Annotated in this window: 35 protein-coding genes and 14 pseudogenes; 19 read left to right on the top strand and 30 right to left on the bottom strand. The window is 33.9% G+C overall.

From position 1 onward, the window contains the following. Positions 1 to 309: pseudogene (locus tag ORL93_RS28675) on the top strand (Rpn family recombination-promoting nuclease/putative transposase); the annotation flags it as partial. Between the two features lie 73 nt (positions 310 to 382). Next, positions 383 to 523 (top strand): hypothetical protein, encoded by a 141-nt coding sequence (locus tag ORL93_RS28670; RefSeq protein WP_167535700.1) that lies wholly within the window; start codon positions 383 to 385, stop codon positions 521 to 523. 202 nt (positions 524 to 725) lie between these two features. Here ORL93_RS28670 and ORL93_RS28665 read toward each other — a convergent pair. The 3 genes and pseudogenes from ORL93_RS28665 to ORL93_RS28655 form a co-directional block, all read right to left on the bottom strand. Beyond that, positions 726 to 1150, bottom strand: a pseudogene (locus ORL93_RS28665) (DDE-type integrase/transposase/recombinase). A gap of 84 nt (positions 1151 to 1234) precedes the next feature. Continuing rightward, positions 1235 to 1423: pseudogene (locus tag ORL93_RS28660) on the bottom strand (DUF4158 domain-containing protein); the annotation flags it as partial. Between the two features lie 443 nt (positions 1424 to 1866). Further along, positions 1867 to 2763 (bottom strand): mechanosensitive ion channel family protein, encoded by an 897-nt coding sequence (locus ORL93_RS28655; protein ID WP_097795756.1) that lies wholly within the window; start codon positions 2761 to 2763, stop codon positions 1867 to 1869. Positions 2764 to 3393: 630 nt separating this feature from the next. Here ORL93_RS28655 and arsR point away from each other — a divergent pair. The 4 genes from arsR (at position 3394) to arsC (ending at position 5693) form a co-directional block, all read left to right on the top strand. Beyond that, positions 3394 to 3702 carry an arsenical resistance operon transcriptional regulator ArsR gene (gene arsR, locus ORL93_RS28650; protein ID WP_097795755.1) on the top strand — a complete coding sequence of 103 codons (309 nt, stop codon included), beginning with the start codon at positions 3394 to 3396 and terminating at the stop codon, positions 3700 to 3702. A 62-nt stretch (positions 3703 to 3764) separates the two neighbouring features. After that, the gene (locus ORL93_RS28645; protein WP_097795754.1) at positions 3765 to 4202 is read left to right on the top strand and encodes an ArsI/CadI family heavy metal resistance metalloenzyme; all 438 of its coding nucleotides are present in this window, start codon (positions 3765 to 3767) and stop codon (positions 4200 to 4202) included. Positions 4203 to 4220: 18 nt separating this feature from the next. After that, positions 4221 to 5246: an ACR3 family arsenite efflux transporter gene (gene arsB, locus ORL93_RS28640; RefSeq protein WP_097795753.1), complete on the top strand. Its 1026-nt coding sequence runs from the start codon at positions 4221 to 4223 to the stop codon at positions 5244 to 5246. A gap of 42 nt (positions 5247 to 5288) precedes the next feature. After that, the gene (gene arsC, locus ORL93_RS28635; RefSeq protein WP_097795752.1) at positions 5289 to 5693 is read left to right on the top strand and encodes an arsenate reductase (thioredoxin); all 405 of its coding nucleotides are present in this window, start codon (positions 5289 to 5291) and stop codon (positions 5691 to 5693) included. A 287-nt stretch (positions 5694 to 5980) separates the two neighbouring features. On the opposite strand, the gene ORL93_RS28630 is transcribed toward arsC, so the two are convergent. Continuing rightward, entirely contained in the window at positions 5981 to 7318 is a 1338-nt protein-coding gene (locus ORL93_RS28630) for an amino acid permease (protein ID WP_097795877.1), read from the bottom strand. Between the two features lie 351 nt (positions 7319 to 7669). Between ORL93_RS28630 and ORL93_RS28625 the strand changes: the two genes are divergently transcribed. From ORL93_RS28625 to ORL93_RS28605, 5 genes are all read left to right on the top strand, one after another. Next, entirely contained in the window at positions 7670 to 8023 is a 354-nt protein-coding gene (locus tag ORL93_RS28625) for a hypothetical protein (protein ID WP_265960137.1), read from the top strand. Further along, on the top strand, positions 8020 to 9153 hold the full coding sequence (locus tag ORL93_RS28620) for an aminotransferase class V-fold PLP-dependent enzyme (RefSeq protein WP_265960136.1): 1134 nt from the start codon (positions 8020 to 8022) through the stop codon (positions 9151 to 9153). The genes ORL93_RS28625 and ORL93_RS28620 overlap by 4 nt, the downstream gene beginning before the upstream one ends. A gap of 147 nt (positions 9154 to 9300) precedes the next feature. Beyond that, on the top strand, positions 9301 to 9963 hold the full coding sequence (locus tag ORL93_RS28615; RefSeq protein WP_098909855.1) for an IS6 family transposase: 663 nt from the start codon (positions 9301 to 9303) through the stop codon (positions 9961 to 9963). A gap of 372 nt (positions 9964 to 10335) precedes the next feature. Then, entirely contained in the window at positions 10336 to 10977 is a 642-nt protein-coding gene (locus tag ORL93_RS28610; RefSeq protein WP_265960135.1) for a hypothetical protein, read from the top strand. A gap of 445 nt (positions 10978 to 11422) precedes the next feature. Beyond that, positions 11423 to 12262 carry a YitT family protein gene (locus tag ORL93_RS28605; protein ID WP_006097289.1) on the top strand — a complete coding sequence of 280 codons (840 nt, stop codon included), beginning with the start codon at positions 11423 to 11425 and terminating at the stop codon, positions 12260 to 12262. A gap of 195 nt (positions 12263 to 12457) precedes the next feature. On the opposite strand, the pseudogene ORL93_RS28600 reads toward ORL93_RS28605, so the two are convergent. The 13 genes and pseudogenes from ORL93_RS28600 to ORL93_RS28540 all read right to left on the bottom strand — a co-directional run. Beyond that, positions 12458 to 12640, bottom strand: a pseudogene (locus ORL93_RS28600) (SunI/YnzG family protein); the annotation flags it as partial. Positions 12641 to 13568: 928 nt separating this feature from the next. Further along, positions 13569 to 14585 carry an amino acid permease gene (locus ORL93_RS28595; RefSeq protein ID WP_265960134.1) on the bottom strand — a complete coding sequence of 339 codons (1017 nt, stop codon included), beginning with the start codon at positions 14583 to 14585 and terminating at the stop codon, positions 13569 to 13571. A gap of 304 nt (positions 14586 to 14889) precedes the next feature. Next, on the bottom strand, positions 14890 to 15834 hold the full coding sequence (locus tag ORL93_RS28590) for a response regulator (protein WP_265960133.1): 945 nt from the start codon (positions 15832 to 15834) through the stop codon (positions 14890 to 14892). A gap of 4 nt (positions 15835 to 15838) precedes the next feature. After that, on the bottom strand, positions 15839 to 17155 hold the full coding sequence (locus tag ORL93_RS28585) for a sensor histidine kinase (protein ID WP_265960132.1): 1317 nt from the start codon (positions 17153 to 17155) through the stop codon (positions 15839 to 15841). A gap of 238 nt (positions 17156 to 17393) precedes the next feature. Next, positions 17394 to 18380 (bottom strand): glutaminase, encoded by a 987-nt coding sequence (locus ORL93_RS28580; RefSeq protein WP_265960131.1) that lies wholly within the window; start codon positions 18378 to 18380, stop codon positions 17394 to 17396. A gap of 535 nt (positions 18381 to 18915) precedes the next feature. Beyond that, positions 18916 to 20346 (bottom strand): alanine/glycine:cation symporter family protein, encoded by a 1431-nt coding sequence (locus ORL93_RS28575; protein WP_097795124.1) that lies wholly within the window; start codon positions 20344 to 20346, stop codon positions 18916 to 18918. Positions 20347 to 20972: 626 nt separating this feature from the next. Next, a complete protein-coding gene (locus tag ORL93_RS28570) occupies positions 20973 to 21155 on the bottom strand; it encodes a YolD-like family protein (RefSeq protein ID WP_018783189.1) in 183 nt (60 codons plus the stop codon). A 294-nt stretch (positions 21156 to 21449) separates the two neighbouring features. After that, positions 21450 to 22136 (bottom strand): annotated as a pseudogene (locus tag ORL93_RS28565) (IS6 family transposase). 163 nt (positions 22137 to 22299) lie between these two features. Then, positions 22300 to 25341 (bottom strand): non-ribosomal peptide synthetase, encoded by a 3042-nt coding sequence (locus ORL93_RS28560; RefSeq protein WP_265960130.1) that lies wholly within the window; start codon positions 25339 to 25341, stop codon positions 22300 to 22302. A 23-nt stretch (positions 25342 to 25364) separates the two neighbouring features. Continuing rightward, a pseudogene (locus ORL93_RS28555) lies at positions 25365 to 25445 on the bottom strand (hypothetical protein); the annotation flags it as partial. Between the two features lie 53 nt (positions 25446 to 25498). After that, positions 25499 to 26788 (bottom strand): annotated as a pseudogene (locus tag ORL93_RS28550) (condensation domain-containing protein); the annotation flags it as partial. Between the two features lie 471 nt (positions 26789 to 27259). After that, positions 27260 to 27499, bottom strand: a pseudogene (locus ORL93_RS28545) (DDE-type integrase/transposase/recombinase); the annotation flags it as partial. A gap of 63 nt (positions 27500 to 27562) precedes the next feature. Further along, positions 27563 to 28270 (bottom strand): IS6 family transposase, encoded by a 708-nt coding sequence (locus ORL93_RS28540; protein ID WP_265960129.1) that lies wholly within the window; start codon positions 28268 to 28270, stop codon positions 27563 to 27565. A 558-nt stretch (positions 28271 to 28828) separates the two neighbouring features. On the opposite strand from ORL93_RS28540, the pseudogene ORL93_RS28535 reads away from it, so the two are divergent. The 4 genes and pseudogenes from ORL93_RS28535 to sdaAB all read left to right on the top strand — a co-directional run bounded on the left by ORL93_RS28535 (position 28829) and on the right by sdaAB (position 33282). After that, positions 28829 to 29515 (top strand): annotated as a pseudogene (locus ORL93_RS28535) (IS6 family transposase). A 595-nt stretch (positions 29516 to 30110) separates the two neighbouring features. Then, positions 30111 to 31343 (top strand): 5-aminolevulinate synthase, encoded by a 1233-nt coding sequence (gene hemA, locus ORL93_RS28530; RefSeq protein ID WP_265960128.1) that lies wholly within the window; start codon positions 30111 to 30113, stop codon positions 31341 to 31343. Then, a complete protein-coding gene (locus tag ORL93_RS28525) occupies positions 31340 to 32251 on the top strand; it encodes a DMT family transporter (protein ID WP_018767850.1) in 912 nt (303 codons plus the stop codon). The genes hemA and ORL93_RS28525 overlap by 4 nt, the downstream gene beginning before the upstream one ends. Before the next feature lie 371 nt (positions 32252 to 32622). After that, on the top strand, positions 32623 to 33282 hold the full coding sequence (sdaAB, locus tag ORL93_RS28520; protein WP_265960127.1) for an L-serine ammonia-lyase, iron-sulfur-dependent subunit beta: 660 nt from the start codon (positions 32623 to 32625) through the stop codon (positions 33280 to 33282). Between the two features lie 482 nt (positions 33283 to 33764). On the opposite strand, the pseudogene ORL93_RS28515 reads toward sdaAB, so the two are convergent. The 6 genes and pseudogenes from ORL93_RS28515 to ORL93_RS28490 form a co-directional block, all read right to left on the bottom strand. After that, positions 33765 to 33977 (bottom strand): annotated as a pseudogene (locus tag ORL93_RS28515) (Fic family protein); the annotation flags it as partial. A gap of 70 nt (positions 33978 to 34047) precedes the next feature. Next, the gene (locus tag ORL93_RS28510) at positions 34048 to 35205 is read right to left on the bottom strand and encodes an acyltransferase family protein (protein WP_265960126.1); all 1158 of its coding nucleotides are present in this window, start codon (positions 35203 to 35205) and stop codon (positions 34048 to 34050) included. A 90-nt stretch (positions 35206 to 35295) separates the two neighbouring features. Beyond that, positions 35296 to 35544, bottom strand: a pseudogene (locus ORL93_RS28505) (ATP-binding protein); the annotation flags it as partial. Positions 35545 to 35665: 121 nt separating this feature from the next. Continuing rightward, positions 35666 to 36187: pseudogene (locus tag ORL93_RS28500) on the bottom strand (IS6 family transposase); the annotation flags it as partial. Between the two features lie 77 nt (positions 36188 to 36264). Beyond that, on the bottom strand, positions 36265 to 37203 hold the full coding sequence (gene bla / locus ORL93_RS28495) for a class A beta-lactamase (RefSeq protein WP_265960125.1): 939 nt from the start codon (positions 37201 to 37203) through the stop codon (positions 36265 to 36267). Positions 37204 to 37407: 204 nt separating this feature from the next. Further along, positions 37408 to 37695 (bottom strand): annotated as a pseudogene (locus ORL93_RS28490) (DDE-type integrase/transposase/recombinase); the annotation flags it as partial. Positions 37696 to 37707: 12 nt separating this feature from the next. Here ORL93_RS28490 and ORL93_RS28485 point away from each other — a divergent pair. After that, entirely contained in the window at positions 37708 to 37854 is a 147-nt protein-coding gene (locus ORL93_RS28485; protein WP_265960124.1) for a hypothetical protein, read from the top strand. Between the two features lie 6 nt (positions 37855 to 37860). Here the strand turns inward: ORL93_RS28485 and ORL93_RS28480 are convergent, their stop codons facing one another. From ORL93_RS28480 to ORL93_RS28470, 3 genes are read right to left on the bottom strand one after another with little or no spacing between them, the layout of a single operon-like run. Beyond that, positions 37861 to 38907 carry a zinc-dependent alcohol dehydrogenase gene (locus tag ORL93_RS28480; RefSeq protein WP_265960123.1) on the bottom strand — a complete coding sequence of 349 codons (1047 nt, stop codon included), beginning with the start codon at positions 38905 to 38907 and terminating at the stop codon, positions 37861 to 37863. Further along, the gene (locus ORL93_RS28475) at positions 38885 to 39832 is read right to left on the bottom strand and encodes an inositol monophosphatase family protein (RefSeq protein WP_098927644.1); all 948 of its coding nucleotides are present in this window, start codon (positions 39830 to 39832) and stop codon (positions 38885 to 38887) included. The genes ORL93_RS28480 and ORL93_RS28475 overlap by 23 nt, the downstream gene beginning before the upstream one ends. Beyond that, positions 39829 to 41103 carry an aspartate aminotransferase family protein gene (locus ORL93_RS28470; RefSeq protein WP_265960122.1) on the bottom strand — a complete coding sequence of 425 codons (1275 nt, stop codon included), beginning with the start codon at positions 41101 to 41103 and terminating at the stop codon, positions 39829 to 39831. Before ORL93_RS28470 ends, ORL93_RS28475 begins: the two co-directional genes overlap by 4 nt. A gap of 381 nt (positions 41104 to 41484) precedes the next feature. Between ORL93_RS28470 and ORL93_RS28465 the strand changes: the two genes are divergently transcribed. After that, positions 41485 to 42693 carry an MFS transporter gene (locus tag ORL93_RS28465; RefSeq protein WP_098161517.1) on the top strand — a complete coding sequence of 403 codons (1209 nt, stop codon included), beginning with the start codon at positions 41485 to 41487 and terminating at the stop codon, positions 42691 to 42693. Between the two features lie 69 nt (positions 42694 to 42762). Here the strand turns inward: ORL93_RS28465 and ORL93_RS28460 are convergent. Continuing rightward, positions 42763 to 42846: pseudogene (locus ORL93_RS28460) on the bottom strand (IS6 family transposase); the annotation flags it as partial. Between the two features lie 697 nt (positions 42847 to 43543). On the opposite strand from ORL93_RS28460, the gene ORL93_RS28455 reads away from it, so the two are divergent. Continuing rightward, entirely contained in the window at positions 43544 to 44929 is a 1386-nt protein-coding gene (locus ORL93_RS28455) for a family 8 glycosyl hydrolase (protein ID WP_097795799.1), read from the top strand. A gap of 198 nt (positions 44930 to 45127) precedes the next feature. Here ORL93_RS28455 and ORL93_RS28450 read toward each other — a convergent pair whose 3' ends face one another. Then, positions 45128 to 46111, bottom strand: coding sequence for a ribbon-helix-helix protein, CopG family (locus ORL93_RS28450; RefSeq protein ID WP_097795800.1), 984 nt, complete (start codon positions 46109 to 46111; stop codon positions 45128 to 45130). Between the two features lie 354 nt (positions 46112 to 46465). On the opposite strand from ORL93_RS28450, the gene ORL93_RS28445 reads away from it, so the two are divergent. Next, positions 46466 to 47626, top strand: a complete 1161-nt coding sequence (locus ORL93_RS28445) for a tyrosine-type recombinase/integrase (protein ID WP_265960121.1) — start codon at positions 46466 to 46468, stop codon at positions 47624 to 47626. Positions 47627 to 47705: 79 nt separating this feature from the next. Here ORL93_RS28445 and ORL93_RS28440 read toward each other — a convergent pair whose 3' ends face one another. Further along, the gene (locus tag ORL93_RS28440; RefSeq protein ID WP_018783210.1) at positions 47706 to 47873 is read right to left on the bottom strand and encodes a hypothetical protein; all 168 of its coding nucleotides are present in this window, start codon (positions 47871 to 47873) and stop codon (positions 47706 to 47708) included. A gap of 192 nt (positions 47874 to 48065) precedes the next feature. After that, positions 48066 to 48802, bottom strand: a 737-nt coding sequence (locus tag ORL93_RS28435; RefSeq protein WP_323055356.1) for an Rpn family recombination-promoting nuclease/putative transposase, incomplete at its 5' end; no start/stop codon positions are given.

Below are 48802 nucleotides of genomic sequence, written 5' to 3'. Positions count from 1 at the left end.
AAAGCAATAAATAAATGGGAAAATATGAGCCATGACTCCTCTTTCCGAACAGCTTATGAGGCTCGCGAGAAGCTACTTCTTGATGAACAAGCTAAGCTGGCTCACGCTCGTGAAGAAGGCTTAGAGGAAGGTTTAGAAAAAGGGATTCAAAAAGGACTTCAAAAGGGTATCCAAAAAGGACGAGAAGAAGGCATTGAGCAAGGGAAAGTTCAATTAATATGTGGTATGCATAAGAACGGTATGCCGTTAGAAGACATTGCGAAATTCACTGGTCTAAGTACAGAAGAAATACGAAAACTACTATTATAATACGTACTATTACAAAAGCTTTGCGAATTGTTTCGCAAAGCTTTTTACTATGAATTTTAAAGAAGAAAGACCTTTGTTAATCCAGACATTATCAAAACATGTTTCAGACCAAGATGCTGAAAGTATTACAAATGCATTTTATCTTGATAGAAAACCTCAATCAAAAGAACAAAAAGAACTTGTAGCCAATCACTACAAGTTCTTTTTGAGATAATGTTAATAAGGGACAAACAAACTATTTCAACAGAAACATAGGGGACACTATTTGATGACTGGTTTGACAACTTCATTATATAACAAATATTAACATTTGAAGATTTTAATTTCGAATATTTTGTGAATTAAGAAAACGGGGTTCTGGTACAAAGATAAAATTAAAGAGAATATAGCTCATATATTTCTAACGGAATTCTATTTTATGCTGTAAGCCCAAACAATCGATGGATGAATTCTTTCTGGTTTTGGACAGACTGATTCCGTAAATCAATCTGTTCTTTTTTAATCATATGCATAGCTTCCACTCCTGCAAGAATGGATGTAGCTGTGCCAAAAGACTTGAACCCTAACATAGAACGAACACGTTTCTTAATAAAACGATGATCTTGTTCCACTATGTTATTGAGATATCTAACTTGCCTTAGTTATATGCCTTCAGGCATATCTAATTGAGGTCCGTATTGATGAACCCAGCGCATAATGGTTGTGTGAGCGATAATCCTCTTTCCTCCATCATTTCCACCAGGTTACGAAAGCTCAAATTGTACCGCAGGTACCATCTTACTGTTAATAAGATCAGTTCAGGCTGATAATGTTTCCACTTGAATAGATTTTTCTTTTCCATACTGATCACGTCCTTTTTTAGAATACTAGTATCAGTATGTCCAAGTTTCAGAGGTTAGTTACATAAGTCTTATAGTTTTTGCACCAGAGCCCAAAGTTGTAAAGCAAACCCTAACTTATTATGATCTCTACGATAGCGTTTAATAATTTCGATATCATGTGGAGACAAGGTGTAATAACTTCCTAATTCATACTCACTAATTTGTTCTGAAATGGATACAAACTCTAAGCGTTGATCTAGTGTCAATAATTCTCTTGCACGTTTTGAGGACATATTTTTCTCCTTTCTAAAATGTAAGGAAATACTTTGCCTAATGTAGCTTTGAAATAAAGTTTGATAAATATGAAGTTACAAACCTTTATTTAACAGCAACTACAAAAGCTCTATTTTGAAAAAAGGTTGATTAAAATGGAGTTACTCTTTTTAGCTATATATGAGATTTTTATAAAAAAGTTTGATTAATTTAATGTTTCTTATTCCACTAACAAACTATCTTGAATTTCCATTATTTCCGAAATTAGTTATTCAAGAATATGTCCGATACATAAAGAATGAGCACAATTCTTGTTACAGAATTGCGCCCGAGTGTGGAAGGTACTTTTTTAGGAGGAATTGTTTAACCCCTTAAGCTCATCGAAATCTGCCGGTCTACAAACCCAAATTCTAAATATAATTTCCAATTACATCTCATGAACTGACCTAGGATATCCCATCAGCTAGTTTTCTTTACCTACTTGGTGAAAGTTGCTCTCCAACTGTAATTTTTCAGTGTGAACGAACATATTCGCTGCTGGCATTTGTACTTGATTCCCATGGAATATAGACATTAGTTCAAATCTTACTTGCCTGGAAGTTTCAAAATACTCCTCAGGTTTAACCAAACCTACAATACAAAATTCATACCCAACATATTTAAGATTTGGATTTAAGTCTGTAACACCAATATAGTGAAATGATTCAACAACCTCTTCCTCTATCCTATATAGGCTTTGATCCATTTTTTCATTGCATATAACACATAATTTTTCTAACAATTCCTTTATTCTTGTAGGATCTTCCTGATAACTTACCGTAATCCGTTCAATCACCCGCATCCAGCCTTTATTAAAATTTTGTATCATTCTAATCTCTCCATGCGGGATGGTAAGGAGTTTTCCCGACCATTCACGAATTTGCATAAAGCGAATACTGATTTCCTCAATGGTACCTGAACTTGTTCCGTTAAAAGTAACAAAATCGCCGACCCGAAACTCTTTGTCCGTTAATCTTGCGAACCCTAATATAACATCTTTTAGCATCTGTTGTGCAGCAAAACCGACAACAACTCCGGCAATCCCTGCACCTGCAAGAATACCTTTTATATCTATAAATTGACTAATTAGAAAAAAAACAAGACTGATTAAAATTCCATACCTAAGAATTGATCGAATTACACTTTGAATCGTCTGTTCTACTTCTTCATCAAAAAAGCTTGACTTCCTAAAGAACCAATCAATAATACGGTTTATGACAAAGGAAAAAGTCATGAGGATCAAAGCAAATAGTATAAATCTTAAAAGTAAAAACTCCCTTACATAATTTAAAAATTCCTCAGTAAAGGTTAATAAATTCATCCATCCACTTCCTTAACTATGTTTTTTTGATTTTTATTCCCAGTTCATCTTCAACAATATGACCCTTTAACGAAACAACTTATTGTCACTCAACAGTTCCTTAATCAATTATTCAAATCCAGATGTTCTTTTCCTTTTTACTATAAATATACCCCTTTAGATAATCTAAAGGGGTATAACGGTGCAATTTTTTTATAATTTCAAATCCACACCTAAAGTAGGCTGTAGCTCAATGGATGTTGGATTGAAGTATTTTCTTGTCATGCTGGGGTCTCGTCAACTAAACGCGAATTTCGTACGCTAAGGAATTTCTAAGTTAAAAAACTTGGTTTTACCGTACATTAACAAAGTTCCATAAACGACATTTAATGTTTGTTATGGAACTTTGTTTTTGGTAATGAGTTTTAGAACTGGTTTTTGACCGTATTTCTTTCAGTTTTGTTAGAACTAAATAGAGTTCCTTAAACGGTCGTTTTTGGAACTTTAACACCGGATAAGTAAATTGAAAATTTATATCTTTAATTTTATTTAATCAAAAAAAATTGATTTATTAGTTGCATTATAAAAGAAACTTCACATATACTATTATTAATATCAAAAAAACTTGATGAAAGGAAGTGAATTATAAAGATGCAATCACATCAGTTCCAACAATATGAAAAAAAATTTAAGGCATTAGCTGATCAAAGACGTTTGGAGATTATGTACGAGCTTTGCCAACGAGGGAAAACATGTGTATGTGATTTAACAGAGATATTTGAAATACCTCAATCCAAGCTATCTTATCACCTAAAAATTTTATTAGATGCAGGATTAATTATAAAAGAAACAAAGGGAACATGGAGTTATTATGATTTAAATGATAAAGAAGTAGATAGTTTACTTTCAGAAGAGTTGTGTTGTGTTTTTAGAAAAACTGGAAAAGGTAGCTGTTGCTAGTTTTTCGCATCCTTTATATCAATTTTTTTTGATTTAATAAAGCCAGTAAGGAGGAATTAGTTATGAAATATGTACACGTAGGAATCAATGTTACGAATTTAGAGAAGTCAGTCGAGTTTTATGAAAAAGTATTTGGTGTATCACCAGTTAAAGTGAAAGTCGATTATGCAAAGTTCTTATTAGAAGTTCCAGGACTTAACTTCACGCTCAATGTAAAAGATGAGGTTAAGGGAAATCAGGTGAACCATTTTGGTTTTCAAGTGGAAACAGCTGAGGAAATTACAACTCATAAAGAAAGATTAGAAAAAGAAGGATTCTTTGCCCGTGATGAGATGAATACAACTTGTTGTTATGCAGTACAAGATAAATTTTGGGTAACAGATCCAGATGGTAACGAGTGGGAGTTCTTTTATACAAAAGCAGATAGTGCTGTCCATAAAATTGAAGATACAACATGCTGCACAACTCCTAACGGAGTGGAAAAAAATTCTTGCTGTTAATAGAGAAAGGAAAATAAAATGAAACATCTATCTTTTCTAGATCGATATTTAACACTATGGATTTTTCTTGCAATGGCTGTTGGTATTGGTTTGGGATTTGCATTACCTGGATTAGCAGATGGACTTAATAACCTGCAAGTCGGAACGACTTCTGTTCCACTTGCAATTGGTCTTATTTTAATGATGTATCCACCATTGGCGAAAGTACGATATGAAGAAATGGGCAGAGTTTTTAAAGATGTAAAGGTTTTAATCCTATCTTTAGTACAAAACTGGATTATTGGACCTGTTCTCATGTTTGTACTAGCAATTATTTTTCTTCCTGATAAACCAGAATACATGGTTGGACTCATTATGATTGGTTTAGCTCGTTGTATTGCCATGGTCATTGTATGGAATGATCTTGCAGAAGGTGATACAGAATATGCAGCAGGCCTGGTGGCATTTAACTCTGTATTTCAAATGATTTTCTTCCCTGTATACGCCTATGTGTTTGTAACAGTCATTCCTGAATGGCTCGGTATACAAGGAGCTGTCGTGAGTATCACAATGGCGGAAGTAGCTAAATCAGTGTTTATATACTTAGGTATTCCATTCTTAGCTGGTATGTTAACACGTTTTATATTAGTAAAGTTAAAAGGAAGACAGTGGTATGAAAAAGTCTTTATCCCTAAGATTAGTCCAATTACGCTAATTGCGCTATTATTTACGATTATTATCATGTTCTCTTTAAAAGGAGAAATGATTGTCAGTGTACCATTAGATGTAGTAAGAATAGCTATTCCATTATTAATATACTTCATTGTGATGTTTTTTGTTTCTTTCTTTATTGGGAGAAAAGTCGGTGCTAATTATCAGGTTACAACAACACTTGCATTTACCGCGGGGAGCAATAACTTTGAACTAGCTATTGCAGTGGCAGTTGGGGTATTTGGTATCCATTCTGGTGCAGCATTCGCAGCTGTTATCGGACCACTAGTAGAAGTGCCTGTTATGATTGCACTTGTAAATGTGGCTTTCTGGTTTAGACGTAAATATTTTTAATGGACAATAATAATAAATTTTACAACCAAGGTGGAAAACAACATGGAAAATAAAAAAACAATTTACTTTTTATGCACAGGAAACTCATGTCGAAGCCAAATGGCTGAAGGATGGGGAAAATATTATTTAGGTGATAAATGGAATGTATATTCTGCAGGTATTGAAGCTCATGGGGTCAATCCAAATGCTATCAAAGCTATGAAAGAAGTAGATATCGATATCACAAATCAAACATCAGACATCATTGATTCACATATCTTAAGCAATGCTGATTTAGTAGTAACCCTTTGTAGTCATGCAGATTCTATCTGTCCAGCTACACCACCACATGTTCCTCGTGTTCATTGGGGATTTGATGATCCAGCTGGAAAGGAATGGTCTGAATTTCAACGTGTCCGTGATGAAATTCAATCTCGTATTAAGGAATTTGCTGAAACCGGTAAATAATAATCCTTTAATTATTAAAATCTCGTACTAAAGAAAAAAGCCGATTATTCCTTTAACGTACAGGAAATTGGCTTTTTCTTTATGAAATTTTGCTTAGCGTACGAAATTCGCGTTTTGTTGGTGCTACCCCATACCCATCAACTTAAGAAAAATAAAGGCCCAAAAAAAGAAAAAATGAGCCGAACTCTTATGAATAACTGTGAAAAGGTAAAATTTTTGTTATGGGAGGTTTCTGAAAATCTTAGCTTGATGGGCATGCGGCAGCATCCCTTTTTAGCTGAAGATTTTTATTTCGATTCCTTTCTACCAACCAAAATGGATAGGACGGATAAAAGGATAAGAATACTTGCGCATACAATAGAGTTAATTATATTGCCTGCATTGAACAAGAAGAAAATAAAAATAATTGCCAAGGCAGCTGCAGCAAACAAAGTACTGTAAGGAAATAACCACACGCGAAAATACGGCATTTTAGAATACTGTTTACGCAACTTAAATTGTGCAAGGCAAATGCTAGTCCAAATGAGCAAAACAGTAAAGCCCGGGATAGACATCAAATAGCCAAAGACATGCTCTGGTGTAAGGAAGGCGATAAAAGATCCAATTAATAAACCAGTGCAACTGACAAGAACTCCCCAGACAGGAACACCGCGCTTAGTAAGACGCGAGAATAAAGCCGGAGCCTCGTTATTTTGTGCCAGAGAGTACAAAATGCGAGAAGTAGCATACATTCCTGAATTAGCAGCCGACAGCACAGCGGTCAATAAAATGAAGTTCATAATATGTGCTACACCTTGTAATCCGGTTGCAGAGAAAACCTGCACGAAAGGACTGCCTTGCTTTCCTACTTCGTCCCAAGGGATAAGTCCAGTGATGATGAGAATAGGTAATGTGTAAAATAAAACTACTCGGAACATGACCCCTTTTACTACTTTAGGAAGCGTCTGTTCCACGTTTTTCGTTTCTGTTACAGTTAATCCGATTAATTCTGAGCCTCCAAAAGAAAAGACAACTATTAAGAGTGCTGTGAAAATACTTCCCCATCCTTTTGGAAAGAATCCGCCGTGACTTGTATAGTTTGTGAAATACGCTGCTTCATGATTTGGAATGAAGCCAAATAATAAAGCAAAACCAAGCAAAATAAATAAAACCAGAGTAATAATTTTGACACTTGCAAGCCAAAACTCTATTTCACCGTAAAGTTTGACGCTAATCAAGTTGATAAATAGAAGAAGCACCGTACATGCTAAACTAAGCAGCCATAAGGGAGCGGATGGAATCCAGTATTGTAAAAAGCTACCCCCTGCCAAAACTTCAACAATAATAACTAAAATCCAGTCGATCCAGTAGAGCCAACCAACAACAAAGGCGAAACGAGAATCGAAAGCTTTTTGAATCATCCCTTGAATATTTAAACCCGGATAAGCAATAGCCATTTCCGCTATTGCGCTCATAACAATGAGAAGGAGAAACCCTGCAAATAAATAAGAAAAAACGATACCAGGTCCTGCAGCTGAAATCGTATCTGCACTTCCTTTGAAAATTCCTGTCCCAATCATCCCGCCTATCGCCATAAGTCTAATGTGGCGTGGTTGCAGCTCACGCTTCAGGCTTTGTTGTGCCATGTCTAATCCCCCCTTATAATAAGTAATGAAACAAAGTTAATATCTTTTTCTCGAAAGTGATTGAGGAACATCACTAACTGCTGCATAGTTCTTCTTAGGCGAACTAATATTTAAACTATACAATAATCTTTTTGATTTGGGCATATAATTTTGAAACGTATTTTCGAGAGAATATGGTGTACAAAGAAAAAAATAGTGGCGATTTTTTCATCGCCACTATTTTTTTCTATTTAGAACTATTTTTGAGTATTTGAATGTTTTTATCTCTTTCTCCACCATCGGAAAGTTCCTCTGAAAATTCATGGTCTGCTTTCTTTCCTAACAGGAGTTCAGATGACCGAATTGTGCTGGATGGCAAATTATTATTTGGTGCTGCCTGTTCATTCCATTTTCTCATCAAAATCACCTCTTTTTTATTATCGGATTTTTGTCATGATTTTATCCCGCTATTCGTGGGCAGTAAGACCCCTACCTCAAGATTTGGAGAAAAGCAAAGAAGATAGGTGGGGGATAACTGCCCATAAAAGCCCGATTGGTTCAACTAACCATCAGTGGGGGATGAAGAAAACCCCCACTGATGGAAGTTTCACTTTATTAAAAATCACCGATAAAAAAACGCTGGATTTCGTTTTCTTTAGTGGAGGAAGGATTTTAAAATTTACACACAGAATTATTTTGTTTGAAGAAAAGGGGGAAAAGAATTGAACCATGATTTTTATCGCTCATTATTTCCTATATTAGCTACCCACACACACCTAGCCAGTTGTTCCCAAGGTGCATTAGCAAAGTCTGTTTCAAAAGCTATTGAGGAATATCATAATAGTCTACTTCTGTCAGGGAGTAATTGGAATGAAGCAATAAGTAAAGTGGATGAGACTAGGGTGAAATTTGCTGAACTTATTGGAGCCGAAACAGGTGAGGTTGCTGTATTATGTTCTGTTTCTGATGCTATTTCTGCTATTGCAGCTTCCCTTCCTTATCAGCAAGAGAAAAATAAAATCATATTTACGGATATAGATTTTCCAACTGTCGGTCATATATGGTTTGCACAAGAACAATTTAAGGATAATGTTTCCGTTATTCGTTCTTCCAATGGGGAAATATCTCTGGAACAATATGAAAAAGAAATAACAACTGATACGCTTATTACATGTATTCCCCATGTAAATTATTACAACGGATATAAACAAAACGTTAGAGAGATTGCTGAGATTGCGCATAGAAAAGGCTCGCTTTTATTCGTCGATGCTTACCAATCAGCAGGACATATTCCGATTGATGTGAAAGAGATGGAGATTGATATATTAGCAACGGGAACTCGTAAATACATGTTAGGTATTCCCGGCGTAGCGTTTTTGTATATAAAAAAAGAACTAGCAGAGCAATTGAAACCAAGAGTTACTGGATGGCGTGGACAAGAGCAAGCATCTTCTTTTGACATTTATAATCCTGTTTTTGCAATGGGGGCTCGTCGATTTGAAACAGGTACACCTTCTTTTATAAGTATATATGCGGCTTATGAGGCACTAAAATTGTTACTTGAGGTTGGGATAAGTAATATTGAAACCTATTTAAAAGAGCTAACCCAATTCACCATACATTATGGACAAGAAAAAGGACTGCATCTCATTGGACCACAATCTATTGATAATAGGACGAGTCTGATGTCTTTTCATGTTGAAAATGCATCAAAAGTGGAAGCGATGTTAAGAGATAAAAATATTATTGTTTCTGCAAGAAAAGATGTTATAAGAATTGCCCCTCATTTCTATACCCTTAAAAATGAAATAAAATGTGCAATAGATGAACTTGTAATCTTAAAAAATAGGGGTTAAACAAATATTTACTCCAGCAAGCCTGAATTGCGGACCCACACAATACATAACGATCGGTTCTGGTGCGAAAACTTCAAGATAATTGCACGTAATCTCTAAATCTTGGACATACTGATACTATTACTCTAAAAAAGGTGCGTGATCAGTATGGAAAAGCGAAATTTATTCAAGTGGAAGCATTATCATCATGATATTATTTTGCAAACAGTAAGATGGTACCTACGGTACAACTTGAGCTTTCGTGATTTGGTGGAAATGATGGAGGAACGGGGCTTATCTGTTGCTCATACAACGATTATGCGTTGGGTTCATCAGTATGGTCCTGAATTAGACAAAAGAATCCGTCGTCATCTCAAGCAAACCAATGACTCTTGGAGAGTCGATGAAACATATATCAAAGTAAAAAGTCAATGGGTGTACCTGTATCGTGCTGTCGATTCGAAAGGAAATACCATCGATTTTTACCTAAGCAAAGCAAGAAACCACAAGGCTGCAAAGCGTTTCTTCAAGAAAGCTTTGCAGTCTTTTCATGTTTCACAGCCTCGTGTGATAACCATCGATAAGAATCCCGCCTATCCTGTAGCAATTGAAGAGTTGAAGAATGAAAAAAAGATGCCTGTAGGCATCCAAATAAGGCGAGTGAAATATCTTAATAACATCGTGGAACAAGATCATCGATTTATTAAAAAGCGAGTGCGTTCGATGTTAGGATTCAAATCATTCCGTACAGCCACTTACATACTGAGTGGCATAGAAGCGATGCATATGATGAAAAAGAAGCAACTTCATCAAGGGGGGAAGTCTGCCTAAAATCAAAAAGATTTCATTGATAAATTGTTTGGTATCGCATCATAATCTGTAATTTAGTAGGAAATTCAGGTCCTACTTTTTTTATAATTTATTTTTGCACCAGAACCCTTTTTTTCGAGTTATTCTGAGAAAAAATCCTATACTATTTTTATTAAGAACGAGAATTGAGATAAGTATATAAGATGGTTTGTTTCGGGATAAATAGCGAAATATCTAGAAGTAATTTGTATAAATCTAAGTATATTCAATACGCAATATGCAGGATTGCATGAGAAATATAGTTGCTATTTTCACAACTTGTAACTATAATGGTTACAGGTTGATTATATCCAATCAAACAACTAAAATCATCATGAATGGAGATGTTACATAATGGGTATGAAAAAAATAATTTTAGCTGGGGCTTTAGGTATCGCAACATTATCAGGAACGAATTTACCAGGATTAGAAGCAACAAAAGCGAGTGCTGCTTCTATTGAATCGAATTTCTCGACGTTAGAAGGACGAGTAGTAGAAGTGGATAATGGAGTGATTGTCGTAAAATCTAAGCAATATGAGGAACCTGTTAGTGTTTATATTGATTCACTATCAAATGTGAAAGTAGGAGATGAAGTAAAAGCTACTGGATCTATGATGCGTAATTTTACAGAATATATGGTTGCAACTGCAGTTGAAAATACTTCAAATAAGTTAGGTATGCACATGAAAGAAGATGGCTCACCTGATTATGTGATTGGGGAAGTATCAAAAGTAGCAACGATGGAGGATGAGGTAGAAGGTTCTACTAAATATGTCGTTGTTCAGTATCCATCGGTAAATGGGAAGAAAGCTATTATTGATGTGTACTTAACAAAGGGACAAGTATTTAATACGGGTGAGAAAGTAAAAATTGATATGAAGTATGTAGGTTGGGGCGGAATTTCTATTAACTGGAACACAACGGATCATATCGAAAAAGTTCATGAAGCAAAGAACAACATTGAAAATAATGATGATGTATGGATCTGGTCTTAATAAGGCGAATAAAAGTCGTTATTTGCGATTTATTCCAAACACAAATGTATAAACCGAATGTATGTAAAGTAAGAACAAAATAAATAACGTATCATGCAGTACCCATCTAATTATCATGTGTATGACAATTAGATGGGTACTTTTTTATTTACTCTACAATTAGGACAATCTATGGCCTCGCATATTTGTTTTTTATTTGAAGTTTGTGCGATTCAGTGTTCATATTCATTTTCAAGCGTGAATTGCATGTAAAATCGAAACTTTATCTGCAGTACATAATAAATAATTTTGTTTTACTGTTTTAATTACATGTGGTTTTAGAATAAAGTTGGATGAAAATCCTATATTAAAATAAAAACAGACCACTGTTCGATTTAAATGTTCCACGATATAATGATGAAAGTTTATGCCTAAATAAATATTTATATAAGAAGTGAGGTATTGTATGAAAAACAGAACCACAGACATTATTTTTATTATTATTGGTGCATTTCTTTTCGCGTTAGGTGTGAATTTGTTTGTTATCCCGAACGAGCTTGGTGAAGGAGGAGTAACGGGTATCACGATTATTACCTACTATTTATTTGAGTGGTCACCAGGCTTAGTTAACTTAATTCTAAATGCGATTTTGTTAATAGTTGGCTATAAATTTTTGAATAGGGTAACAACAATTTATACAATCATTGCTGTAGTTACCAACTCGTTATTTCTTCATTTGACAGAAGGTTGGAATATTGCTTCGAATGAAATGCTGGTAAATGCCATTTTTGGAGGAGTATTTATAGGGTGCGGGATTGGTCTAATTATTCGGGTTGGTGGAACAACAGCAGGTACTACCATCTTAGCAAGGATGACACATAAGTACTTAGGCTGGAGCATTAGCTATGGTCTATTGTTCTTCGATTTAATAGTTGCTTTTTCATCTTATTTCATCATTGGTGCAGAAAAGCTGATGCTGACAATTATTATGCTATATGTAGGAACTAAAGTGATGGAATTTGTAATCGAAGGTTTGAATCCCAAAAAGGCCATTACGATTATTTCTGATAAACCGAATGAAATTGCCAAACAGGTGACTACATCAATGGACAGAGGAGTTACCGTATACTCAGGTCATGGCTATTACACTAAAACCCCAAAGGACATTCTTTATATTGTTATTAATAAGCAAGAAGTAATAAAGCTAAAACGGATTGTTCAATCTACTGATCCGAATGCTTTCATCGCCATACACGATGTTCGTGATGTGTTCGGAGAAGGATTTGTAGATATTTCTAAGGCTTAATAAGAGGTTGATTTTAAAGAATTAGAATTTGTTTTTAAAAGGGCAGAAAATGATCAATCTATTTTATAAAAATAAATCCTAATGCTAAAATATGAGAATCTATTTTGATCAATTTTTATTCAAAATAGATTCTTTTTATTTATCGTAAAATGATGGCTTGTTGGGTATTATTTATCAACCTTTATTCCAAAGCTACATTACCACACGATCTGTTGTACCGTATGCTGTTCTAATGCGGAGTACATCTGGTTCTTCAACACCAGCATACGTAGTAGCTATGGTAACCTCAATAATTTCACTTAATGGATTTTGAATCTTAGCTAATTGTCATGAAATAATTAATTCTTCATTTGTTTTTTTGACATCGATACCTAGCATGTTTCCAAGGTCTTTCTGTATTAGTGTCATTAATCTACGATACAAAAGTACCATTTTAATAGAAAAATAAATTACATAAAATGAGGTACCTGGATTCTAGTTATAAAAAATTAAAACTGAACTTTATTAATATAATCATATTCCTCATTGTATTCCCATTGTATTGTGTATCATAGTAAAAATGTTCAATAAAATAGAATGCTTTTTCTTTGTAGAAATACGCACAAGCTAATTTTTGTAGTGGAATGTATATGAACACAAGTAAGTGGCTACTTGTCGAATTAGGCAGTTTGTCTCAAAAATAATTCTGTATATTTACAAACAAATACACATGGTCGTGTAAGGGGATACTTTCTGTCATTGGAAAACCGCTGATATAAAGGTGTTTTCAACCACTTACTTTCAATTAGTTTACATAAGAAATCTTATCGGTAGTTATAACGTGAGTGGAATTCCATATCTCAAAATGTATAGAGATATTATGTTATTGAGATGGAAAAGAGGAAATTGTTCCTTTTTAAATTATGTTTATAAATAACATTATAATGTAGACTTTTCTAGTATGCCTGTTGGATAATCATTTAAATAAGACTTAATATTGTCAGATTAAATTCTCTTTAAGTGCTAGTATTTATTTTGAGTTAAACTTTGTTCATATCTCATAACAAAGAGTATTCTTAGATTTTGAGATATAAGAGAAAAATACTAATTTATCTCCCTCCCCTTCTTTATAAAATTAACAATAATTTTCCATTGTTGGATTAGAGTTAAATTTGGTTATATGTATTAAAAAAGGAACCCACATGGGGTCCCTTTTTTTAACTTCCACTCTTTTTCAAAAGGTGCATATTTGCACTATATTTATTATAGGGTTTAATTCGCATAATATCGATATGATTAATATGTATTTGTAAAAAAATCAACGAATTCAAACTCTTGTTTGCTTATAATTTTGATAAGCTATTATTGGTTTCTTCGTCAATGTGATTGTAATGTTGTAAATAAGCACTATAATAGCTGCAGCAGAAATAAATAAAGTAATCCATTTTAAACCTGCGTCACTAAAAATCTTAGCTACCGGTGCAGCATTATTCAATGTATGATATGGTGCCATCCCTGTAATCACTAAAGACATTCCAATATACAGACATAATGCAATAATTAACGATATGACTACAGCTCTTGGTAAATCACGTTGTGGATTCTTGGCTTCTTCAGCTGCTGTAGTTAACGTATCATACCCAAATACTGCAAAGAATACAAGCGCAGCACCACTCATTACGCCGATAAAACCAAAAGGCATAAAAGGATGCCAATTGGCTGAATCAATGTAGAAACTTCCAACAGCAATTACTACTAAGATAATGCTTAATTTAATAATTACCATTAGAGTATTAAATTTTGATCCCCATTCCATGCCAAAAGTGAGTAATCCAGCAATAGCGAGACTTATTATAGCTGCAATTAAATCTACTCGATGTCCTTCCCCTGTACCTGGAGCCCCTTGAGCCCAAACTGGAATATGAATTCCGATTTGTTGAAGCAATTCTTGCATATATCCAGACCAACCAATAGCAACTACTCCTACTACTAAAATATATTCTAGTAAAAGATCCCAACCAATTAACCATGCTACTCCCTCTCCTAATACAGCATAGCTATAAGTATATGCACTCCCAGAAACGGGGATAAGTCCAGCAAATTCAGCATAGCATAGTGCAGCAGCTGCACTAGCTAGTCCAGCAATAATAAAAGATAAAATAACTGCAGGGCCAGCATGCTCAGATGCGGCTACTCCTGTTAAAACAAAAATTCCAACCCCAATAATTCCTCCTAATCCAATTGCAGTTAATTGCCATAATCCTAACACTCGATTTAGTCCAGTACTTCTAAGGCCCTCCTTTTGCAAATGATCAATAGACTTTTTTCTAATAAAAGCATTCATTTTTTTCCTCCTGAGATGTATAAAAATCAGAAAATAATTATAATTCTAATTATTCTATCGCAATTGTTTATTTTTATTCAATAGTTTTATCAATGAACACTTATGTTAAAAAGAGGGAATGCCTATTTTTTCACTTTAAATTAGTACAATTTCATAGACGTTCCACGGAATTTTCTGACTTTTAATTGCACGTTAAGTAATAGTGGACGAAAAGGTATACTCTATTAGGCAGAATATATAAATTGAATTGTATGGAACACAATTACAAATTCATCATTTGAGATTAAGAATTAGCAAGAGTTCGTCATTGCAATTCCAAGTGTATCCGTTTTGCTTCAAAATACAGAACCTGAATAAACTTTTTCGTATCGATACGAGTAGGTAATGTTGGCTCATTATTCAACTCTGCCATCTTTCTCCTTACAGTTGTAAAGTCAAAAAACCTAGAAGCGTAATTTTCGAACCTCGGGTTTAAAAAATCAGCAAGTCCCAGGGATGCTAAATGGTTTAATGATTGATAAATTGCCCTCCGAATCCGTTGTTTGGAGGCTTCAATCGATCTTTTTAATTCTGCCTCTTCAGCAGATTCTCCAAGTCTATTTTGAGCTAATTTCATAAAAATCTCTTTTAGAGAGGGAAACCCTTGTTCTAACGTTTTATCTTGTTCATATTTATATAAATAATCCAGCATGTCCATTAAATCTTTACTTCCGCTTTCACTAGCTATCCCTAATTCGGATAGAAGAAAATGAATGGAATTTCGAAAATGGTTGGAAGTACTTATATGCTTTTCATTACGGTATTTTTCCTGCGTACTTTGATCACTATCCAATGTAAGTACCATATTGAGCGATTCTTGAATGTTTTTTATCGATTTTTCCAATCGGATACGTTCGATGACTTTCTGAACGACTGTTAATACTTCAATCCGGTTAATCGGCTTAATAATATAGTATTCAACACCAAGCGAATACGCTTCAGCAATCAATTCTTTTGATTCTACTTGAGAAACCATAATGATTTTCCCTTTAAACGACGGTTTTATTTGACGGATTGTTTTTATTCCATCTTGAATCGGCATTAACAAATCGATAAATAAAATGTCTATATTTTTCAAAATTAGCATTCGTTGATCTAACAATGAGCCATCCTCAGCTTCTCCTACAACCTCCCCAAGATCCGCATCCTCGATAATTTGAGCCAACATTGAGCGAACCGCTTTCTCATCATCTACTATATAAAAATACATAGAATCACCCTTTCGCAATGATATGATCAATCCCTAATCTAATTATAAAAATCGATCCTTTTCCTTCGGTTCTGTCCTCAAACGTAACATCACCTTCAAGTTGTTCGACCATTTCTTTTACATACGATAGTCCGATACCTGTTGATGGGTTACCTGCATCATCATATTTAGAAGTAAACCCAGGTTCAAAAATTGACTCTTTATACTTTGAAGAAATACCGGGACCGTTATCTCCTATTCGAAATTCAACGAAATGTTGGTCTTTATTAATGTCAATTGTGATGGTTCCCATATCTTGGATAGCTTCTACAGCGTTTGCAACGACATTGTTTATAATTGATAAAATTGTGTAAATATGATAATGAGGATGCACGCCATCAATCTTATACACAAATTGGATGTCTTTCTCTAGTAACCGGGCGTATTTCTCATTTGCTCGAATAATGATGTTTACTAGTTCGTGTATGGACATAGAATCTGTAAAACTTTCATCAGAAATCAGCTTCGAAAGTCCGGCAAAAATACGTTGGTTATCCTTTTTAACGTCATGGACTTCACCAGCAATTTTTAATGCCTGCTGCCGTAAATTCTCAACCCGAAAGCCCATCCGTTTATTCTCTAAAGAGTCTAAATTTTTATATAAATCATAAGATTTTTTTGTTATATTTTCAGCATCTTGCAACGTTTTTTTTAAATGAACAGCGTCTTCATATAAATTGGAGATGAGCATAAGCATGTGTTCATTTTGTTTTTTTATTTGTCTCTCCCTTGACTGCGCTTCATACAATTTCATCATATTGAAAAAGCTTAGAACTATAAAACTATGGGAAAATGCGGTAATGATTATTTCATTTAATGCCTCTGGCGTGATAGTTGTTTTTAATACGAAATATTGAATCATTAATTCCGCACAGTCTGATAATATTTCAATGACGCAGCCAATAAACCCAATCATCAATGGTTGATGATGAAAGCGTTCGACTTTCGCTAAGTAAAAGAGACAAGAATAAGTAAAATAAAAGAAAAAACTAGGATATTGGATATGGAAAGAAGCTATCCAATCCATATTCTCCTTTGTGATGACGTCCAATAAGATACGAAATGCTACAACCACTATTGCTGTTAAAAAACCCGGAAAAAATGCTGGCATTCGCCGAAATAATAACAAAAAAAAGAAAAATGTAGGTGCACCAAAGCTCATTCGAAATGTCTCATTTAAGGGAAAAGACTTTATTTCACCTACTAAGGGTACTGTAAATACCATCAAAATCAGAATATAGATGTCTTTTTTTACTAAATTACTAAGATTCAAAATAATCACTTCTCACTTTCGCCTAACAGTCAGTATACAAATCTATTAACATTAATACAACACTTACTCTATTATTTATAAAAAACTATAAATACGATATAAGCGAAAATATTGAACATTGTGAGTATTCTTATCATTCTTCTACTTTAAAACAGGAAGATGCTTTGTAATACAAAAATGTTCAGACACATTATATGGTCTGAACATTTTTGTATTCGCTCTGACACCAAAACATCCATGATACTTTTTAGAATATACTTAAATCCCATTCTTGTGCAATATGTTCCAATAACATAACCCCTGGTAAACTATTCCCATATTCATCGATGGCTGGTCCATAAATACCTATACCACATCCATCTTGAAACGGTAGTTCCCTCCTGGACCTTGAGGGGACAAGTGCCATAATCCCTCCGGACACCCCACTTTTAGCTGGCAACCCGATGAAAGCAGCAAATTTTCCAGAAGCATTGTACATACCACAAGTGAGCATTAAGGCTTTGGTTAATCTAGCAACCTCCTTAGGGAGGACTTGTTCTTTACGTATAGGATGATATCCATCATGTGCAAGTATGAGTCCTATTAAGGCTATGTCCTCTGTATTTATTTCTATAGAACATTGTTTCAAGTAAACCTCTAGTGCTTCCTCCACATCCGATTCTAAAAAACCATTCTCCTTTAAATAGTATGCTAAAGCTCTATTTCGATGGGCTGTTTGCCATTCAGATTGAAATACGTTTTCATTAATGGTGGGACGCTTCCCGATCATTTTTTCAATTAATGCGTAAAGAGATTCTAATTTTTCTTGTGCCGATGTTCCTGGTAGAAGCGAAGCTACCGTAATTGCTCCAGCATTAATCATAGGATTAAAAGGCTTTCCCGGTTTATGCAACTCTAAACGAATGATTGAATTGAAGGCATCTCCAGTCGGTTCAACATCAACCCGATCTAATACATAAGATATACCTCGGTTTAAACAAGCGGCTATAAAGCCGATTACTTTTGATATACTTTGCAGAGTGAAAGGTACCTCCCAATCCCCTGACTTTATCATTGTTCCATTTGGCTCTACTATACAAATACCTAATTGCGATAAATTTATCTTTTCCAAAGCGGGAATATAACTGACACTTTGTCCTTTAGCAGCATAGGATCGATAATGCGTTACCCATTGATCTAGATCTAAGTAAGCTTTTTTTTGATTTTCAATCTGAACGTTATACCCCTTTATCATTTAACTATGTTCCTCCGTCCTATTAATTTGGTACAGTATGAATTTTTCTTAATAGAGAATAGAAAATATAGTGCGAAAAAACACTGTCAAGGCTATTCCCTTTTCTAACTGATTGATAGGTAATGTTCTAAAGATATTGCATATTCAAGATTTATGATTTCTATCCCGTAAACTTACTATTTATAAACTATATGAATCTCAAGAATAATTGAACATGGTCAACTCAAAAAAAGTCATCTTTTTCTTACTCTACCAATCTATGTGGCAAAACATATATTCACTTGTTAGACCTATGATGTTTGGGAAATCGTTTTAAAGAGAAATACTATTACTTTTGCTGTTGTTCAGGCCCCTCTTTTCAGCATCTTAATATATTTGTAATATATTAACTCCTTTTACTATCCTGCATCCGTTAGTTATGAAAGAATTTATTTCAAAACTCTTAATTTACGACAATTGTTTTATTGTAATCAATTTTATTTGCCTAGAACCAAGAAAGATATTCAGACATATTACAGCCCGAATATCTTTTTTGTTACATACTTTTCTTTTTTGAAGTTGAAGTATCCTGATAATGCTCCCAACATTCAATATTTTCAAGCCCTTTGATACTTCCTTTATAAAAAGTAGGATCTTTACCAGCCTTTTTCTGTTTCATGTAATCCTGTAACGCAGCAAAGGCTATTTTTGATAGTAAGGTAATAGCAATTAAATTTATAATAACCATAAAGCCCATGAATAAATCCGCTAAATCCCATACAAGCTGGATTTTTGCAACTGAACCGAATACAATCATAGCTAACACACTTATTCGGTATACCATCAACCATAATTTACTTGTGTGTAAGAATCGAATATTTGTTTCTCCGTAATAATAGTTCCCAATTAACGCACCGAATCCAAATAGGAAAACAAAGATAGCAAGACAGCCCGATGCCCAAGGGCCAATATGTTCACTTAATGCTGCTTGTGTAAGTGCAATTCCATTTAGCTCTGGTTGTTTGTATGCATCAGAAAGTAAAATAATAAATGCTGTGCTTGTACAAATAATTAGTGTATCCGTTAATACACCAAATGCTTGAATAAGTCCTTGTTTCACCGGATGGCTTGTTGTTGCCGTTGCAGCAACGTTTGGCGCACTTCCCATACCAGCTTCATTTGAGAATAAACCACGTTTAACTCCATGCATGAGTGCTGCACCGATTGAACCGCCTGCTATTTGTTTAAAGCCAAATGCGTTTTGAACAATAAGAGAAAGAACTTCCGGCATTTTTGTTATGTTGGTAACTACAACAAATAATGCAACTCCAATGTATAAGACTGCTAGAAACATCACCTTGTATTCAGCCATTTTTGCAATACGCTGTACACCACCAAAGATAATCGCAGCGAAAGCAAGTGCCATGATAATCCCTACAGTTAAACGATCTGTACCAAATGAGTTCTCAAAAGCAATTGTAACGGTATTTGATTGTACAGAATTGAATACAAGACCGAAAGTAATCGTAATTAAAATAGAGAATATTACTCCCATCCAACGTTTGTTTAGCCCTTTTTCCATATAATAGGATGGACCGCCGCGGAAACCATCTTTATCTTTTACTTTATATATTTGCGCTAATGTACTTTCAACAAAGCTGGATGCTGAGCTAATAATCGAGATAATCCACATCCAAAATACCGCTCCAGGACCGCCTAGTGCAATCGCAATCGCAATTCCTGTGATATTTCCTGTTCCAACGCGAGCGGCCATACCAATACAAAACGCTTGAAAAGGAGAAATTTGGTCTTTAGAACTATCCTTCCCTTCCATTAACACACGGACCATTTCTTTTAGCATCCGAAACTGTACAAATTTCGATTTAAATGTGAAATAAATTCCGCAAACAACAAGCATAATAATTAACAATTTAGACCATAAAAAATCATTCGTTGACCCGACTAGATCCACCAAAAATTGTTCCATACCATCACCTCATATCAAAATTTTATATCCCCTAATCTATATAAAATCACCTTTATTTTCTGACATAACTAATCTCATTTCCTATACACATGCAACAAAGACAAAAATTTTCTATGAAAATGGTATTTCCTTGTTTATACGAATATCCATAACATGTAACTGTACAGCTGACATCTTGAAGGACCTGACTCTTCTACATATAGATGCTCTAGCTCCTCCCGCAAAATATAGTTTTTATCCAGAAATGTGGCTGCACCATCATGCTTGTTTCGTATGCCGGAGTTTTAAATTGGAATTATATTAATTCTTTTTGTCTCTTTTTATTAGTTGCACAGGGATATAAAATGAATTATCAAAAAATACAAATAATTATACACACTCTCACATTTGTTCTAGAATATAGTTTCTTTAGTTTATAATTAACGCTCCTTAGAAAAGCACTGGACTGCTCCCGTATTCCCTTCTAAATCAACACATAATATCAGTAGATCTCTTTCTCTTCACTTGTCTACAAATTTTTGCTACAGAACCTTCATTTAAATACTTTGTTTACATAAAATATTTTGCAAACTTTACTACATCTCAGGAATCTTTAATTCAATTTTCCTCTATAAATAAAAAAATCATTAATAGATTTTCTTAATATTAGATAAACATATAGAGAAGATCTTTTGCTGTTCATTTATTAAAAGAAGTGTTTGTTGGTGTAAATCAAGGTTGCAAACTCGCCCCTTACATGTTTGTAAATATCCAGTTTTATAGTACTCAATAGTGATTAAGTGATTTTTTGCTAATTTTCTTAAGAACATGGATATATCCCCTTTCTCACTACTAATCTATATAAATAGCCTGTAAGTAAAAGAATATAGGCTAGGTAAAAAATTCAAAAATCATCATTTGAAGCGCTTTCAAACCTAAACTAATAGAAACGTATCTTTAATTTATAATCAAAAGTACAGAATCTGACCAAAAAGTACAGGTTTTTATAAAAAAATTTTAAAAATATTTTAAAATTAATTTTGGTGCAAAAACTTCAAGGTAATCGCGGTTCTGTTGCAAAGTTTGAAAAAAGCATAAACAGGTTGGTAAATGAGGAACAATGTTTAGGAAGTAGCTAGTAATTGTTGAAGTTCATTGTACGTTGAAAAGGCGGAGTCTCTTTGAAGACTTCGCCTTTGTTTATATAGGGCATGAATGGTCTCGGTACCTTTTATCGTACGTGAAGCATGACGAAGATTTTGAAATCCTGCGGATTTGGCAAAACGTCTCTTTACATGCCTATGATCCTGTTCAATAAGATTGTTTAAATGTTTGATTGTACAATGGATTGTAGTTTGATAAAATCCTTGTTTTCTTAATTTGTTAAATGCACAAAGTAATGCCGGCGCTTTATCTGTAGTGAGAACCGTTGGTTCTCCAAAATGTTTTACTAATCTTTTCATGAAAGCATAGGCAGCCTGATGATCCCGTTTTTTACGAAGTTGAATATCCAATGTGTGTCCATCTTTATCAATTGCACGATAGAGGTAACGCTACTCTCCCTTAACTTTGATATAAGTCTCATCCAAATGCCAAGATAATCGTGCAGATTTATTTTTCACTTTCCAAATTTGATAGATGAGATTGCCATATTTATGAACCCATCGCATGATGGTTGTTGGGTGAACTGAAATACCACGTTCTTTCAGGATTTCAGAGACATCGCGATAACTTAAAGAAAAACAGCAGTAGTAGCCGACAGCTACTAAAATAATATCTTTCTTGAATTGTTTTCCTTTAAAATATCTCATGCCTGATTCTCCTAGATCCTGTTTTCTAGAATGTATCTTCATGTAGAAAACTTTGCAACAGAACCCTATTTAATCCCTCTCATTATACAAGCAATGCCGATAACAGAAGGGATAAACAGATGTTTTTTACCACTAATTTTTAGATAATCCTTAAAAAACACAATTATTTTGTGATTGCATGCAATATTCCGAGTTCATCTCGTGATAAAGAACCGGATGAAATTATATATTCTATAACCTTTTGTAAATATTCAATATTAATTTTCGGCCATTGAAAATCAATATTTTCTAATTTCTTTTGTGTCTTGATCGAATCTAATCCCACTACTTTATATCGCTCATCTATTTTTTCTCCTGATACCATGAGCCTTTGAATATCTTCTTGCCTATTTTCATCTTGAGATATTTTTAACATGAGTTGTTGGTACTCAGAATCGCCAAGAACTTCAACAGAATGCCCTATTTGTTTAAACATTTCCACCATATCTTTAAGTTCAAGCTTCTGATGATTATACATATGGAAAATATAATCATGAGCATTATCGATATCTATATTTGAAGTAACTAATCTAATAATTGCATTACTGCAGTAGTCAACGGGTGTGAATTCCACTTTACTTGATAATAAATTATTTGATACAACGCAGTATTGTAACACAAATTTAAGACGGCCCATAAATGCATTGTCTATAATATTAATTTGGTGCTGGCCATCACAATATCTATTAGTAAGATTACCTACTCGATAGATGGCTGCATTGGCCCCTTTGGATATCGCTTTGAACACCTCATGTTCCGCTAAAAATTTACTTTTCACGTAAACATTATCTTCATAATTTTGTTCAATATAAAAATCATTTTCCTGGAATACTTTTTCCTCTTCTCCTAGTGCAAACTGGCCAGACACACTCATTGTAGATATATAATGTAGCTTCTTATCATCGCCTACAAATGTTAGTATCTCTTTTAATGACTTAATATTTGCTCTCTCAAAATCAGCGTAATCTCCAAAGTGTTTTGTTAGAGCGGCTGCATGAATTACAGTCTTAATATTTTTATGAAGGGTTACATATATATCTTCATTTAGACCCAATCTCTTCTCAGCTAAATCTCCATTTACAATAAAAATCCGCTCATTTATTAATGCCTCATACTTAGTAAATTTGTCTTTAAAATAAAACCATAAATTTTTCAACAAACGTACTTGAGCTTCTTCTTCATCTCTTCCACGGACTAAACAGTACACTTTACACTTTGTAGTATCAAGTAATTGTTCTAATAAATGTATACCTAAATATCCTGTAACACCTGTTAACAACACAGCACTACTTTGGTCAAATCTTTGGTGAAATTTTCCTGTTTCTACTCTTTTCTTTGGTGGCTTTAAAAATTGTATCTGCGATTTATTCGATTGTGAATATACGCTAGTTCCATTATCGATTTTTTTCGCTATTTTACTTATTGTTTGTAATTCATAATAATCCTTAACTGTTACATTCCAGCCTTCGGATAATGTTTTCACTAATGTCTCCATAATTTTCATTGAATGCCCACCCAATTCAAAGAAATTATCATGTACACCAATTGTTGATTGGTCAATACCCAATACACTTGACCAAATTGTCACCAATTTTTTCTCCGTCTTATTGCGAGGTCCGATATGCTCTACACTTGCCTGGACTACACTATCCCATTTAGGTAAAGCTTTCGTATCAAATTTACCATTAATCGTCAGTGGTAAAGCATCCATTTTTACAACATGGGCTGGTACCATATAATTTGGAAGTTGCTCTTTTACATGTTCTCTCCATTCTTGCACACTTCCTTCACCTACGACATAAGCAACTAATCGTTTATCTCCATGTTCATTTTCTTGAGCCACTACAACGACCTCTTTAATCATAGGGTGTTGGCCTAATACGGTTTCAATTTCTCCTAATTCAATTCGGAAACCTCTAATTTTAACTTGGTTATCAATTCGACCAATATACTCCAAATTTCCATCTGGTAAATATTTAACGGAATCACCAGTTCGATATAACTTGGCATTAGAATCTCCATTGAATGGGTGCGGAATAAAGGATGCCTCTGTCAATTCAGGACGATTTAAATAGCCACGTGCTAATCCAACTCCTCCAATGCATAGTTCCCCGGCTACACCAATAGGCACAGGTTGCTGATTTTGATCCAATACATACACTTCCACATTAGAAAGCGGGCGTCCAATAGGAGGTTGACTATTTCCTTCATAAATTCCTGCCGTTGCACAAACTGTTGCTTCTGTTGGTCCATAAGCATTGATAAATATACGATTATTTGACCAACGTTTCGCAATTTCTTCACTACAAACTGAACCGCCAGAGACAACTACCTTGAGATGTTCAAATTTGGATTCATCTAAGACATTTAACACCGTCGGTGGTAAAGTAGCATGTGTAATCTTATTATTTTGTAAAAACCTCGTTAACGGTTCCCCAGGCATAACATCTTCTTGGCTACTTACACACAACGTTCCACCCGCCACAAGAGTTGTAAAGATTTCAAATACTGCCGCATCAAATGATAAAGATGCAAATTGGATCACTCTACTGTTTGAATTTAATTGCATTAGATCAATAATGGCATGAACAAGATTACATAGTCCTTTTTGTTCCAGTAACACACCCTTCGGGTTTCCAGTAGATCCCGATGTATAAATTACATAGGCTAAATTTTCTGGAGTTACTTCAATTATTGGATTAGTAATAATCTCCTGTGAAATCATTTCTTGATTTTCATCTAAACAAATACTCTCTATTCCCTCAGGTAACCATCCGTTCACATTTCTTTGCGTTACCATCAGTTTAATATTCGTGTTATCCAAGATGTACTTCAGGCGTTGTTCTGGATAAGTTGGGTCCAGTGGCACATATGCACCGCCTGCTTTCAAGATTCCAAGTAGACCAATAATCATTTCTACAGATCGTTCTACACAAATTCCAACCATCGTCTCAGGTCCTACACCTTTTTTCAGTAAGGAATGAGCCAATTGATTCGCTCTTTCATTTAATTCTCTATAAGTAAGTTGCTGATTCTTATATACTAAAGCTACTGCCTCTGGTGTTTGTGCGACCTGTTGTTCAACCAGTTCTTGAATAACGGATTCTGTCGGGTATTCTACTCTTGTATCATTCCATTCCTTTAGTAATTGTTTTTCTTCATCCACAGGTAATAAGTTAACTTTAGAAATTTCATTGTTTCTAACGGAAAAATATCAGAAGAAAGTTCACCTTTACTAAGTTGAATAAAGTCTTTGTTTGATTCGATTTGCTTTCTTCGTAATTATGTAAAACAAATCCAATAAATTGTTCTAAATAACGAATTAATCTCAAGATTGTATCTTCATGAAAAATATCTTTATTATATTCGAAATTACCACAAATCGTTTTGTCACTTTCTTGTTCAATAAATAAGGTCAAATCAAACTTGGCCGTATTCTTTTCTAAGCTACAAGGAGACAATGTTAGTCCATGTAAATCAAATTTATTTGTAGAATTCCCCAAAAAAATTGCTGCATCTTGCTTACTAGCTTTTCGCAACGCAAATCCAGTTTGAAAGACAGGTGAGTAACTAACGTCACGATTAGATTCTAATTCTTTCAACATCATAGAAAAAGGATAGTCTTGGTGTTTCACACACTCCTTTAATTCATCATTAAGAATATTTAAAAGTTCCTCAAACGAATAACCATCCTTGAAATGAATTCGAATAGGAAGCATATTAACAAAATATCCACAAGCATTACGAAAATTTTTATTTCGTCTACCAAATCTAGGTGTCCCTACTATGACTTCATTTTGTCCTGAATAACGATGTAAAAAAGCAAAGTAAAGGGATAATAAGACTGTATTAAGAGTAAAACCTTTTTTATCACAGAATTTAAGCAAATTCTCACTAGTCTCTCTACTTAGGTGAAAAGGTACTAATCCTCCCTCATATGAAGGAACCGGTGGTCGCTTCTTATCAATCGGCAATTCTAATGCCGGTATCTCACCTTTAAGTTTATTTTTCCAAAATCCCTTCGATTCTTCTCCAATTTCGCTTAACAATAAATTTTCTTGCCAAGAAACGAAATCTGAATATTGAAACAATATGGGTTTTAAGTCGTAATCAGTTCCTTCTTTTAAGTGTTTATATATTGTTCCAAACTCATCTAATATTAAGGATATAGACCAACCGTCAGTAGCAATGTGGTGCCATACTAGAATCAAAATATAATGATCTTCAGCACAGCGAAACAATCTCACTCTAAAAGGTGACTCATTTTCCAATACAAAAGGTTTATATGATTCTTTGCGCAAATCTCTCTTAATAGAAGACAATTCTCTGGTCCCCACATCAATAACTTCAAAATCCAAACCTAGCTCACTATAAACTTTCTGTACAGGATCCTTCTCCATAACAAAAATAGATCGATAAATCTCATGACGTTTGATAATTTCAATAAAAGCTTTTTTTACAAGTGAAACCTCTAATTTTGAATAAACATGCCAAGCAAATGGTTCGTTATATGAGGATTTATCTGGATACAAACAATACTGCAAAAAAAAGTCCCTTTGTCCTTTTGATAAAGGAATAGTTTTAATAAGCTTTTTATTTCCCAATCTATTCACCCCTATTAGATTCCATGCAAAATACAACTATTAACATTTCTACAAAACTCAAGATATTATACTAGGAATTTATTACACATCTAGGCATTCAAAACAACATTTACACTTATTTAAATCCTTTCTACTACTAGTCGACTTTCTTCATCTTTTTTCAATAGAAATAATTTTCCTATTTGAATTGATTTCTTTAATGCTGTGATTAACTAAGGTGCATGAGAAATTGAAGAATGTATTATTGCTAATACTGTAATTTACAAAATAAAAATAGCTTTAGATATTGAAAATCAAATTTTGATTTTTAATATCCGAAAACCTCATTAATTATATATTAATATCTCATAAAAGAATGTCGAAATTTGGAATATATAACAAATCTTGAGATAAATTATAAACCTCATTAAAATTCTGGTTCTGGTGCAAATACTTAGGAAAGATATAAAGAGGCGAAAAGTTTCCTAGTGGAATCTAGTCTTAAGCAGCACTTCCAAATAGTTGATGGATGAACTTCACTTGATTTTGGACAGACTTGTCCAGTAAAACAAGTTGCCCTTTTTTTACCATATGCATAGCTTCTATTCCAGAAATAATGGATGTAGCTGTGCGAAAGGATTTCAATCCTAACATCGAACGAACTCGCTTTTTAATAAAACGATGATCTTGTTCCACTATGTTATTGAGATATTTCACTTGCCTTAGTTGGATGCCTAATGGGGTTCTGGTGCAAAGATAATCAAATTTAAAAAGAGAACGGCAGATCCCGTTAGGAATCCCCTGTTATGCGATGAGGCCGAAGAGATTATTGATAAGTTGTATCTGATTTTGGACAGACTTGTCTCCTTGGAGAGTTTGTCCTTTTCTAATCATATGCATGACTTCGATGCCAGCAAGTGTTTTGCCGGCTGTTTGAAAAGACTGAAATCCAAGCATATACCGAACTCTTTTTTTGATAAATCGATGGTCTTGTTCGCCCATATTGTTTAGATATTTTATTTGCCGTAATTGGAGTCCTAATGGTAAGTCCCTTGCTTTTTGTGATTGTTTCACGGCTTTTGGATAGGCAGGATTTTTATCAACTGTGAGCACACGAGGTTTTGAAGTATGACAAGAAGCTAAGGCCTTTTTGAAAAAGCGTTTAGCTGATTTTGCTTTTCTATTTTTACTTAAATAAAAATCAACAGTGTTTCCTTCGGAATCCACAGCACGATACAAATACATCCATTTTCCTTTCACTTTGATATAGGTTTCATCGACACGCCAGGAATCATTTGTTTTCTTCAAATGACGACGAATACGTTTATCTAGTTCCGATCCATATCGATGAACCCAGCGCATAATCGTTGTATGGGCAATGGATAAACCACGTTCCTCCATCATTTCTACCAAATCGCGATAGCTTAAACTGTACCGGAGGTACCATCTAACTGCTAACAGAATCATCTCTGGCTCAGAATGTTTCCATTTAAAATCCACTGCTTTTATCATCATCATACACGCCCTTTATTTATGAATATTTTCAGTGTACACAACGACAGTGTTTTTTGCACCAGAACCCTCCTTCTTTAATTTACGCATTTAAAAAATTACAGAGGATAGACTTTTACAAAAATACCTTTCATCAAAATGAACTATTTTTTCTGAAATTTCAGAAAAAATATCGTAAAAATGTTGATGATGTGGTAAGATTATAGATGAAAAAGAGTATGAATTCACGTTGTAGCGTGAATTCATAAGAAAGAAGCCAATTTGTATAGAAATTGGCTTCTTCCTTAAGTTCGAATAAAAACAGAATTGTCTTTAAATCTTTATTAGGGGAAAGTTTTAAAGAAGAATTCAGCTTGGTTATAGTTTTACATAATTGTTATATAAAGTAAATTGATATTTTTTGTGCCGAATATTCATAACGTTAATCCAAAGTATATCCATATACAAATAAATAATTGATGAGTTTTATAAAAGTCAGGAAAGAGAAAACTGGTTCTGTTGCAAAGTTTTCTACATATGAAGATACACCCTAGAAAACAGGATCTAGGAGAATCAGGCATGAGATATTTTAAAGGAAAACAATTCAAGAAAGATATTATTTTAGTAGCCGCCCTGTACTACTGCCGTTTTTCTTTAAGTTATCGCGATGTCTCTGATATCCTGAAAGAACGTGGTATTTCAGTTCACCCAACAACCATCATGCGTTGTGTTCATGAATATGGAAATTTGATTTATCAAATTTGGAAGAAGAAAAATAAATCAGCACATTTCGTATGGCATTTAGATGAAACCTACATCAAAGTCAAAGGAAAGTGATGTTACCTCTATCGTGCGATTGATCAAGAAGGGTACACCTTGGATATCCAACTTCGTAAAACAAGGGATCATCAAGCCGCCTATATGTTTATGAAAAGGTTAGTGAAAGCTTTTGGCGAACCAACGGTTCTCACAACAGACAAGGCTCCTGCCCTACTTTGTGCGTTCAAAAAACTGAAAAATAACGGTTTTTATGTGCAAACGAAACATTGCGCCGTTAAGCATTTCAATAATCTCATCGAACAGAATCATAGACATATCAAACGACGTTTTTCCAAATCCGCAGGATTTCAAAATCTTCGTCATGCTTCATGTACCTTGAAAGGAATCGAAACCATTCATGCTATATATAAACGAAACTGCAGTTTACAGCCAAACTGCGGTTTTTCAACGTACAAGGAATTACACAAATTATTAGTCACTGCTTAAATGGTTCCTCTCATTTATCAACACCTGTTTATGCTTTTTGAAACTTTGCAACAGAACCCCTGTTTTTCAGTGTGCAATGAATTAAGAGATTTATTTATAGTTGCATAATAAGTACTCCCCAATCGTTTATCTAGTTTGATGTTAATTAACTTTGCAACAGAATTCTAAAAAGTTATATTGATAAAAAATAAGAAAATTATATTTATATTTTGTTCTAAAGGTATTGTTTTATATGGATTTTGCAAATTATTACAATGATTCTTTTAGAGGAAACTAGTCTTTGCTTATAATATTTAGCTTAATATGACCATTTTTTAATGATAATTATCTGTTTTTTATTGATAAAATTCTAAAATATAGTATTATTTTCAAAAAATTGTTATTATTTATTTGAAATAAATTAAATCGACTTAAAGAAATTTGAAGTTTTAAAAAACAAAATTATGAAAATATGTATAATTTTGTTTTTTTGTTTGGTTTTATTATACTTTTCTGATATAACAAAAAACAATTATTTAACAGTTTTCCTTAATTTTCATGAAAAAATATCAAACTGGATGAACTGTAAACTATAACTATACTTGGAGGAAAAGTCATGTATGCAAAAATTATTGAAAATAAGCTCGAATCTTTGAAAGAAAGCGGACAATATCGAGAATTTGTTACAATTAATCGGATGCGTGGCCAATATCCTTTAGCACAATTGAATGGCCAGAAAGATGGGCAACCAGTTGTCGTTTGGTGCAGCAATGACTATCTAGGAATGTCTCAGCACCCAGTAGTTACCGAAGCAATGCATGATGCAATTCGAGCATTTGGTGCTGGTTCAGGCGGATCTCGAAATATAGGTGGTACACATTACCATTACGCTGCACTTGAATCTTCACTTGCGGAATGGCATGGTAAAGAAGCCGCATTAGTTTTCCCTACAGGATATGGCTCGAATGATGCAACATTACAATGTTTACTTCGTCTATTTCCAAATTGCATAGTATTTTCTGACGAACGAAATCACGCTTCAATTATTAATGGTATACGTAGCACTCAAGTCGCACGAGCGATATTTAGACATAATGATGTTGACCATTTGGAAGAGTTACTTGCAGCTCAACCACATGATCGAGCAAAAATTATTGTGTTTGAATCAGTATACTCAATGGATGGCGATATCTCACCGATTCAGAAAATTGCGGATCTTGCAGATAAATATAACGCTTTAACATTTCTTGATGAAGTACATGCAATCGGTATGTACGGTCCTCGCGGAGCAGGAATAGCTGCTGAACTAGGTCTTGTGGATCGATTGGACTTTATTCAAGGAACAATGGCAAAAGGTATTGGAGTAATCGGGGGATACATTGCAGCTTCATCATTACTAATTGACGCTGTTCGTTCTTTTGCATCTGGTTTTATTTTTACAACATCCTTACCACCAGCTGTTGTCGCGGCCTGTCATGCTAGTGTGGAACACTTGAAATCTTCAGATAACGAGCGGAACGCTCTACACCAAAAAACTAGCATGTTAAGAGAAGCACTTGCTCAAGCAAATATTCCGATAATGGACTCAAGTGAAACGCATATTCTCCCTGTACTGATTGGTGATGCAAAAAAATGTAAAGCTGCTGCCCAACGTCTACTTGAACAATATCACGTCTATCTGCAACCTATAAATTCACCAACGGTTCCTATCGGCACAGAACGCTTCCGAGTTAATGTTACACCAAATCACACTGAGGAACAGATAGCACAACTGGCCGTTGCATTAACAGAAGTTTTTAATTATTTCGATATTCCTTTTGCACAGCAGAACGAAGTGTTACACGTATGACAATTTTTATGTACATCTTCTGCTTAATAGTTTGGGGATTGAACTTTATTGCAGTAAAAATACAAGGTACTCCTGTAAGCCTTGAATTGTCATTAACCTATCGCTTGGTAGGGGCTGCACTAATGTTTATTGTCCTCATGTGCGTGGTGCGTCCAAATGGTAGGCCTTCTCGTAAAGATGTTTTTCCCCTTGTTACTTTTGGGGTGTGTAACTTAGCTCTAAGTTACTTGTGTTTATACTACGCGACAATTTGGATTTCTGCTGCACTAGTAACGCTGCTGTTTTCACTGAAGACAGTTCTTACACCAATTGCACTTCGTATATTTCTAGGCGAGCGTCTTCATCCTCGAATTCTAATCGGGGGAATAGTTGGTATTGCAGGTGTTTCTATATTAGTTTATCCATTACTAACACAGGGCTCTAGTACAAGTGATCTAAAAGGAATAGGCCTCGCATTGTTTGGTACTATACTTACAGCTATTGGTGACGCAGCTTCCGCTCGAAATGCACGACGTGGTATTAATGCTGTTTATTCGAATAGTGTTGGCTTTGTTGTGGCTTCGATACTTTTACTTGCTGTTTGTACCTTTCAGGAACAGAACTTTACACTACCAACGTCCGTTTCTTATCTTGGAGCTTTGGCATTTTTAACTGTATTTGCTTCCTTTGGGGCATGGATGTTCTATCTCAAGCTAGTAGAACGAATCGGTGCATCAGTTAGTAGTTATATGGTGGCACTCTTTCCGGCAATAGGTGGAGTTGCCTCTGTTGCGATTGGAGATTCTACACCTACTCTCTATTTACTGTTCGGATGTTTATTTAGTTGCATTGGAGCAGCAATTGCACTAGGATTTCGCTTACCATACAGGAGTCGGAATGTTATGAGAAATGAAAGCCCAGGGAATTAAAAAATTCCCATGGGCTTTATTTATAAAATATAATACTGTTTCCTTATAGTATGAACAGATCTACAGGATTTCTAGTGTAATTGTAAATAAGGCATAACTACCTAACAAATTGCATTCTCTATTTACTGATTTTTTAAATAAACATGATCGCTCACCTTCAATAATGATAAATAAATCAATACATTTTTTTATTAAAAATTATTGTTAAAAATATCAAAAAACTCTTTATATTGAATAGATATCTTAATAAAAGGATGGATCGCTTATTATAATCCGTATTTTCATTACCTTTCAGTTATGAAATATTTTCTTAATACAAAAACATTTTATTAATGCATCCCTACTACTAATATTAAGGAGAAAGGATAATCATGAAATATAAATCAGTATTTGATATTATGGGTCCTATTACTATTGGAACACCTAGTGCTAATGGAGTAGAAGCAACAAAGATAGGACATATTGTTCGTCAACTATTTTTAAAGACTCCAGAAAAAATCGAAATTTCTTTATATGGGGCATTCAAAAAAACTGATTGCACTTTTGGGTCAGACGTAGCACTTGTTGGTGGTATTTTGGGCTTTGAAATGGATGACTCATTATTCTCTAAAGCACTTACAATTGCAACAGAAAGAGGAATTACAGTTAATTGTATAGAAGAGATTGCAAAACCGTCTTATCCCAATACAGTAAAGATTACTTTATACAAAGGTGAAGATAAAATTGAGATGATTGCTTGTTCGGTTGGTTGGGGAAAAATCAAAGTTATTGAGATTAATGGTTTTGATTTGAATTTAAATGAAACAAGATCAGCTCTTCTTATTATGAACAATGATCATTTTGGTACCATTTCGTCTGTAACTTCTATATTAGCAACACGTAAAATTAATATTAATATGATACGTGTATCGCAAAAGGAAAAAGGAAAAATATCTCTATTGGTAATTGAAACTGAGGAACTATTAAATCATGAAGTAATTGAGGAAATTAAAGGATTACCAAAGATTTATCAAACACTAGTCTTAAGTTAGACAGTTCTATCAGCATGTCCAGGTTTTAGAGATTAATTTGAAATCGACAATATTCCTAATTTTACTGTGGATATTTATGATGGAATTAGAATGAATAATTAAATGCATCAAGTAAAATAGCCCTTTGTTATGTTATCTGGAGTAGTTATAAAAAAGGTCCCCTTGGAAGGAGACCTTTTTTGTTGCGTAAACATCTCTTCAATAAAAGTGAATTGTTAACAAAATCCACCTTTTACTAACGGCAAAATAACGATTTGAAAAATGCGATTTATCAGTAAAAGTTACACGATTGTTGAATCCTGGTTCTTATTTGTCACGAAAGCGAACGTCTATGTGACAAGCGAAAATGAAAACTTAGATAAATGAAGGAGTTTTATAAAAAACAAAAAATCCAATTCAATATAGAATTAGGAATAAAAGTAAGTCTGTGGCCTATTTCTACAGGTATCTCGGCTGAACCCCTAATAATTATTAATACAGAATTAAACCTGTATCCATTGAGCATTTCTTCCTCTTGAAACTAACTTTATATGACCAAGCGACTGCAAGGAAGCTAACGTCTTACTAATTGTACTTTCGGCTATGTCTGGATAAGCGTTACGAAGGTCCTCTTTAGTAAAAGGATTTTTGGGGTTAAGTATAAAATTTTAAATTTGCTCAACTTTAGTATGTTTACATACAGAATCCAGAATTGACCGATTCCTAATGTACTCAGGAACCGGTAATATTCGTATATTTACTAAAGAAATAAGATTCCTCCAAGTATTACACTTTTTTTTGAAACTTTGTTGTTCTTTGTTTCGCCCAATTGATACACTTCTTTTCAATTAAATGATACGATAATACAGAACAAAGTATTGTCATTGTAATACATAAGATAAGAAGGAACAGGATAGGTATCTTTGTATACAAAAGTTTAAATAGTACCATCATGATTGGAAAATGACATAAATAGATACTATATGAAATTTCTCCTAAGTATACAAATACACTCTTATTTAAAATAGCTTTTACTTTTAGGTTACTCATAGCCATTATAATCAGTATACTAACACCAATTACGACACCCCAATCTTTTAATAAGAAAGTAGTATCATTACGAGAAAACCCAAAAATCAAAATGGAATATAAATATAGAATAAGCCCTAAAGTAGTAAGAAGTTTTCTTTTTAAGTTTTTCATATTCCTATATAAGTAGATAAGTCTTTCCAGATGCTTAAAAAGTAACATTCCAACCATAAACATAGATGTGAAATGTAGTGTATCGGCATAACCATTATAAAATCCCTCAGCTTTCCCAATATGCAACATATTAAGGAAAATACTAATTAAAGAAAAGCTCATAGCAAATAGTATCGTTTTCTTCCAACTCTGTTTATAAAAAAGAAGGAATAACAAAGGAAACGCAATAGATATACGCATTTCTTGAGCCAATGACCAGATAACCGGATTGTAATTTTCTGTAAAAAAGTTATTAAGAAGCACAAAGTGATTGATAATATCTAATTTTGTTATAGACCCTTGCCACCTATCATAGAACCAATCCCGTAGTCCTGTCACTTCATACGGCGAAAACAAAATAAATAAAGCAAAGGTGATGAATATCCAGAAATAATAAGGGATATAGATTCGTACAAATCGCTTAATTAAATATCCCCAATAATTTGTTTTCGAATGATAAAGTGCCATAGATAACACAAAACCACTGAGTACATAAAAAATGATTACAGCTTCCCCGCCAGCCCATAAAAACCTAAGCGGGGAGAATTTAATTGAATTAGGCAACGATGGTAGCATTAAACAAAAATGTCCAACTACCACTGTAATAGCCGCTAATCCACGTATTGAATCTAATTCTTTTATTCTCTTACTCATAAAATGTTCTCCTTGTATATTGCAGATTTTGCTGTTAATAAAGGCCACTGTACTAGTGTAGTGGGAGAATTGTACATATATACGTATAGGATAGAAGGAACTATTAAAATAAAAAGTGGGGTAAACTTTAAATTTTTATTAAATTTTTGAACTCTCTTCTTTTGGTAATCTTACTTGAAATATTGTTCTTATCACATTACTTTCAGCAGAAATCGTCTCATTATGCTGCTCGACAATATTTTTAGTAATAAATAATCCAAGACCTGTACTGGCTTGTTTCTCTGTTCTTGCTTTATCACCTGTATAAAACATATCAAAAAGATAGGATAAATCTTCTTCTGGAATGCTATCTCCGTAATTAATAGTTTGTACGACAACCTCACGGTTCTATTGCAAAGTTTTAAAAAAATTAAATGACTCCAACAATAAGTTATACATATTATGCGATTGTAAATGACTTGTGTAATTCATCATACGTCGAAAAATCGAAATCTGGGTTCAGATTTCAGTTTCGTTTATATAAAGCGTGAACGGTTTCAATTCCTTTCAAGGTACGTGAAGTATGACGAGGATTTTGAAATCCTGCGGATTTGGCAAAGCGTCGCTTCACGTGTCGATGGTCCTGTTCTATGAGATTATTTAAATGTTTGATTGTACAATGATTTGTATGTTTATAAAAGCCGTTTTCTCTTAATTTTTTAAACGAGCAAAATAACGCTGGTGCCTTGTCTGTTGTTAGAACCGCTGGTTCTCCAAAAGTTTTCAACAATCTTTTCATAAAGGCATATGCAGTCTGATGATCTCGTTGTTTACGAAGTTGAATATCCAGTGTGTGTCCATCTTTATCAATTGTACGATAGAGATAACCATATTCATGAACCCAGCGCACGATAGTTGTGGGATGAACCGACACACCACGTTCCTTAAGGATCTCAGATACATCTCGATAACTTAAAGAAAAACGACAGTAATAGTCAACGGCTACCAAAATAATGTCTTGTTTGAATTGTTTTCCTTTAAAGTGACCCATGTATCATTCTCCCCTATCATATTTTTTCTAAAGTTTATCGGAGTGTCAAAATCTTTGCAACAGAACAATCAATGCCCTCACTTGAGAGCATTGATTGTAACCTTGGCAGCCTGCGCGATTAGTTCATTATCATAAGTAGCATCTTCCTTATCTCGGCTGGACAGAATTGCGATGATAATGGGTGCTCTATTCGGTGGCCAAACGATGGCAATGTCATTTCGTGTTCCGTAGCTTCCGGCTCCAGATTTATCATCGACTTCCCAATCTTTTGGTACGCCAGAGCGGATGAGTTTGTCTCCTGTAGCGTTTCCACGCATCCAATCCGTAAGGATTTTACGTTTGTCAGTTGGGAGCGCATTTCCGACCGTGAAAGCCTTAAGATCGGTAGCAAGTGTTTTTGCTGTACTTGTATCACGAATGTCTCCCGGAATAGCTTCGTTTAAATCTGTCTCAAAGCGATCAGCCATGGTAACCTTATCACCAATCTGTCTAAGCGCTTTTTCAAATCCTTTAGGTCCGTCTAGTTTCTTGAATAAAAGGTTCCCCGCAGTGTTATCACTGTAACGAATAGCAGCCTCCGCAATTTCCCCAAGAGTCATACCGGTATCCATGTGTTTCTCTGTAATTGGTGAATACTCGACTAGGTCATCTTTTGTATAGGTGATAACTTCATCGAGTTTGTCAATTGAATTTTGCTGTAGCACTGCTCCTGCAGCCAGAGCTTTGTAGGTAGATGCGTAAGCAAACCGTTCATTAGGTCGATAGGTTACTGTCTGATTTGTCCCAGTGTCGATAGCATAGACACCCAGTCGAGCGTCAAACTTTTTCTCGAGTTGCGCGAACTCTCGATGAGTCGCATGATTTGCATGTTTAGTTTTCTCTGCTTTTTCTTTTGCTTTCACCTGCAATGGTTCCCCTGTAAAAAGTTTTACACTTGCAAGACTTAAACTTAGTATTCCAACACACATTCCTATTTTTATCATCCTCGTACTTTTCAAAATAATCAATCCTTTCATCTTTTGTAATATAGAAAATGGATGTCAAATTGGATACAATGTATCTAATTTAAGTACCAGTTTTTAAAAGTACACTTAATAGACAATTCGAGTCATGATTTTGTTCCATAATTTATAAAAAATAATTAACTTTAAGATAAAACAGAGGTTTCTGTTGCAAAGTTTGAAAAAAGCACAAACAGGTTGGTAAATGAGGAGAAATGTTTAAGAAGTAGCTAGTAATTGTTGAAGTTCATTGTACGTTGAAAAGGCGGAGTCTCCTTGAAGACTTCGCCTTTGTTTATATAGAGCATGAATGGTTTCAATACCTTTTATCGTACGTGAAGCATGACGAAAATTTTGAAATCCTGCGGATTTAGCAAAACGTCTCTTTACATGCCTATGATCCTGTTCAATAAGATTGTTTAAATGCTTGATTGTACAATGGATTATAGTTTGATAAAATCCTTGTTTTCTTAATTTGTTAAATACGCAAAGTAATGCCGGCGCTTTGAAATGGACTATATGAAAATCCAAATTGAAGTATTGATCTACTCTTTAAAAGGTCGATATATAAAACTCGCTGGGTATCCAGATGCTCCTGATGATGAGATAAAAGCGGGAAGGCAAATTATTATTTTCATTGAATTTATAAAACAAATAGCCGGTTAATATTTCTTAAATACGATTGGGTTCAGAGACTAAAATTGTTTTAATGGAATTAATATCTTTTCTTTCATTAGTAGTTGAATCAAACCCCATTAAGTTACCAATAGCTGTATCAAAATTTTCAAGTGCTACTTTTTCCGTAATTAAATTCGATAATTCTGGAAGGTCTATAGCGCAGGATAAAGCCTTTTCCATCATATGATGTGCTTCTCCGGTTCCAATAATTGTAATTCCTTTTGATAGTAATTCAAACGGTTTAACTTTGAACTCATAGGTATCATCAAACCCCATTGGAATAAGCCTTCCACCTTTTTCAATAAGCGGATATGCCCAGTCTAGTTGATTACCTATGGCATCAAAAATTACATCGAACTTTCTTCCTTGATTAATCCGGTAGATTTCTTCTAAGGTGAGTTTTTGCGGATGATATACATATTTGGTTATTTTTCGTGCAGCTTCTGTTCTAAAGGGACCAATTTCTGTGGCAACTGTAATTCTAGAAAGTTTTCGAGCAATCATCTGAACTAATAGTCCAATCGGTCCAGACCCTAAAACTAGAACGGAGTCATCTGGTTTTATATTAGCTTTTTCTATAACGCTAAGGACACATGAAAGAGGTTCAATTAATGTAGCTCTCTCCCATTCCATTGATTCAGGTAATTTGTAAATAAATCTATCTTCTCCAACATAATATTCTCCAAAAGTCCCATGAGAACCGATTCCTAGCTGCCATTCATCGAACTCTTCGCAATAGCATGTTAAACCTTTTCTACAGTAATAACATTTCCCACAAAACTGAGTAGGATCAATTACGACACGATCTCCTACGGTTACATTTCTAACCTCTTCCCCTATTTCCACTACGACTCCAACCGATTCATGTCCCATAACCATATTTGGAGCAGCATACATCTTCCCTTTTAGTACATTCAAATCGGTCCCGCAAATCCCAGTACCATAAATCCTGACTTTTACGTCATTATTTTTTTGTATTTGAGGTTCTTCCACTTCTTTATATTCTAATGTTTTATTTTCAGTCCATACCAATGCCTTCATACTTTTCCTCGCTCCCTTTCCAATTAATTTGTTCCAATAAATTTTGGTGTAATTCTTTGGTAGAAGCTGCTATACATGATTGCTGGTTAATATAACTGAGATCTGTTAAAAGAGTTTCATCTAAAGAATTACCATATGCGTCAGTAATAATAACTCCTGCTTTTTTCGCTAGAAACACACTGGCAGCTATATCATATGGAAAGAGGTGTAAGACTTGACCATTTCCTACTCTTTGAAAATCTGGTAACAAATCTGGATAATCTTTTAGAAGTCTATTCCCGATATCTACATATGCATCCATTTGGCCTGTAATAATTCGTGAAATAGAATAAGATGCACTATTAAATATAAATACGCCACCATTATTTGCTGACTCATCGATTAGATGTCCATAAGATTCAATCATTAAGTTAGTAGGATGACCATTAAACTCAAAACTCCAAAACATATTCTTAATGTCTTTGCCCTGGCTTAAGTTTGGTAATTGGCTATTATAGCCTTCAAATTCTATAGAATCTGAAAAAATATCACTATACATGTAATTACCTGTTTTAAGTTCCATTAGAAACGCATATTCAATATCTTTAATTTTAGAATTGTCTTTGTATTTTGCTAGAGCAATAGAAATACAAGACATTTCAAGTCCTGCAGCTGCAGGACGAGTACCATCAATCGGATCTACAATTAAAATATATTGTGGATTTTCTCCAAAAATCTTAAGACCACCATCTTCAGTATAGAATGCAACAGGTTCTTTCTTATCTGATATATAATCAAGGACCGCATTTTCTGCTGCAGTATCAATATTAAACTGTGCATCTCCACCTGGAGAGTACCCATTAACTATACGGTTTTTCAAAGTTCCCTTTTGATTTTTCACCTTATTATATACGTATTTTCCTAACTCAATAATATAGGTTTTCACTTGATCTCCTCCAATAGATGAGTTAATTTATAACACAGTTCTTCTGCCTCACTTAGAGTAATAGTAAGAGGTGGACGAATTTTAAACACATTTCCGTATCCATATCTAGATGTTCTGATAATTATGCCATGATCCATAGCACGTTTTGCAATATGATTTGTAAGCTCAACATCAGGTTCATTATTATCTTTTACTATTTCAACCCCAATCATTAAACCTACACCTCTTACATCTCCAATAAACTTAAATCTTTCTTTCATTTTTTCTAAACGTGCCATAATATAATTTCCAACCACAGTCACATTTTCCAAAAATCCAGGTCTTTGTAATATATCAATTGTGGTACATGCTGCTGCAGATGCCATTACATTCGATCCATAAGTAAAAGAATGATGGTGACCAGGCATACCCACATACTTCTCTTCAGTAAGGATAGCTGCAACTTGGAATCCAGTTCCACCTAAACCTTTAGCTACTGTCATCATATTAGGTTGTACATCAAAGTAATCAGCAGCAAACATTTTACCTGTTCTACCAAATCCCGTTTGTATCTCATCAAAAATTAATGCAATATCGTGTTCTTCACATAATTTTTTCAACGATTTGAAATATCCCTTAGGTGGAACAATATTTCCTCCATTTCCTGATATCGGCTCAACCATAATAGCTGCAACATTCCCTGTACTTGCATATTCAATAAAATCATTAATTCTCTCGACACACAGCATTCCACAAGAATCAGATTTTTGATTGTAAAAACAACGCAGGCAATAAGGATCTGGGACTTGCAATCCAAAGGAAAATTGAGGTGGGAATGGTTCTCTTCGAAAAGCATTTCCTGAAAGGGCTGACATCATATATGTTTGTCCCAAATGGCTGCGGAATAAAGAAATAACATCACGTTTCCCGGTATTGTATTGTGCCATTTTAATAGCGCCTTCATTCGCCGCTGAGCCACTGCTAACTTTTGGGTGTGCCCTTGTGAGATTGCTAGGAGCAATTTCAACAAGTTTCTCTGCTAATTTATTTACAGGGTCTGTTTGATAAGATGAAGTAACATGAATAAGATTATCCATTTGATTTTTTACTACATCAATCACTTCTTTATTGCTGTATCCTAAATTCAAATTAAATGTAGCTGATGCGCAGTCAAAATATTTATTTCCATCCTGATCGTAAAGGTAGATACCTTCCCCTCTCTCCATAACGACATTGTCTACTTTGTAATACAGACTGTCAGGGTTTGTTAAACTTTTAACTTTACCATTCATTTTTACAACACTCCTATTATTTTAGTAATGTTAAAATTTATGTGTTAGGGGGCCCAACCTAACTAATAATGGATTATGACTGTATTTACTATGCACCACAATTTGAAAATTGTTATTAAATAACAGTCTCATAATATAATGTGAAATATCCGTACTACAAGTTAAATTAAGGTAAATTATGTTGAGAAAATAAAAAATACAAAATTTTTAAAAAAAACATAAAAAAAGGTAGTATAATTAAAAATTGTTAACATTAAAAATTTAAATTTTGAAATTTTAATTTTTTCTATATAATAATATTGGTAATATCTAGATATTAGAGGTTTATTATATGCAATTGATTTAAACAATAAATATATTATTAATAAGGAGGAGAAATAGTTGCTAAAACGTTTACTTTGGATAAGCTTCTTTTCGTACATGTTAATCGCTTTTACCTTAGTTATCATTGGTGCAATGCTACCTGAAATTCTAATTCACTATAAGCAAAATTATAGTAATGGTGGTTTACTCATCTTTGGTCAATTTGTTGGTTTTTTACTTGGTGTACTTAGCATGCCTATTCTAGTTAGAAAACTAGGACGTAAAAATGTAGTTCTCCTGGGTTTAATTATGATTAGTCTTGAGCTTTTTACATTTTTTCTACCAAATTGGTATTTTCTTTTTCCATTAGTCGGATTAGCAGGATATGGAGCTGGATTAGCGGAATCTTGTATTGGCACAATCATTTTAGTTACATTTCAAGAAAAACAAGCCACAGCAATGAGTAAACTAGAAGTTGCGTTTGGATTAGGTGCACTATTCATGCCACTTTTCTCCAGCGTACTTATAGGTAAGGGTATTTGGGAATATGCATTTTTGATATTAGGATTGAGCTCATTTTTAGTTATGCTCGGATGGAAGGTATTGTCTTTTGGTGAAGTCGATGAATTTCTTATAAAGAATACCAATACTAATACATCTGTTAATAAAACAACTGGTTCTTATACTAAAAAGACGTTTTTAATCATTACATTTTCTGCGATATATTTCTTCTGTTATGGTGGAAGCGAAGTATCTATTGTTCATTTTTTGCCTTCAATTTTCATGGAAGAGTGGGAAGTCCCTAATTCTCTTGCAACACTGACTGTAACTGTTTACTGGATGGCAATGGTAATAGGGCGTGCGTTAACAGGTGTTATCTCTGAAAAGCTTACCTATAACACGTTTTTACTTTTAATTAATATTGGAGGCCTAGTTGTACTTATATTGCTAGCCATTAGTGGAAATGTTTGGTTGGGTTTCTTTCTATGCTTCTTTCTGGGGTTATTTATGGCAGCAATGTTTGCGATTGCCTTAATTATCACAAACCTATATTTTCCTGGACAAACAGAAAAGACAACCAGTATATTATTAGCTACCAACGGTCTTGGTGGCTCATTAATTCCAATTATTATAGGACAGAGTATGGATAAGTACCCTGCTCAAATTACTTTTTGGCTATTTGCCTGTATAATGTTAATAATGTTAATATTGATAATTGGAATTCAAATTTTGGGAAATGCTCGTTTATCAGTTATACGAGAACATGATAATAATCATAAAATTTAGATTTAGGGTTCTGATGCAAATATATGAAGAAGAACATGGATAATAGTAGATTTCTAGTGGAATCGTATTTTATACTATAAGTCCAAATACTTGGTGGATGAACTTTTTCTGGTTTTGGACAGACTGATTCTGTAAATCAATCTGTCCCATTTTTTTCTATATAACAAGATGTAAGTAGTCCAATATAAAAAACCATTATGCAAAAGGAAACACCTACGCAGAACCGTAGCTTAGGTGTTTCCTTTTTGTTTATAGAGCATGCTCGGTCAGTCATATTCCTATAAAAATAGTAAAAAACATAAAATCAGACATCTTTTGAAAAATATTAAAGACTATTTCAATAATCACCAAAAAACGGTACATTTTCTATATAAATACATTTTAAGAGGTGATTATATTGAAAAGTTCCTTTAGCTTATTATTGGCTGTTGTGGTGGCATGAACAATGGCATTGGGTGTAAGTGACTCAAATTTACATGCGGATTCTCCTCCCAAAGAAAAATTTCCGTAACAAATAGTATCAAAAAATCTTGGAAAGCAAACAACAGTAAATTTTGAGAGCTATATAAAATCACATCCCATTTCATCTAAAATTTCAACTCAATTGTATCTGCTAAGACACATAAATATGGTGATTTTACTTTCTTATATAAACTACTAAATCAGGAGTAATTGTATCCGCTCTGTACGAAAACTACCTAGAAATACAACTTATATATATCATTTGTAAAATGGAATTGAGCAAAGATGAAAAGTACATCAAAGTTGATGTATTAGTAAAGTAAATTTCATAGAATTATAGGATTGTTTCTGTACTTTACGAAAATTAATTTTTTAAAGGAGCCGAAAAATGAGCCGAAAAAGAAAGATATTCACTTTTATATCCGCATTTGGTATAGGTTTAGCAAGTTATACTAATTGTACTGCTGCAGAGGTTTTAGACAACACTTCATTAAGAAATACTGGAGACATAATAAATACTTCTACTACATCAAACACTCTTCAAGTAGCAGCTGTTGCTAAAGAGATGAAACCCTTTCCACAGCAAGTAAACTACTCTGGTATTATTAAACCGAATCATGTTTCGCAAGAAAGTTTGAATACTTCAGTTAAAAATTATTATAATAATTGGAAAAATAAGTATCTAAAGAATGATCTTTCTTCACTTCCAGGTGGTTACTACGTCAAAGGAGAGATTACAGGAAATGCAGACGGCTTTAAACCGTTAGGAACTTCAGAAGGACAGGGTTATGGTATGATAATCACGGTTTTAATGGCAGGTTATGATTCAAACGCCCAAACTATTTATAATGGCTTATTTAAAACAGCGAGAGCTTTTAAAAGTTCCGAAAATCCCAATTTAATGGGTTGGGTTGTAGCCGATAGTAAAAAAGCTCAAGGGCATTTTGATTCTGCGACAGATGGGGATTTAGACATTGCTTACTCACTTCTTCTTGCTCATAAGCAATGGGGGTCAAATGGCACAATCAACTATTTGAAAGAAGCTCAAAATATGATTACAAAAGGTATTAAGGCTAGTAATGTGACCCAAAATAATAGTTTGAATTTAGGTGATTGGGGTTCAAAGAGTACATTTGATACTAGACCTTCCGATTGGATGATGTCTCATTTAAGAGCTTTCTACGAATTTACAGGAGATAAAACTTGGCTTAATGTTATTGATAATCTCTACAATACTTATTCACAGTTTACAAATAAATACTCGCCAACTACAGGATTGATTTCTGATTTTGTTGTGAAAAATCCACCACAGCCTGCGCCTAAAGACTTTTTAGATGAATCAAAACATACCGATGCATACTACTATAATGCGAGTCGTGTACCACTCCGAATTGTTATGGATTATGCAATGTATGGAGAAAAGAGAAGTAAGGTGATTTCTGATAAGGTCGCTACGTGGATTAAAAATAAAACAAAAGGTAACCCATCTAAAATTGTGGACGGTTATGAACTAAATGGAACAAACATTGGTGATTATCCAACAGCTGTGTTCGTTTCACCATTTATTGCTGCTGGTACAACTAACAGTAATAATCAAGCGTGGGTTAATAACGGATGGGATTGGATGAAGAATAAAAAAGAAAGCTATTTTAGTGACAGTTATAATTTATTGACCATGTTATTCATAACTGGTAATTGGTGGAAACCGACACCCGATGAAAAAAACATACAAAATCCAACAAAGTCAGAAATTCAGTCTGAATATAAGGAATAGAATCCATATGCAGTATTTGAACTACTCCCACTTCTATAATTGGGAGTAGTTCTATGAATACTGAAAACCTGCTTTGGTACAAAAACTCTAAAACTTTTGCAAGTAAATCTCCTAAACTTGGACATACTGATAGTAGGACTCTAGAAAAAGATGTGTGATCAGCATAGAAAAAGGAAAAATTGTTCAAATGGAACCTTTTTATTTTTGATTAAGTAAGTGCAGATTAATTCTATTTCGAATTGCTTCTTTAATAAATTCTTCGATGGAACTGTTTGTTTCTTCTACAATTTTTGTTATAGATTTATACTCGTTACTTGTGAGAGTTACCGGCTTTGTTACGGTATTACTATCTAAATACACACTATTATTAACACGTTGTATCAGTTTTCCTTCTATTATATAGGGTGCTAAACTATCCATCCATTCGGTCTGCATTCCAGATGATAATGATACTAAAGATTGACGAATATCAAAATACCAAAATTCATCTTCTACTGATATTTTTAAGTTTCTCGGAGACACATACTGTAATATGAGATCAATAAATCGAAAAATATCACTTCGTAATTGGTCAGATTTAGGGAAACGGAATTTCACAAATCTTTGATGATGACTTCGCGGTTGATCAGATAAAACATAGGCAGGCTCATATCCTACTTTTATTGCATCCCCTAATGTCATGTCATTCCCAAATTCATCACGAAGTATTATATCTCCACGTTTTGGAATCGAGATAATACGTGCTAACGTATTCCCTTTCATAAACCTTTGTAATAATACTACATTATGCTTTTGTGAGTATGTATAGATCGTATTTTTTCGCTCTATTTGTTGTACTAATTCACGGATGTCATCTTCTTTTACAAATTTTGTTTTACGATTACGATGCTCCTGTATAGTACAAGCTAACTCTCCCTCTTCTACCCATTTTTCGAGTTGATACATACTGATATGATACTCTTTGCTTGCTTGATATAAAGTAATTCCTTCTACCTCAAGTTCTTCTTTTAATTTCTCTACCTCTTCCCTGTTAAATAAAAAACTTCCATCTAAACGCCATGTATCCTTATTAATTGGATTTAGTTGTCCCTGTTTCATTAAATTATTAAATGTGAAGTGACTAATATCTAAGTACTCTTTTACCTCATTCGTGGTCATATTTATTTCATATGTACTAAGCATTTACGTTCCCCCTAAGATTCCATTTATATATATAAGAAATAATATTATTATGTAAATTATAATTTATAAAATAGATAATTTAAATTTATTATAACATAAATAAAAAGTAAACTATTTAAATTAGTATCTAATAACGGGGTATAATTTATAATTAAATTCATTTTTATTATAGTATAAAACGAATAAATAAGAATAAATAAAAGTAAACACATAATAACTATAGAAAATGTGCAATTTTCTATGGTTATTATGTGTTTACTAATAAATTAATTTAAATTTATTTACACAACTAGTTTCACATGTATATAGGTTATAATAGTAATAGAATGTAATTCCGTTAGGAGTTGATGTATGATGAAATTTGAAATAAATCCATTACATAATGATAATTCTTTAAAAATTGTTGGAAAACAAAAACATGACTTCGCAAATATAATTGCAATTTGGAATGAAGATATTCTCAAAAAAGCGGAGCACAGAAAAGAAAACAATGAACGAGAAGATAAACAAACGTATGATTGTTTTTCTGATGAGGAGATACTGTACTACTATTTAAACCGACAAACTCATTTTGATAAGGAAAAACGGATAAAGGATAATTCACGTGTTTTATATGCACGTGATCTAAGTCAATTCTATTTTTTTATTAAACAAAGCAAAGAGTTTCTGCAGCAAGATGTAAAAGATTACGAAGATGGTCGTGTATGGAGGAATCTACGAAAACGTCATATCCGTAACTATCAGAGGTGGTTGTCAGAAGAGGCAGTTTCCTATCAATCCAAGGAGAAATACAAACCATCCACAATCAGTAGAAAGCTAGGTGTAATTCGTTCCTATTTAAAATGGCTATATGGAATCGGATATATTCAGGAGCCACTACATGTAGAAGTATTAAGTACCACAGTAGGCAAGCATCATAAACCAAAGAGGGATTTATCCTATGACGAAGTAAAGCAGTTACTTCGCTATTATCAGGATAACGAGATTAATTATGCTTTATTATCTATTCTTGCGACAACGGGGTTACGTGTCGCGGAAGTTGCTCATGCGAAGTGGGAAAACCTTGAATTTGATTCAATACGTGATCGGTATTACTTGACTGTAGATACAAAGGGTAATGGTGAAAGAATTGTTTCTATTAATAAGGAGATTTTTCATCGTATTGTTGCTTTTCGTATACGCCGACGACTTCCTATTAATATAGGTAATAAAAATGGTGGTACCATCTTTCAAACTAAAAATCATACAGCATATCGAGAAAATTATTTATCTCAGTACATTACAAAGATTATTAAGGATACGGAGCTATCGTTTACGAAAGATATTAGAATAACGCCTCACTTCTTTAGACACTTTTATGTACAGTACTTGTACGATTACAAAGAGTTACCACCACATCTTATCGCAGCCGCAGTAGGTCATAAAGATGATAGAACGACAAAAGAAAATTATTTAAAGCAACGTTTAATTAAGGATAAGGATGCGGGGAATTTAATTGGTGAAGATGAATTTTAATATGTAATTAATACATATTAAATTCAAAACAATTAAAGGTGAAACTGATATTGGTTTCACCTTTAATTGTTTTAAATATTTATACTGCATAGACTTCAATTTTTGTAGGATTAGAAAAGCGACGTTCTAATTCCTTTTTGATTTTTTCAATAGCAAAGAAAGCAGAAGATGCATATACAGTGATTCCTTTTTTTATAAAAGTATTACCCGTTATTAAAATGTATCTTATTGAATATGATGAAATCACACTCTCACCCTTTCACATATCTATTATATTTAATATATATGCTGACAGATGTGGATATATTCTCAAAAGATATAAGGGAAGTAGACAAGTGGTATGAAAGTTTTTTTTTACACCAAAACTAAAGAGCCGCTTCTGAATAGATATAGGAGCGGCTCTTTGAATGTAGTTGCTGGATTCATTGAATTTCATGCATTATAATACTATCTTTCGGATTTCTTCTGTACTTAGACCTGTGAATTTCGCAATGTCTGCTAACGGCATACCATTCTTATGCATACCACGAATTAATTGTGCACGCTCAGCTAATTTACCTTCTTCTTTACCTTCCTCATGAGCATGAGCTATTTTAGCTTGTTCATCTAGAAGTACTTTCTCACGAGCTTCATAAGCTGTTCGGAAAGAAGAATCATGGCTCATATTTTCCCATTTATTTATTGCCTTTTGTAAAATTGGATCTTGATTCATCGCAATCTCCTCCAATGTCTGAGTTAAGTGTTCATCTTCATGGGCTGGTAACAATAACATCCAACGGACAAATGTATTTTCCCATGGATTTACTTTTTCTTCACGCCATTGTTTCACTAATTTTGGAATCTCTACAAAATGGATTTCAATATCGTCACTTAAAACCTGTTGTGTTTTCGAATTCCATAATTGTCCGATGGTGTGAAATGAGTCTTCATAAGAAAATAATATGAAATCTAATAAGTTAATGGTAATTGTTTTCCGAAGTGAACGATATGGCATACCTTCTTGCATTTGGGATGTATAGAGCTTACTCCAATAGTATAAAGAGCGTTTTACCATATCATGTGTATTTCGGAGGTCGGGTAAGTCGGAGTCCTCACGGACCCTTTCTCCCCTCAGAACCGGACTTGTCCGTTTCCAAACATCCGGCTCAAGCCTTCTTTTTATCCAAAACAGCTGGT

It is taken from the genome of Bacillus sp. DHT2, from assembly GCF_026241455.1.
In the GTDB taxonomy this organism is placed as follows: domain Bacteria; phylum Bacillota; class Bacilli; order Bacillales; family Bacillaceae_G; genus Bacillus_A; species Bacillus_A pseudomycoides.
The sequence above is the reverse complement of the archived record's forward strand: the minus strand, read 5'-3'. Positions and strand labels throughout refer to the sequence as shown.

Bases quoted from the DNA above. Each gene is read 5' to 3' on its own strand.
- sdaAB (WP_265960127.1), top strand. From the start codon at position 32,623: ATGAAATATAAATCAGTATTTGATATTATGGGTCCTATTACTATTGGA.
- ORL93_RS28540 (WP_265960129.1), bottom strand. From the start codon at position 28,270: ATGATAAAAGCAGTGGATTTTAAATGGAAACATTCTGAGCCAGAGATG.
- ORL93_RS28615 (WP_098909855.1), top strand. From the start codon at position 9,301: ATGGAAAAGCGAAATTTATTCAAGTGGAAGCATTATCATCATGATATT.
- bla (WP_265960125.1), bottom strand. From the start codon at position 37,203: ATGAAAGGATTGATTATTTTGAAAAGTACGAGGATGATAAAAATAGGA.
- ORL93_RS28590 (WP_265960133.1), bottom strand. From the start codon at position 15,834: ATGTATTTTTATATAGTAGATGATGAGAAAGCGGTTCGCTCAATGTTG.
- ORL93_RS28525 (WP_018767850.1), top strand. From the start codon at position 31,340: ATGACAATTTTTATGTACATCTTCTGCTTAATAGTTTGGGGATTGAAC.
- ORL93_RS28455 (WP_097795799.1), top strand. From the start codon at position 43,544: ATGAGCCGAAAAAGAAAGATATTCACTTTTATATCCGCATTTGGTATA.
- ORL93_RS28580 (WP_265960131.1), bottom strand. From the start codon at position 18,380: ATGATAAAGGGGTATAACGTTCAGATTGAAAATCAAAAAAAAGCTTAC.
- ORL93_RS28625 (WP_265960137.1), top strand. From the start codon at position 7,670: ATGGCAAATTATTATTTGGTGCTGCCTGTTCATTCCATTTTCTCATCA.
- ORL93_RS28595 (WP_265960134.1), bottom strand. From the start codon at position 14,585: ATGAATGCTTTTATTAGAAAAAAGTCTATTGATCATTTGCAAAAGGAG.
- ORL93_RS28645 (WP_097795754.1), top strand. From the start codon at position 3,765: ATGAAATATGTACACGTAGGAATCAATGTTACGAATTTAGAGAAGTCA.
- ORL93_RS28605 (WP_006097289.1), top strand. From the start codon at position 11,423: ATGAAAAACAGAACCACAGACATTATTTTTATTATTATTGGTGCATTT.
- ORL93_RS28610 (WP_265960135.1), top strand. From the start codon at position 10,336: ATGGGTATGAAAAAAATAATTTTAGCTGGGGCTTTAGGTATCGCAACA.
- arsR (WP_097795755.1), top strand. From the start codon at position 3,394: ATGCAATCACATCAGTTCCAACAATATGAAAAAAAATTTAAGGCATTA.
- ORL93_RS28630 (WP_097795877.1), bottom strand. From the start codon at position 7,318: ATGGCACAACAAAGCCTGAAGCGTGAGCTGCAACCACGCCACATTAGA.
- arsC (WP_097795752.1), top strand. From the start codon at position 5,289: ATGGAAAATAAAAAAACAATTTACTTTTTATGCACAGGAAACTCATGT.
- ORL93_RS28480 (WP_265960123.1), bottom strand. From the start codon at position 38,907: ATGAAGGCATTGGTATGGACTGAAAATAAAACATTAGAATATAAAGAA.
- ORL93_RS28570 (WP_018783189.1), bottom strand. From the start codon at position 21,155: ATGTTCTTAAGAAAATTAGCAAAAAATCACTTAATCACTATTGAGTAC.
- ORL93_RS28655 (WP_097795756.1), bottom strand. From the start codon at position 2,763: ATGAATTTATTAACCTTTACTGAGGAATTTTTAAATTATGTAAGGGAG.
- ORL93_RS28445 (WP_265960121.1), top strand. From the start codon at position 46,466: ATGAAATTTGAAATAAATCCATTACATAATGATAATTCTTTAAAAATT.
- ORL93_RS28470 (WP_265960122.1), bottom strand. From the start codon at position 41,103: ATGAATGGTAAAGTTAAAAGTTTAACAAACCCTGACAGTCTGTATTAC.
- hemA (WP_265960128.1), top strand. From the start codon at position 30,111: ATGTATGCAAAAATTATTGAAAATAAGCTCGAATCTTTGAAAGAAAGC.
- arsB (WP_097795753.1), top strand. From the start codon at position 4,221: ATGAAACATCTATCTTTTCTAGATCGATATTTAACACTATGGATTTTT.
- ORL93_RS28485 (WP_265960124.1), top strand. From the start codon at position 37,708: ATGAAAATCCAAATTGAAGTATTGATCTACTCTTTAAAAGGTCGATAT.
- ORL93_RS28575 (WP_097795124.1), bottom strand. From the start codon at position 20,346: ATGGAACAATTTTTGGTGGATCTAGTCGGGTCAACGAATGATTTTTTA.
- ORL93_RS28450 (WP_097795800.1), bottom strand. From the start codon at position 46,111: ATGCTTAGTACATATGAAATAAATATGACCACGAATGAGGTAAAAGAG.